This is a genomic window from Rhodococcus sp. MurmanLake-1 (assembly GCF_056945715.1).
In genome coordinates this window covers 1-57,671 of record NZ_JBWZNF010000013.1, presented here as the reverse complement: position 1 = coordinate 57,671, position 57,671 = coordinate 1, and the positions used below count along the sequence as shown (strand labels likewise).

The window sequence follows — 57,671 nt, the reverse complement described above, 5'->3', positions numbered from 1 at the left end:
TTGTGACGAAAACCCGCTTGCGGGAATGCAGTAACTACTGCGCGATACCGACAGTGCGGCGAAAGCTGCACCCCAGAGAGGTCAGTTCAATGGCTAAGAATGCTTTCTTCGAGACGGTGGCAGAAGCACAGCGCCGTGCGAAGAAGAGGTTGCCCAAGTCCGTGTACGCGGCGTTGGTGGCGGGATCCGAGAAAGGGCTGACGGTCGACGACAACGTCGCGGCATTCAGCGAACTGGGTTTCGCTCCTCACGCTGCGGGACTGTCGGACAAGCGCGAGATGTCCACCACCATTATGGGCCAGGACATTTCGTTGCCCGTCATGATTTCACCGACAGGTGTGCAGGCAGTGCACCCCGACGGTGAGGTAGCGGTAGCTCGTGCGGCTGCAGCACGGGGAACAGCCATCGGACTGAGTTCTTTCGCCAGCAAGTCCATCGAAGAAGTTGCCGCGGCCAACCCGCAGGTCTTCTTCCAGATGTATTGGGTCGGCAGCCGCGACGTGCTCCTGCAGCGTATGGAGCGCGCTCGCGCTGCCGGTGCCAAGGGCCTGATCATCACCACCGACTGGTCCTTCTCGTACGGTCGCGACTGGGGCAGCCCGTCCATCCCCGAAAAGATGGACCTCAAGGCGATGTTCCAGTTCGCTCCCGAGGGCATCATGCGCCCGAAGTGGTTGCTGGAGTTCGCCAAGACCGGCAAGATCCCCGACCTGACAACACCCAACCTCGCGGCTCCCGGCCAGCCGGCACCGACGTTCTTCGGCGCGTACGGCGAGTGGATGCAGACCCCGCTTCCGACTTGGGAAGACATCGCCTGGCTTCGTGAGCAGTGGGGTGGACCGTTCATGCTCAAGGGCATCATGCGCATCGACGACGCCAAGCGAGCTGTCGACGCCGGTGTCTCCGCTATCTCGGTCTCCAACCACGGTGGTAACAACCTCGACGGCACCCCGGCGCCGATCCGCGTGCTCCCGGGCATTGCCGAGGCCGTGGGCGATCAGGTGGAAGTTGTTCTCGACGGCGGCATTCGACGCGGCGGCGACGTCGTCAAGGCGCTAGCACTCGGAGCCAAGGCCGTCATGCTCGGGCGCGCCTACCTGTGGGGTCTCTCGGCAAACGGCCAGGCCGGTGTCGAGAACGTGCTCGACCTGATGCGGATGGGCATCGACTCGGGGCTGATGGGCCTTGGCCACTCGTCCGTCACGGAACTGAGCCCGGCAGACCTGGTGATCCCGGAAGGCTTCACACGCTCACTGGGCGCCAGCTGAGATTGCGGTTCCGATAGAGCTGTGAGTTGACACTCGACGAACACACAACCCTGGCCGGACGCTTCGTCCGGTCCAGGGTTGTTTTCGGTCCGCATGAGACCAATCTTGCTGTGGGAAGATCACTTTCCGATCGGCACCGTGCGTACTACCAGCGCCGCGCCGAGGGTGGAGCCGGAATCGTCGTCACCGAAGTGGCCTCGGTATTGGAGAACGACTGGCCGTACGAGCGGGCACCGCTGGCGTCGGAATGCGGCCCGGGGTGGCAATCGATCGCGGCTGCATGTGCTCCGTACGGAACGCTGGTTCTTGCCGGGCTCGGTCATACCGGGATGCAGGGATCGAGCGCATACTCCCAGTCGGTGCTGTGGGGACCGTCAAGAGTGGCCGACCCGGTGACGCGTGAGTTGCCGATGGCAATGGGGCAGCCGGAAATCGACCAGCTGATAGCCGGCTTTCGTGAAGCGTCGGCAATGGCCATCGCTTCGGGAATGGACGGAGTGGAACTCGATGCCGGTCCTCGAAGCATTCTGCGACAATTCCTTTCGGGTCTGACCAACACTCGGCACGACCGATACGGCACTGATCGCGTTGCCCTTGTTCGTGAGATCATCTCGGCAGTGCGCGAGGAAGTCGGATCGGATCACGTTGTCTCCCTGCGGTTGTCCTGCGACGAGGAAGCGCCATGGGCGGGACTGACACCCGATCTCGCCGCCGGTTTCGCATGCGATCTGTCGCCACTACTCGATCTCCTTGTTGTCGTTCGTGGCGGACTCTATTCGTCAGAGGGGTACCGACCCGACTTTCACTGCCCGCCGAACTTCAATCTCGATCTGTGCCGTGAGATCAAGGCCGCGGTCTCGATTCCGGTTGTCGTGCAGGGGAGCGTCGTGGACATCGCCGACGCTCGTGCAGCGCTGGAAGTGGCCGAGTTCGTCGAGATGACCAGGGCCCAGATCGCGGACCCGGACCTGGTCGTGAAAGCCGCGCGCGGTGATCGTCCACGGCCGTGTGTGCTCTGCAATCAGACGTGCCTCGTGCGTGATCCTCGCAACCCGGTCGTGACGTGCGTCGGGAATCCGAGCGCGGGTTTCGAGACGGTGGACCCCGATGAGCGAGAGCAGATTTCGACACCGGGAGCCGTGCTGGTCGTGGGAGGTGGCCCCGCCGGGATGGAGGCCGCGCGGATCTCGGCGGTGGCGGGGCACTCGGTCACCCTCGTCGAGAGTTCATCGAAGTTCGGCGGCATGATCCGAACTTTTGCGCGAGGTGACGGCCGCAGCCGGTTCGCACTCCTCGCGCAGTGGCTCGAGGACGAATGCCGTCGTAGCGGCGTGACGATGCGGACCGGGGCGGCGGTCGACGCGCAGGACCTGAGTGATGCACTTAGTCGGGGCGAGCTGGTTGTGGTTGCCACCGGTAGTGCTGCGCGGCCGCCGACGTATCCGGTCGACGACTCGGTTCGGTGGTTGGATGCGTCGGAAGCCTTCGGGGAGTTGACCACCGTGGGGCCGGGTCCGGTTGCGCTGATCGATCCGCTCGGTGGACCGATCGCGGTGGCGCTCGCAGAAGCACTCGCGGTCCAGGGCGTCTCCGTCTCGATTGTGACCCCGGACAGCATCGTCGGTTCGAGGCTCGGTGCGAGTGGGGATCTGGTCGGCGCCAACACGCGCATCCAGCAGGCCGGGGTCACCAGGGTGCTCGCGTCCCGTGTCATCGAAATCGCCTCAGGGGCCGTCTGCGTCGAGCACGTTCATACCGGCGAGCGGTCACAGCTCGAGTGCGAAGTGGTGATCGACTGCTCGCATCGTCTGCCGAACGAAACGCTGAGGGAAGCGGCCGACATCCAGGTGGGTGACTCGGTTGCCCCGAGAACTGTTCTCGAATCCATCCGCGAAGGGCGCTTTGCAGGGTTTACTACTAGAACGAGTTTCAATTCTGCAGAGAGGGCTATCTCATGACACAGGGTTCAGTTCGTTCGCTCGAAGGTCGCGTTGCTTTCATCACCGGCGCAGCGCGCGGTCAAGGACGTGCGCACGCGGTCAAGATGGCGCGAGAGGGAGCAGCGATCATTGTGGTCGACGTGTGCGCGTCGGTGGCGTCGGACAATTCTTACGACGCAGCAACTTCCGAGGACTTTGCCGAGACGATACGTCTGGTCGAAGCCGAGGGTGGGAAGATCCTCGCCCGCGAGGTCGATGTCCGTGACGGCGCAGCGCTCACCGCGGTGGTCAAGGACGGTGTCGAGCAGTTCGGACGCCTCGACATCGTGGTCGCCAATGCCGGGGTCTGTAACTGGAATCGATTCTGGGAAATGTCGGACGAACAGTGGGAAACCCTGATCGACATCAACCTGACCGGAGTCTGGAAAACCCTCAAGGCATCGGTGCCGGCGATCATCGAAGGTGGGCGCGGTGGATCGATCATCGTGGTCAGTTCGGTGGCCGGACTCAAGGCGCTGCCCGGACAGGCGCACTACGCGAGCGCCAAGTTCGGTCTCGTCGGTCTGACGCAGGCCGCGGCAAAGGAACTGGGGGAGTACAAGATCAGGGTCAACTCGATCCACCCTTACGGAGTAAATACGCCGATGGGGGTTGACCAGGGCGCGCTCGAGGTTTTTGCAAAGTTTCCGCAGTACCTTCCCAACTTCACTCCGATCCTCTCGGACATCGCGTTCGCCGAACCCGACGAGATCGCCGATACCGTTCTGTGGCTCGCGGGTGACGGTTCACGCACCGTCACGGCAAGTCATATCGCTCTCGATCAGGGAAACTCCAAGGTCTGATGACGCCGTACCCGCGCCTCTTCGCGCCACTGCGCCTGGGCAACCTGACACTCCGCAATCGGGTCGTGTTCTCCGCACACCTGACCAATTACGCGGAGAACGGGTTGCCGACGGAGCAGCACGCGAGCTACTACGAGGCGCGGGCACGGGGCGGTGCGGGTCTGATCATCACCGAGGAACACTCGACGCATCCTTCGGATCGACCGTACGAGAAGATGATTGCGGGCTATCGGCCGGAAGCGATCGAGGGATACCGGCGGATCACCGACGCCGTTCATGCGCATGGTTCGTCGATTCTCGCGCAGATCAACCACAATGGGGGTCAGGGCGCTGGAACCTATTCGCGATCGCCGCTGTTGGCGCCGAGCGCCGTTGCGGATCCGTTGTTCCGCGAGGTGCCCAAAGCTGTCGACGACGCGGACATTGCCGAGATTCTCGCAGGGTTCGCCCTTGTTGCGCGCAACTGCGTTGCCGGTGGCTTCGACGGGGTGGAATTGCAGGCGTCGCAGTCGTCCATCGTGCGCGCGTTTCTGGCACCCTCGACCAACCTGCGCACCGATCGCTACGGCGGGGGCGTGGCGAATCGTGCTCGTTTCCTTCTCGAAGTGCTCGGGGTCCTGCGTAAGGCCATTGGCCCGGATCGTGTGCTCGGTGTGCGCCTGAGTGGATACGAAGGAACGCGGGGTGGCATCGAACTGTCCGACACGGTAACCACCGCCCAACTGATCGACGCTGACGGTCACGTCGACTACATCAACACCACCGTCGGAATGGCCACGGAAACACTGCATCTGGTCGAAGCATCGATGGCTGTACCCACGGGCTACGCCAACTTCGTCCCGTCTGCGATCAGGGAGGTCGTCGATCTTCCAGTCGTCGGAGTCGGCCGTTTCAAGACGCCGGAGCAAGCCGAAGCTGCACTCGAGGACGGTGTATGCGATCTGGTGGGCGTAGTTCGCGGGCAGATCGCCGATCCGGATTTTGTGAACAAGGCGCGTGCCGGTCAATCGTCAGAGGTGCGAACCTGCCTGTCCTGCAACCAGGAATGCGTCGGGCGGATGGGTCTGGGGCGTTGGTTGGGGTGCACCGAAAATCCGCGCGCCGGTCGGGAATCGGTCCCACTGCCGATGCCGCGGCGACGGGGCCGCACGGTGGTGGTAGTTGGCGGCGGCCCGGCCGGCCTGCAAGCTGCGGCCACCGCGGCCCAGCGAGGTCATGCGGTGACGCTGTTCGAGCGTGAACGAAGACTTGGCGGACAGATTCTTACCGCCTCGGTGGTATCGGTTCGCCGTGAGCTCGCCGACCTCGTGCGAAATCTCGAATCGGAGTGTCGCCGAAGCGGTGTGACGATCGAGCTGGGTGTTGGAGCTGACCTTGCGATTGTGGAGGAACGGGCGCCCGACGTGGTCGTGATCGCAACCGGCGCGCGGCCCGTGCGCCCAACGTGGGCGGGTGGATCAGAGCGTGTCGTAAGTGTTCGAGACGTTCTCGACGGCAGGGTTCTGCCGAGCGGAACGGTGCTCGTATACGACGAGTTGGGATTCCATCAAGGTACGTCGGTGGCTGAATTCCTGGCTGATCGAGGTTGCGCTGTCACGATCGCGACCAACGGTATGGTGGTTGCCCAAGATCTGAGCATCACCCTGGATTTCGAGGGGTGGAACCGCCGGGCGTTCGAGAAGTCGATCGTGCAACGGACGGATCTGATGGTGACTTCGGTGAGCACTGCAGCCTCGCCGCTGGTGAGCTTGGTTCACCTTCCGACGGGTGTGGTCGAGAAAGTCGCGGTCGACTGGGTGGTCTTCGCGACACAGCAGGAACCTGTCGACGAGTTGTGGAACTCCTTGCGGGGAAGTTCTTTCGAGATATTTCGCATCGGTGACGCCTTGTCTCCGAGACGTTCGCACGCAGCGGTCATCGAGGGGCATCGGGCTGCGTTGGCGATATAAGTCGTCCGTTTTGTCTCTGGTTCTCGAAAGTATGTTCGATTAAACTTTCGGTATGAACAGTCGGAAAGCGTGGCAACTGGATGGCGAGGGCCTCAAGAGTGAGGTTCTGGATCTGGTGCGCGCCCGGCACGAGTTGCAGTCGCGGATGGTGTTGCTGATCGTGGAAATGTTTTCCCGTGAGGTTCTCGGGGGGAAGGGTTTTCGGGCGATCGCGCAGTGGTTGCATGGTTCGACGAATTTGGAGATCGGTGAGTGCAGTCTGCTGGTCGGGTTGGCGCGGTTGTTGATGCTCGAACCTGTTGTGGGCGATGCGTTTCATCGTGGTGACGTTGATGCGTTGAAAGCGCGTCAGGTGGCGTCGTTTTGTCAGCATCCGCCCAAGAACATGACCCCGGCAGATGTGGACAAGGCTCGCGGAATTCTGCTTGGTCTGGCGTCGAAGAACATCGCGGATTGTGATGCGGTGCGGGCAGCGATTCGGCGGATCGAGAAGCAGTACGGCAAGCGTGAGGACGGTGTTCCGGTCGGGGAAGATTCGGAGCGTAACGAGTTCTACGCCTCGAAAGGCTTGTACGGGCGGGTCACTGTGAAGGGTGATCTGGATGCGGTCAACGGGGCGCGGTTGATCACGTTGTTGTCGAGCCTGTCCGCTCCGACACCGGAGAAGGACGGCGTGAAGGACACCCGCACGCCGGCATTACGACGGGCGGACGGGTTTTGCGAGTTGTTGCGCCGGTACGAGCGGGCGGGGTTGGGTCCGATCGAAGGCGGCGTGAAACCGCACATCACGATCACTGCGTCGGCGAAAGACATGACGGATCTGCAGGCCTTGAAGGACTTGCTGCCGTCCACTGAGGAGTTGGGGTTTGCGTGGACGGCTTGGGTGGGTCCGATCAGTATCGACACTGCCCGGATGTTGGCGTGCGACTGCACCGTGACGCGGATTTTGTTGGATGAGAATGGTGTTCCGCTCGAGTGCGGTAAGGAAGCGAGAACGGCGACGGTTCCGCAGCGGCGGGCGTTGGCGGTTCGTGATGGTGGGTGTGCGTTTCCGGGGTGTGGGACTCCGTCGGGGTGGTGCGATGCTCACCATATTGTTCACTGGAATGATGGTGGCCCAACAGATCTCGACAATCTGATCTTGTTGTGCGGTCATCATCATCGGACGCTGCACCACACGGAGTGGCGGGTGGAGATCGGCCCGGATCGGAAGTCGGTGTTCTACCCGCCGATATCGATCGATCCGTATCAGCATCCGATCGGCGGGAACAGTCCACCGACAGCGGCGTGAACCGCGACAACTGAAAACTCATACACCGGGGCACAACCATGCCCCGGTGTATCCGCATGCTGTGTTGCGGTGGGAGGGGCCGGCACCAATACGATCGGGGGATGAGTTCTCCGCGTGACCTTGCTGCCATCCCGAGTCCGGCGCTCGAGGGCACTGCGCTCACCGTCGTGGTCCCGGTCGGTTCTTTCGAACAACACGGACCGCACCTGCCGCTCGATACCGACACTCGGATCGCGAGAGCAGTCGCACAGGCTCTCCCCGACGTTGTCGTGGCCCCGGCCATCGAATACGGGGCGAGCGGCGAACACGAAGGGTTTGCCGGCACGATTTCGATCGGTGCCGAGGCTATGGAGACCCTCGTCGTCGAATACGGAAGGTCGGCGTTCAGGTGGACGAAGCGGGTGCTGTTCGTCAACGGCCACGGCGGAAACGGTCCCGCGCTGGCCAAAGCTGTGGCACTTCTTCGATACGAGGGACGTGACGCCGCTTGGGCGCCGTGCGCTGTTGCGGGTGCCGATGCGCACGCGGGGCACACTGAAACGAGCCTATTGCTGCACCTTTCGCCCGATTTGGTGCACATGAGCCTTGCTGAGACAGGAAATTTGTCTCCTATCGCGGACCTGATGCCAGGAATGCGTTCGGGCGGTATGGTCGCTGTGTCGCAAAACGGCGTTCTCGGCAATCCAGTCGGGGCTACCGCCGAAGACGGCGCATACATCTTCGGTGAGTTGGTAGGACGCGTGACGGATGGACTGGCCCGGTGGGAGCCTGGTCCAGATGGGAGGCTTCGGTGACGACCACGACCGAGTGGGGGCGGACGGTCCACCTGCGACGGCTTTCGAGGCTGCGACGAGTTGCAGCACGACGGGCTACGTCCCTTACGATCATCTGATGCGACCAGCAAGACTCCCCGACGGCTTCGGCATTCGGTTGGACCCCAAGGTGCGCACGTACTCGGGCGGCCGGGTGCTCATCGGCGGCTCTCCGACACGGATGCTCAAGCTGGCTCCGACGGCTGCGGCGATGATCGGTGACGGCTTCCTCGAGGTGGTCGATCAGCAGAGCGCTGCGGTCGCTCGTCACCTTCTCGATTCAGGCGTCGCGAATCCTCGTCCGATGTCGACGCCGTCTGCTGCGGATGTCACCGTCGTGATTCCGGTCAAGGACAACCAGGCCGGCGTCGAACGCCTACTTCCCGTCCTCAAGGATCTGACCGTCATCGTTGTCGACGACGGTTCGGAAGTGCCGGTGGAGCCCCGTCGCGCCTGCCCGGGCACCGGAACCATCACAGTGGTGCGGCACGAGAGCGCCCGCGGACCCTCGGCAGCGAGAAACTCGGGATTGCGTTCGGCCCAAACACGTTTCGTAGCTTTCCTCGACTCCGACGTCATACCGCGTGCCGGTTGGCTCGAGTTGATGTTGGGCCACTTCAGCGATCCAGGGGTTGCCCTTGTTGCGCCCCGCATCGTCGCCCTCGATCCGTACGGGACGGCGCTGGCGCGGTACGAGAACATGCGATCGTCTCTCGACCTCGGACGCAAAGAAGCTGCGGTGAAGTCGGGAAGTCCGGTCGCCTATGTCCCCAGCGCGGCCGTGATCGTCCGGCGCGACGTGGCACTCGAATGCAACGGTTTCGACGAGAGTCTCGAAGTGGCCGAGGACGTCGATTTCTGCTGGCGACTGCAGGCTGCGGGTTGGCGACTGAGGTACGAACCGGTTGCGCATGTCGCCCACGATCATCGAGTTCAGTTCGACAAGTGGTTCGCCAGGAGAGCGTTCTACGGCACGGGCGCGGCGCCGTTGGCTGCAAGACACGAGGGTTCGGTTCCGCCGATGGCGATGTCGTTCTCGACGCTCTTCGCGTGCATCGCCGCCGCAACACTGACCCGTTCCGGTCTTGCGAGTGCGCTGGGCGCTCTGCTCTTCACGGTGTATCGCCTGCGAAAGATGTTCAACGGGCTGAGTCAGCCCACCCGGATCGCAGCGATCCTCACTGCGCAGGGGTTTGTCGGAGGATTCTGGCAACTCGCCTCGGCGATGTGTCGTCACTACTGGCCGGTGACTCTTCTGGCGGTGATCGCTTCCCGTCGAATTCGGCGACTGGCCGTCGCTGCGGCAGTCACCGAAGGTTTGGTGGACTGGTATCGCCACCGTGAGCCAGGCGGGCTGGGTCCGGTTCGGTACGTCTTCTTCAAACGAGCAGATGACATCGCGTATGGAGCCGGACTCTGGCGGGGCGCGTTCGACGCTCGCGACTGGGCGGCGCTGAAACCTCGAATCACCAAGTGACAGAAGCCGACTACGCAGATTTCCTGGTTGTCGGTGGTGGCACGTGTGGCTGCGTCGTCGCAGCCAGGCTCAGTGAAGATCCATCCGCCACGGTGATGCTCCTCGAATCGGGAAGCGGATATCGTTCGGCGCTCGAACTTCCGGACGTCCTGGGTGATCCGTACCGACTGCCGGTCGGACCTGCGAGCGAATACACGTGGACGTATCCGGTCGAACTGACACCGCGTCGGGCGTCCACGATTGCGCGCGGGCGGACACTCGGTGGGTCCGGGGCCGTCAACGGTGCGTACTTCACGCGCGCGACCCGCGCAGATTTCGAGAACTGGCCGAGTGCTTGGCGATACGACGACGTCTTGCCGTACTTCAAGAAGTCTGAGACGGATCGTGATTTCGAGGGCGAGTTCCACGGGACCGCCGGTCCGATCCCGGTCGAGCGTCGAGCGTGGGACCAACTGCATCCACTGAGCGGTGAGTTTCATGCGGCAGCGCTCGGAGCAGGTTTTCCCGACGACGTCGACAAGAATGCGCCGGACTCGTTCGGCGTCGGCCGAGTGCCACTGAACGTGGCGGATCATCGTCGGATCAGTACTGCGATCGGGTATCTGATGCCGGCATTGCACCGCCCGAATTTGCGGGTGGAATCCGGAGTGAACGTCATTCGCATCGTATTCTCGGGAACCCGTGCGGTCGGCGTCGACGTTCTCGACGACGGCAACGTCCGACGCATTCATGCCGACCACGTGATCGTGTGTTCGGGTGCAGTGGCGACGCCGCACATTCTCTTGAATTCCGGTGTTGGTCCGGCGGAACAACTTGCAGAGCAAGGAGTTTCCGTCATTCTCGATCGACCTGGCGTCGGCCAGAACTTCGTCGACCATCCGGAAGTGCTGCTGCCGTACCATTTTTCGACGCCTCGTGCGATTCGCTCGCAGACACCGGTGCTGGAGACTGCACTCAATCTCGCCGAGCTTGAAATCCGCCCGTACACCGCATCTTTCACAGACTTGGTTCCCGGTGTGCCTCGCATGGATCACGGCGTCGGGGTGGTCCTCATGGCGCCGCGCAGTCGTGGGAGCATCGAACTGGCATCGGGGGATCCCGCTGGGGCACCGCGTATTCGATACAACTACGTCGCGTCGACGCACGATCGAGCAGCCATTCGGGAAGGAATGCAGATCGCCGAGAACCTTCTCGAGTCGATCGCCGAGACCGGGTTGATCGATCGCCCCGTCGTGGAGTACACAGACGAGTGGATCGAATCTCGCCTCGGTACGTCCTTGCACATGTCCGGTAGCTGCGTGATGGGTGCCGAATCGGACCTGTTCGCAGTCGTCGATGATCGGTGCCGTGTGATCGGCGCGGCAGGACTCAGTATTGTTGACACGTCAATCCTGCCGACGATCCCGACCCGCGGCCCACACGCGACCGCGGTGATGGTCGCGGAACGAGCAAGCGCCATCCTGCTCGGTGACGAGTGGCCGCGAGGGGCAGCAGGCTAGGTCGACAGTCATACCGAATGGTCGTTCTCGCCTATGGGCTGTGATCGGCGTTACAGTGGTCCACGGAGCGGAGGAACGCAAAATATGGCACGTGAACAGGCTGTGTCCGGCAACCCGTGGGTGGCGGTCAGGCCAGGCGATGACGTCGCGTTACTCGCGCGGCGACTTTCGTCTGCCCATCAGTCGTTCATCGATGCCCGCGGCGTGCCCGGCCAAGGGCTGACCGACGACTCCCATGTCCGTTCGGTCGTGCTCGAGTCCTGGATGCGGAGCCGCAACAAGGGAGTAAATCCTGACGTTGTCGGCAATCCTGAGATGCTCGAGGGGTTGGAACTCGAAAAATATCGGTCCGCGCATCCCATGTCACTGATCCGTCCGGTGATTCGGAAACTCCTGGTGGAAGATGCTGCCGAGACCGGATTGCTGATCGCGATCAGCGACGCACACGGTCGACTGCTCTGGGTGGAGGGTGACAACTCGGCCAAGGACAAAGCGTTGTCCATGAACTTCGTCGAAGGCGCCGACTGGAGCGAAGATCGTGTCGGCACCAATGCGCCGGGAACGGCGCTTGCTCTCGACCACTCCGTACAGATTTTCGGATCCGAGCATTTCAACCGAACCGTGCACGACTGGAGTTGTTCGGCCGCACCCGTCCACGATCCCACCACTGGGCAAATCCTTGGTGCCATCGACATCACCGGTGGTCCCAGGGTCGCGGTTCCCGAAGTGCTGTCGCTGATCCGTGCAACTGTTGCGGCCGCCGAATCGGAATTGCGATTCCACCTCTTGAACTCGCCTATCCCGCTCAGCGCGACGGCTCCGCGCCTCGAAACATTCGGTGCCGGACGGCCGACGCTGGTTCGCGGCGGTGACCGCATCCCGATTTCGCAGCGTCACGCCGAGATTCTCCTTCTGCTCTCCGAACATCCGGAGGGTCTCAGCTCCGACCACCTTGCGGTCCTGCTCGACGAGGGGGAGCTCGACGCAGTGACCATTCGCGCGGAAATGTCGCGGCTTCGTAAGGTTTTCGGCGCCGACCGGCTGGCTTCGCGTCCTTATCGGATCATCACGGAGTTCACGACAGACGTCGGCGACGTGCGGGCAGCGTTGGATCGCGGAGACGCGGCGACGGCGATGAAACTGTATTCGGGCCCGGTACTGGCAGGCTCGGCCTCCCCGGGAATCGAAGAGGTGCGGGAAGAACTACGCACCAGGGTTCAGGCGGCTCTGCTGCGTGGAGGTGACGCCAACCTTCTGGCCCGGTGGACCACGTCCGTACACGGGCGCGAAGACTCCGTCGTGTGGGAGGCCTACCTGTCCACGTTGGATCCTCAATCTCCGCTGTATTCCCAGGTCCAGGCAAGAATTGATCTCCTCGACCGCCAATTGGGCATCTGAGAATCATCTGCGTTTCTCGCACGCAACGTACTTGCAACGTTGCAACTCCTAGTGTTGTGAATCACACCCCACCGGGGGGTGGGATTGCAGTCACCGATTTGGTGGGTGCGCCCAGGAAGATCACGTTTACATAGGAGCTTGCAATGACCGTGTACGCCCGCCCAGGTACCGCCGACGCGATCATGTCCTTCCAGTCTCGATACGACAACTGGATCGGCAACGAATGGGTTGCTCCGGTCAAGGGTCAGTACTTCGAGAACCCGACACCGGTGACCGGACAGAATTTCTGTGATGTGGCTCGTTCCACCGCAGAAGACATCGAGCTCGCTCTCGACGCAGCGCACGCAGCAGCTCCGGCCTGGGGCAAGACCTCGGTCGCCGAGCGCGCGATCATCTTGAACAAGATCGCTGATCGTATGGAGGAGAACCTCGAATCCATCGCACTCGCCGAGTCGTGGGACAACGGCAAGCCGATCCGCGAGACCCTCAACGCCGACATTCCGCTCGCCATCGATCACTTCCGTTACTTCGCGGGAGCTATTCGCGCACAGGAAGGTTCGCTTTCGGAGATCAACTCCGACACCGTGGCGTACCACTTCCACGAGCCGCTCGGCGTAGTCGGCCAGATCATTCCGTGGAACTTCCCGATCCTCATGGCCGTGTGGAAGCTCGCACCCGCCCTCGCTGCCGGCAATGCCATCGTGCTCAAGCCTGCCGAGCAGACACCCGTCTCGATCCTGCACCTCATCGGCATCATCGGTGACCTGCTGCCTGCCGGTGTGCTCAACATCGTCAACGGCTTCGGCGTCGAGGCCGGAAAGCCGCTCGCGTCGAGCCCGCGTATCAAGAAGATCGCGTTCACCGGTGAAACCACCACAGGTCGCCTGATCATGCAGTACGCGTCGCAGAACCTCATCCCCGTGACCCTCGAACTCGGTGGCAAGAGCCCCAACATCTTCTTCTCCGACGTCCTCGCCTCCAACGACGACTACCAGGACAAGGCACTCGAGGGCTTCACGATGTTCGCCCTCAACCAGGGCGAGGTCTGCACCTGCCCGTCACGTTCGCTGATCCAGGAAGACATCTTCGACGAGTTCCTCGCGATGGCCGCCATTCGCACCAAGGCTGTGCGCCAAGGGGATCCGCTCGACACCGACACCATGATCGGTGCCCAGGCCAGCAACGATCAGCTCGAGAAGATCCTCTCGTACATCGAGATCGGCAAGGCCGAAGGCGCCAAGGTCATCACCGGTGGTGAGCGGGCCGAACTCGGCGGAGACCTGTCCGGCGGCTACTACGTCCAGCCGACGGTGTTCACCGGCAACAACAAGATGCGCATCTTCCAGGAAGAGATCTTCGGACCCGTCGTCTCGGTCACCTCGTTCAAGGACTACGACGAGGCCATCGAAATCGCCAACGACACGCTCTACGGTTTGGGCGCCGGTGTCTGGTCCCGCGACGGCGGAGTTGCGTACCGAGCAGGCCGCGACATCCAGGCCGGTCGCGTCTGGACCAACACGTACCACCAGTACCCGGCACACGCCGCTTTCGGTGGATACAAGCAGTCCGGCATCGGCCGCGAGAACCACCTGATGATGCTCTCGCACTACCAGCAGACCAAGAACCTCCTGGTCAGCTACGCCCAGAAGGCTCAGGGCTTCTTCTGATCGACCCACCGGCACCCGTGAGCCCCTCGCTGCGGGTGCCGGTGCGCAAGACTGCAACACGCGAAACCTGCACAAACACACGGAGGTTGGAATGAGCGCCACGGACACACCCGATACCGGCGCCGTTCCACCCCGGTTGGTGACCACCGCTGGGGCGGCTGACCTGCTACGCCGCCTCAGCGGGACTCACGGCGAACTGATGATGCATCAATCCGGCGGATGCTGCGACGGCTCGGCCCCGATGTGTTATCCCTCAGGCGAATTCATCGTCGGGGACCGTGACGTACTACTCGGAATCGTCGATCTCCGACTTGCTGTCGGAGAGATTCCCGAAGACCTTCCCACCGGAACCGACGCTGTACAGGTCTGGATTTCCGGATCACAGTTCGAAGCCTGGAAGCACACCCAGTTGGTGCTGGACGTCGTGCCCGGCCGCGGCAGCGGATTCAGCCTGGAGTCTCCTGAAGGATTCAGATTCCTCAGTCGAGCAAGGGCATTCACACCGGACGAAAACGAAGCACTCGGCGCGTCGAGCATTCTCGTAGGCGCTGATTGGGAAGCGGGCGTGCGTCCATCGCCCCCGACAGTTCCCCAGGTCGTCGCCGAGGCCGTCGATGCCTGCCCGGTGCCAGGCGCGGCCGCCCGATCCTGAGAACGGCCGCCTGAAGAAGATCTGAACAGACTCGGGGCCGCTCACATGACAGCCAGTTAACAGCACGGTCATCTCCATGCGACCTTCTCCGTACATCGCCCACATACCGTTCATTTCACGCGACGCATCCACCGTGCGTCGTCTCATTCTTGACCGATTCAGAGGATGGACATGTCTCTTTCCGACCACGCAACCGGCAAAAACGCCGGTGCCGCGGGTGCACACCACGACGGCGCAGACTTCCATGCGGAAGACAATTCGTATCTGGAGAAACGAACACTCCGAAAGGGAACAGCAGGGTGGGTGCTGCTTGCGGGGTTGGGTGTCAGCTATGTGATTTCCGGTGACTACGCCGGCTGGAACAACGGTCTGGCCGAAGGTGGTTTCGGTGGCCTTCTCATCGCGGCCGTCGTCATCGCGGGGATGTACCTGGCGATGGTGCTCGGTATGGCCGAGATGTCGTCGGCACTTCCTGCCGCTGGTGGTGGATACACGTTTGCCAGACGGGCCATGGGTCCCTGGGGCGGATTTGCCACCGGCACAGCAATTCTCATCGAGTACTCGATAGCACCCGCAGCGATCGCGACCTTCATCGGTGCGTACGTCGAGTCCCTGAACCTGTTCGGGATCACCGACGGGTGGTGGGTGTACCTCGCGGTGTACGCGATCTTCATCGGCATTCACCTCACCGGCGCCGGTGAGGCACTCAAGGCGATGTTCATCATCACCGCCATTGCACTCGTCGGCCTGGTCGTGTTCGCGGTTTCGGCTGTCGGCCTTTTCGATTCGTCCAACCTCACCGATATCGCCGTCGACACCAGCGCAGTCGGATCCTCGTCGTTCCTGCCATTCGGTCTGCTCGGAATCTGGGCCGCCGTGCCCTTCGCGATCTGGTTCTTCCTTGCCGTCGAAGGTGTACCGCTTGCCGCCGAGGAAGCACGTGAGCCGGAGAAGAACGTCCCCCGCGGCATCATCATCAGCATGTTGATCCTGATCGTCACAGGCGCAACGGTTCTCTTCCTCGCCACCGGTGCGCTCGGCGCCGACGCCCTGTCCACCTCCGGAAATCCGCTCGTCGAGGCGCTGGGGGACAGCGGAGCGGCAAAGGCCGTCAACTACATCGGACTTGCCGGTCTGGTCGCGAGCTTCTTCTCGATCATGTACGCCTACTCACGTCAGACGTTTGCTCTCTCCCGCGCCGGCTACCTGCCGAAGAACCTGTCGGTGACCAACAAGCGCAAGGCCCCCACTCTCGCGCTCGTCGTTCCCGGAATCATCGGCTTCGCGCTCTCACTCACCGGTGAAGGTGCCATGTTGCTCAACATGGCGGTGTTCGGCGCGGCAGTCAGCTACGTCCTGATGATGGTGAGTCACATCGTTCTTCGTAAGCGTGAGCCGAACATGCCGCGCCCGTACCGCACGCCCGGCGGTATCGCCACCACCTCGTTTGCGCTCGTGATCGCGGCAGTGTCGGTGGTGGCCACCTTCCTGGTCGATCCCGTTGCGGCATTGCTGACGTTGGTTGCCTTCGGAGTTCTGATGGCGTACTTCGGTCTCTACAGTCGTCACCACCTTGTTGCCAACTCGCCGGACGAGGAGTTTGCTGTACTTGCACAGGCGGAAGAAGAATTGGGATGAGTCGCGGGATGGCCAAGTATCACCAGCAGGTATCCGGAACCAACTACTCGTTCGACGGTCTCGTCGATCTGATGGCAAAAGCGACACCACTGCGGTCGGGTGACGAACTCGCCGGTTGCGCGGCAAGCTCCGACGCCGAACGCGCTGCTGCCCAATGGGTTCTGGCTGATCTTCCGTTGACTGTGTTCCTCGAAGATCTGTTGGTTCCGTACGAGGACGACGAGGTGACCCGGCTCATCATCGACAGCCACGATCGCCTCGCATTTGCGCCAGTGGCCCACCTGACTGTTGGCGGATTACGGGACTGGCTGCTCGAGACTGCGTCGGCGCCGGAAGCTTCAGCACGCTTGTCTGCCGTGAGTCCCGGTCTGACCCCCGAGATGGTTGCCGCGGTCAGCAAGATCATGCGCAATCAGGACCTGATCGCCGTCGCCAAGGCCATCACGGTCACCGCGGGGTTCCGCACCACCATCGGACTGCCTGGACGGCTGAGCACCCGACTCCAGCCAAACCATCCGACGGACGATCCACGCGGCATTGCGGCGGCCACATTGGACGGTCTCCTGATGGGATGTGGCGACGCCGTCATCGGCATCAACCCCGCGACGGATTCACCCCAGGCCACCTCGGATCTGCTCCACCTGCTCGACGACATCCGTCAGCGATTCGAGATCCCGACTCAGTCGTGCGTGCTCTCTCACGTGACCACCACGATCGGACTGATCGAATCGGGGGTGCCGGTCGATCTTGTCTTCCAATCGATTGCCGGTACCGAAGGCGCCAATTCCGGTTTCGGAGTGAACATTCCGCTACTGCGCGAGGGTAACGAGGCCGGACGCTCCTTGAACCGCGGAACGGTCGGGAACAACGTCATGTACCTCGAGACAGGGCAGGGGTCCGCCCTCAGTTCAGGTGCCCACTACGGCACCGGCGGAGCCCCGGTCGATCAGCAGACACTCGAGACCAGGGCATACGCCGTGGCTCGAGATCTCGAGCCGCTGCTGGTCAACACGGTGGTCGGTTTCATCGGTCCCGAGTACCTCTACGACGGCAAGCAGATCACTCGCGCGGGCTTGGAGGATCACTTCTGCGGAAAACTCCTCGGGCTGCCGATGGGAGTGGACGTCTGCTACACCAACCACGCCGAAGCAGATCAAGACGACATGGACAACCTCCTCACCTTGCTGGGCGTCGCCGGCGCGGCGTTCGTGATCGCGGTGCCCGGCGCCGACGACGTGATGCTCGGCTATCAAAGTCTGGCGTTCCACGACGCGTTGTACGTGCGTAAGGTCCTCGGTTTGCAGCCCGCCCCGGAGTTCGAGACCTGGCTCCACAACTTGGGGATGACCGACGCAAACGGTCGGGTTCTTCCGATCGACGCCGAAATGTCGCCGCTGCGGGCTTTGACGGTGAACTCATGACCGAAGATCAGGCGCCGATCCTCGATTTCTGGGGTCCACTGCGCAAGACCACACAATCGCGTATCGGGCTGGGGCGTGCCGGAGATTCGTTGCCCACCAAGCGGGTTCTCGAATTCAAGGCAGCACACGCCGCAGCCCGCGACGCAGTGCACGAGCCACTCGATTCCGAGACTCTCGCCAGTCGGGTCGACGGGGTGGGTATCGGGGCACCGGTGGTGGTCGCGAGCAGTGTCTCCACTCGCAGCGAGTATCTCCGGAGACCCGACCTGGGGCGCCAGCCTGCTGACCTGAGCGCGATCAAGAGCTCCGACAAGGAAATCGGGTTCATCCTCGCCGACGGACTCTCCCCGCGAGCACTGATGGACCACGGCGAGCAACTACTGTCCGCGTTGGTCACGGTGTTGGGGGAGCGGTACTCGATTGCGCCGCCGGTGATCGCCACGAATGCCCGTGTGGCACTGGGTGATCACATCGCCGCCGCGATGGGAGTGCAGACGGCGATCGTCCTGATCGGCGAACGTCCAGGGCTCTCCGTTGCGGACAGCGTCGGGATCTATCTGACTCACCTTCCGCGCGTCGGTCGTACCGACGCGGATCGAAACTGCATTTCCAATGTCCACCCACCCGAGGGCCTCGGATACGAGCAGGCTGCTCGTGTCGTCCTGGGGTTGGTGACGGGAGCGCGCCAATTGGGCCGCTCCGGCGTCGACCTCAAGGACACCTCTCGCGCCGACGCCGTTGCGTCGGGAGAAGTGCTGACGCTCGACTAGTTGACGGAATTGGCAGATTTCTGCGTCAGAGATACAGCACGCGATACTTGAGGCTGCCCTGGAGCTTGCCGACGAGATTGCCGGCGTGAACGAACCACCTTCCACGCGGAATTGGAGAGAACCTGCTCGGAACAAGCGGATTGAAAAGCAGAAGCGCGAGTAAAGTAGTTCCAAGGGTTCTCATTGGGGTACGGCGGTGACCGAATTCTCGAAAATGTGAGTAGAGTTGGGCTGACGCCATCCCGTATGCGCGCGTCTGATTCCACGTTTCGCGATAAGTGCTGCGCAGGCGATACGCGACGACTGCCTCGGGTGCGTGAGCCAACTTCATTCCTGCCAATTGGAGGCGCCAGCTGAGATCGATGTCTTCACCGGAGTTCACGTAGCGAAGATCGAAACCGTCGACCTGGTCGAAGGCAGATCGCCAAATACCGAATGTGCATGTTATTCCGTAGGGAAGAAAATCATCGCTGCCGAACTGTGTGTTCGTAAACGTGCGCCATGAAGCTACCTCGGCGGAGTTGATCGACATTGTTTCTACAACTCCACCAACTGCATGCGCGTTCGCCGCAGCATGTGTAAGGGCTGTGAGCCAAGACGGGTGAACACGATCGTCTGCGTCGCAGAATGCGATGAAGTCGCCACGTGCGGCCGAAACACCTACGTTGCGTGCGTACCCACCGCCTCGGGCGGAGGACGCATCGATTAGTCGTAGAGTCAGTGACTGAGAAAGCACATGGTTTGCGATGTGCGTACCAAGGCCATCACTGGACCCGTTATCGGCAACAAGGACCTCGAATGCGCCTTCATAGTCCTGCTCGGAGAGGGCAGTGAGTTGTTCGTCGATGTGATCCATTGCATTGAACGCGGGGATCACCACCGAGACTAGTCGGGGAATCACCTGGGTAAAGATATCGTAAGAAAGGGAACTTTGCCCTGTTTCCGAATTTTGGTAAACGGCAACGGATCATTCAGCCGCTGGATTGTGATCTTATTCTTTCAGGCCCCTTGTCGGCCTGCGGAAACCCACGGGTGCCCGCTGTGATGCTGGAGCCGCAGAGGCGGCACGTGAGTAGGAGAAATTGATGGCCTTCGCTGGCAATGTGGACGAACTGGCGCTGCTCCAAGCAGTACGTCTCAAGGAGAGGGTCGGAGCGGTTGTACTGGCCGAGCACTTGGGCGTCAGCGCAGCGTCCGGTCAAGCTGCGTACGACGCACTTGTCGCGCAGGGTAAAGCGGCCGAAGCAGAAGGTGCCATCAGCCTGACCGAGAAAGGCCTCGCGGAACTCGAAGATCAGTTGGACGCTGAGCGGGTCTCGATCGACGAGGACTCCATCGGCGAGGTGTACGAGGCTTTCGTTCCGCTGGACGAGGAGTTCGTTGCACTTATCGACGACGCAGACGCGAATTCCCTTGCCGAGCTGGACCGCCGGGCTGCAAACCTGTTCGACGATTTGTCGGCATTCGTTCCGCGGTTGTCCCGCTACCAGGATCTCTTCTCGGATGCTCTCGCTAAAGTTCAAGCGGGGGAGTCCAAGTGGATTTCAGAACCGATCATCGACTCCTATGCCACGGTGTGGGGAGAGATCCGTCAGGAGCTTTTCGGGGCTGCCGGAAAGGCTTGATTCGTAGCGCTGGACCTGACGCAGTTCAGCGTGGGCCGTCCGATTCGTGCGAACGAATCGGACGGCCCACGGCATGTGAAGAGCCGTGAAACTCGTTACCATTGCATACAAGTCGTGACCGAGATCACTCCTACCCCCTTTCGGGGGTAGTGCGGGGGTGAGCCACATCACTACCTTTCCTCCTATCGACGGTGATGCCCACAGGGCGACACCACGGGACCACGGAGGAATCGAGTGACCACAGTCTCTCCCACAGGCGGCAACAGCGCCGCCGGCGCCGGGGGTGCGAGTGCCGCAGGCGCGACACAACCCCCGCAGACCACCAGTGTGCGGCGCGTCGCGATCGCGAGCTGCATCGGCACGACCATCGAGTTCTACGACTTCTTCATCTACGGAACTGCTGCGGCACTTGTCTTTCCGACGGTATTCTTCCCCGCGCTCGGTGCCACCGCGGGAACCGTCGCATCGTTTGCGACCTTCGCAGTCGCATTCATCGCCCGGCCCGTCGGCGCAATGCTGTTCGGGCACTTCGGTGATCGCATCGGTCGCAAGAAGACTCTGATCTCGACGCTCCTGCTCATGGGTATCTCGACGCTCCTGATCGGTTTGCTGCCCGGTGCGGCAACCATCGGTGTTGCGGCTCCGATCATCCTGGTGCTCTTGCGATTCGGCCAAGGCTTCGCGGTCGGTGGTGAATGGGCAGGCGCAACTCTGCTCACCGCGGAATACGCCCCACCGGGCAAACGTGGTCTGTATGCGATGTTCCCGCAGCTCGGCCCCGCAATCGCCTTCGTGCTCTCGAGCAGTACATTCCTCATCACCGGCGCTGTTCTCGGCGATACCAACCAAGCCTTCCTCGACTACGGCTGGCGTATCCCGTTCTTGTTCTCCATCGTGTTGGTCGGCATCGGCCTCTACATGCGACTCGCTATCGAGGAGACCCCGGTCTTCAAGGCGGAGCAGGCAGAGCGCGTCGCAGAGCAGAAGAACGAAGCACCTCGCACCCTTCCGTTCCTGGATGCTTGGCGGTTCCAGACCAAGGAAATCCTGCTCTCGGCCGGCGCCCTCGCTTGCCTGTTCGCGTTCTTCTACATGGGCACGGCGTTCCTCACGAGCTACGGAACCAAGACCCTCGGCTTCTCCCGCCCGTTCGTCCTGTCGGTCGGTATCGCGTCTGCCTTCGTCTTCGGTGCGGCGATCATCGTCTCCGCCCTGTACTCGGACCGCATCGGGCGTCGCAAGGTCATCATGATCTCTTGTGGTCTGGCTGTGGTGTGGGCGCTCATTCTGTTCCCGCTCCTGGACACCGGAACACCGATCGCGTTCATCCTCGGAATGTTCGGCACGCTGATGATCTTCGGAATCGCGTACGGCCCCTGCGGTGCGCTGCTTCCGGAAATGTTCCAGACCCGCTACCGCTACACCGGTGCCGGCCTCGGCTACAACCTCGCCGGAGTGCTCGGCGGCGCGGTGCCGCCGCTGATCGCCGCACCGCTGGCCTCGGCCTACGGGAGTATGGCCATCGGAATCATGTTGGCAATCCTCGGTGTGGTGAGTCTGGTCTGCACCTGGGCGCTCGTCGAGACCAAGGACCACGCCCTCTAAACACTGTGCGCCTTTATTAACCGCCGGCGGTTAATAAAGGCGCACAGCAGGCGGGTGGGGTGTCCGGACTTCGAACAGTTACGGCCACCCCGCACCGGGAAGTATGTCGTGCATCACACCGAATCGAGTAAATTCGTAGATGAGAGGGTCCGCTGCGGCGGCCCCTCTCATAGGTGCCTGAACAGGCAACCGGAGAGGACAGAACACATGAGTACGCCGCTGCCCAGCTATACGTCCGGAGTATGGGACGGTCCGATGCTGGGCGACACCATCGGAGACAACCTCGATCGCACGGTTGCCGCACACGGCGACCGCGATGCGTTGATCGACCACGCCAGCGGTCGACGATGGACGTACCGGGAGTTCGCCGAGCAGGTGAACGGGCTCGCTGCCGGACTACTTTCCCGTGGTGTGGGGAAGGGCGATCGGGTGGGGATCTGGGCTCCCAACTGTCCGGAATGGACGTTCACGCAATACGCGACGGCAAAGATCGGCGCGATCCTGGTCAACATCAATCCGGCGTACCGCTCGCACGAGTTGCAGTACGTGCTCAAGCAGGCCGGAATCTCGACGCTGGTGTCTGCGGCCAGCTTCAAGACCTCGGACTACGCGTCGATGATCGAGACGGTGCGGCCGCAGTGCCCGGATCTGACGTCAGTGCTCCTGCTCGGTTCACCCGAGTGGGACGCGGTGCTTGCCGACGGGTTGGCGGCCCAGGCCAACGATCCGGCTCCGCTCGCAGCTGCCCAAGCCTCGCTGTCGGCCGACGACGCGATCAACATCCAATACACCTCGGGCACTACCGGTTTCCCGAAGGGCGCGACGCTCAGCCACCACAACATCCTCAACAACGGCTACTTCGTCGGCGAGTTGTGCCACTACAGCGAGGTCGATCGGGTGTGCATCCCGGTGCCGTTCTATCACTGCTTCGGCATGGTGATGGGCAACCTTGCGTGCACCAGTCACGGTGCTGCCATGGTCATTCCGGGCCCCGCCTTCGATCCGCGCGCTTCGCTCGAGGCCGTCCAGGCCGAAAAGTGCACGTCCCTCTACGGCGTTCCGACGATGTTCATTGCCGAGTTGGCGCTGCCGGACTTCGACAGCTTCGATCTGTCGTCCCTTCGCACCGGCATCATGGCGGGTTCGCCCTGCCCGGTCGAAGTGATGAAGCAGGTCATCGATCGCATGGGCATGGCAGAGGTGTCCATCTGCTATGGCATGACCGAGACGTCGCCGGTGTCGCTGCAGACCCGCTCGGACGATTCGATCGAGCAGCGCACCGAAACCGTCGGTCGGGTGGGGCCGCACCTCGAGATCAAGATCGTAGATCCGGCAACCGGACTGACGGTGCCGCGCGGCGAGCCGGGCGAACTGTGCACACGTGGTTACTCGGTCATGCTCGGCTACTGGGAGAACCCGGAGAAGACCGCCGAGGCGATCGACGCTGCCCGGTGGATGCACACCGGAGACATCGGCGTCATGGACGAGGCCGGATACGTCGCTATCACCGGACGCATCAAGGACATGGTCATCCGCGGTGGCGAGAACGTCTATCCGCGTGAGATCGAGGAGTTCCTCTACACCCATCCCGACATTCTCGACGCGCAGGTCATCGGTGTGCCGGACGCAAAGTACGGCGAGGAATTGATGGTGTGGGTCCAGATGCGCGAAGGTGCAGACGATCTGGACGCCGATTCGGTCCGTGCCTTCTGCACCGGCAAGCTCGCGCACTACAAGATTCCGCGGTACGTCCATGTCGTGGACGAGTTCCCGATGACAGTCACGGGCAAGGTCCGCAAGATCGCGATGCGAGAACAGGCGATCGAATTGATCGGTCAGGCCTGAGCATATGTCCGCGAACCCAGGGGAGCGTGAGCCGGTACGCCCCGAGATCGCGCTCTCCTGGAAGCGTTCTCGACTGAGTGGCCTCGATCCGTCGTCGGCAATCGCCGTGGACACCGAGGAGCAGGACGGCGAGTCTCGTCTGCTCCGGGCCGCCGCGCCCGTGCTCGACGAGGTGTCGCAACAGATCGCGGGCACCGGTTTCTGTGTGCTGCTTGCTGATCGAGAATGCCGCGTGGTCGCTTCGGTGTACTCCGACAGCCGCGTCGAGCGGACGATCGAGCGGTTGGGCGTCGTCAACGGTTCACGCTTCGGTGAAGAGCACGCCGGTACCAATGCGCTCGGTACGCCGCTCGAGGTAGGTCGAAGTGTGGTGATCCACGGGGACGAGCATTTCCTCGACAGCCTCAAGGGATTGAGCTGCTACGGCCAGCCGATCCTGCATCCTGTCACACGTCGGGTCGAGGGTATTCTCGACATGACCGGCGTCGTCTCGCAGGCCAACCCGCTGTTCGCGCCCTTCCTTGCGCGTGCTGCAGCGGATATCGAGAAACGACTGCTCGAAGGCTCCAAAGCGTCGGAGCAGCGGCTGGTCGACGCATTCCAGCGAGTGTCACATCAGCGCCACATTGCCGTCGCGGCCATCGGCGACGACATCCTGCTGAGCAACCGAACGGCCTTGGATCTGCTCGACACCGCCGACCACGTATCACTCCGGTCCTTGATCGCCGATCTCAATCCTGATCAATCGAGGCTTGTGACAGTCGAATTGGCGTCCGGCGCGCTGGCGCGAGTTCAAGCCGACCGGATTTCCGGGGCCGACGGCGGCGCACTCTTCCTGGTCGAACCACTCCAGCGGGAACGGGCACCCATCCGCAGAACCCACGAGCGGGCACCATCTCCGGGCGAACGACTGCGCCGCGACCTGATGCGGGCGCGGGCGTCGTCGTCCGCAGTTGCCATCTCGGGTGAAGCAGGTTCCGGTCGAACTTCGGCAGCATCGGACGTGGTCGGGAGCGTCGACGCCAGTTGGCACGATGCCACGCGAATCGCGTTCGACGGCCGTGAGCAGTGGATCACCGATCTTGTGCGAGCAGCCCGTAAGCGTTCGGGCGTGGTCGTGATCGAACAGGTGCAGCTCCTTCCCGGTTCGGTGTTGCCGCTGGTCGCAGACCTGATTGACGCCAGCGCCGAGGGGCCGAAGATCGTACTGACCAGCGGGGCGGCAGTTGATCTTCCGCCGACCATCGCGGCGCTGCTTTCACGATGCGCCTCCAGGGTTGTCATCACCCCTCTGCGCGAGCGACAGGCTGAGATCGCCGAGTTGGCTCAGGCGATGTTGGAGGGGATCTCGCCCGAGTTGAGGTTGACTGCCAGCGCTGCCGAAGCGCTCGCTGCGGCCAGTTGGCCGGGCAACCTGGCCGAATTGCGCGTCGTGTTGAATCGGGCCTCAGGTGAACGCTCGAGCAATCGCATCGACGTCGTCGATCTGCCCGAGGACTATCGCACCACGACCAAGGTGTCGCGGTTGGCAGGGCGGGAGAAGGCCGAGCGCCAGGCGATCATCGGAGCGTTGAAAGACTGCGGCGGCAACAAGGTTCACGCGTCGGCGCAACTCGGAATCAGCCGAAGCACTCTCTACACACGGATGCGGGCGCTCGACATCACTGTGTAGTTGACTGTCCGAATTGAGTTGTACAAAGTTCGGACAGTTAGCACTCCCGGAAGCGCGGAAGTATGGCGTGCATCACATTCGCACCTCACTACTTCAGGGGAGTTTCCGATGACGGCAGTAGCCGAACACACCATCAGTTCCGCGGTACAGGGTTTCCTGAACGGACCGAAGAAGCTCTACATCGGCGGCGAATTCGTCGACGCCGCTTCGGGTCAGACCTTCGCGACGTACAACCCGGCTGACGGACAGAAGCTCGCAGACGTGGCACACGGCCAGGCCGAAGACATCGACCGCGCGGTACGCGCCGCCCGAACGGCTTTCGAGGACGGCCCCTGGTCTCGGATGAAGGCAAACGAGCGCGAGCGGATGATCTGGCGCGTCGGCGACATTCTCAGTGCTCGTGCCGAGGAATTCGGTCAGCTCGAAGCTCTCGACAACGGCAAGTCCGTTGCCATCGCCACCGCCGTCGACGTGGCTTGGGCCGCAGACGTTTTCCGCTACTACGCGGGTTGGGCCACCAAGATCGAAGGCAGCACCGTCAACGTGTCGATGCCCTTCTCTCCGGGCGGCGAGTTCCACGCCTACACCCTGCGTGAGGCAATCGGCGTCTGTGGACTGATCGTGCCGTGGAACTTCCCGCTGCTGATGTCGTCGTGGAAGCTCGCCCCCGCGCTCGCCGCCGGCAACACGGTGATCCTCAAGCCCGCTGAGCAGACCCCGCTCACCGCACTGCTTCTCGCGGAGGTCTTCGAAGAAGCAGGCTTCCCGCCCGGCGTCGTCAACATCGTTCCCGGCTTCGGCGATGCAGGTGCTGCACTGTCCGGCCACGACGACGTGGATAAGGTCGCGTTCACCGGTTCCACCGAGGTGGGTAAGAAGATCGTCGACGCCGCCAAAGGCAACCTGAAGAAGGTTACGCTCGAGCTCGGTGGCAAGAGCCCCAACATCGTATTCGCCGACGCGGATTTCGATTCCGCGGTGGAGGGTTCACTCAACGCCTGGCTGTTCAACCACGGTCAGTGCTGCGTTGCGGGTACCCGTCTGTACGTCGAGGACACCATCTTCGAGAAGTTCACCGAGGCCGTCGCGCACGCAGCGAGCCAGGTCAAGATCGGACCCGGCCTCGATCCCACCACCCAGCTCGGACCGCTGGTCTCGCAGGAGCAGTTCGACAAGGTCACCGGTTACCTCCGAGAGGGAATCGCCGACGGCGCACGTGCACTCACCGGCGGTAACCGCTGGGGCGATCAGGGCTACTTCGTCGAGCCGACTGTCTTCGTCGACGTCAAGCCCGAATTCTCCATCGTTCAGGAGGAGATCTTCGGACCCGTCGTGGCAGCGCTGCCGTTCAACGCGGACGACGGACCCATCACTGCCGCAAACGATTCCATCTACGGACTTGCCGCCGGCATCTGGACCCGTGACATTTCCAAGGCCCACCGCACGGCCAAGCGTCTCAAGGCTGGCTCGGTGTGGATCAACCAGTACAACGGCTTCGACACCGCAATGCCTTTCGGCGGATACAAGCAGTCCGGTTGGGGCCGCGAGCTCGGCGCTTCGGCTATCGATCTCTACACCCAGACCAAGGCCGTCAACATTGCCCTCTGACCGACCCCCATCGCTCATTCTCTCATCCGACAATCAAGGAGATCACCAGTGAAGACCAAAGCTGCTGTACTGCTCGACCCCGGAAAGCCTTTCGAGATCATGGAACTCGACCTCGACGGCCCCGGGGTGGGTGAGGTACTGATCAAGTACACCGCTGCCGGACTGTGCCATTCGGATCTGCATCTGACCGACGGTGATCTCCCGCCGCGTTACCCGATTGTCGGCGGACACGAAGGCTCGGGAATCATCGAAGAGGTCGGACCCGGCGTCACGAAGGTCAAGCCGGGCGACCACGTCGTGTGTAGCTTCATCCCCAACTGCGGCACCTGTCGCTACTGCTCGACCGGTCGCCAGAACCTTTGTGACATGGGTGCCACCATCCTCGAAGGTTCGATGACGGACGGTTCCTTCCGTTTCCACGGCAACGGAATGGATTTCGGCGGAATGTGCATGCTCGGAACATTCTCCGAGCGCGCCACCATTTCTCAGCACTCGGTGGTCAAGATCGACGATTGGCTTCCCTTGGAGACAGCGGTGGTCGTCGGCTGCGGCGTACCTTCGGGTTGGGGAACGGCAGTAAATGCCGGTAACCTTCGCGCCGGCGACACCGCGGTGATCTACGGCATCGGTGGCCTCGGCATCAACGCCGTCCAGGGCGCCGTTTCGGCCGGCTGCAAGTATGTCGTGGTGGTCGACCCGGTTGCTCTCAAGCGTGAGACCGCACTGAAGTTCGGTGCAACCCATGCCTTTGCAGACGCCGAGAGCGCTGCTGCCAAGGTCAACGAGCTGACCTGGGGACAGGGCGCCGACGCGGCGCTCATCCTTGTCGGCACCGTCGACGAGGACGTGGTCAGTGCAGCGACAGCAGTGATCGGCAAGGGCGGCACCGTGGTGATCACGGGTCTCGCCGATCCGGCCAAGCTGACCGTGCACGTGTCGGGAACCGACCTGACGCTGAATCAGAAGACGATCAAGGGCACGCTGTTCGGATCCATGAACCCGCAGTACGACATCGTGCGACTGCTTCGTCTCTACGATGCGGGTCAGCTCAAGCTCGACGAACTGATCACCAACACCTACAGCCTCGAAGACGTCAACCAGGGCTACCAGGATCTGCGTGATGGCAAGAACATCCGTGGCGTGATCATTCACGACAAGTAACCCCAAGTGCTGTGCGCCTTTCTTAACCGCCCGCGGTTAATAAAGGCGCACAGCACTATTTCTTGGCTTTCGACAAAATCTGCATCAACTGAAGTAGTGCCGAGAACTTCGCGAATACCGAGCGCGAGACCACCGGACCGAAAGCCGCGGTGTCGGTTGCATCGAACGCGTCGAGCAGATCGCGGAAGCTTTCGACCTGTTTGACCATCGCGTCGAGATCGACGTGAGTGGCGGCGTCGGCATCACGCAGAGCTAGTAGGTACTGCGGCGCCGTCACCAAGGCGACTGCCGGGATCTTCCGCTCGAACAGTGGTTCACCCTCGCCGAAATGAATGACCGGTCCTGGCGCCACGATTCGGCGATCGCCTGCCCCGACGTCGCGCCACAGCGGTGCAACGATGTCGTGTACTTCTCGGCTCGTCGCGTAGAGCAGTTCCGGTTCCGGAGTGGTCACCAACGCATAGCTGCCGGTCGAGGTGTCCTCGGTATCACCCAGCGCGCCGAGGTGTTCGATCGCGATCCCGGCTACTGCGCGCGCCTGACCGGCTTCGCCCTTCCACATCTCGGGGTGCGCTTCGAGCCAGGTGGAGGTTGCCTGTCCGTGCTTGGACACCGCTGGAATGCGAAGGTGGCCGGTCGTCAGCACAAAAACGTACGACCGTCGATGCGGCTGCGCGACGGCGTGCCGCGCCAAGGCCAACATTCCCAGATGCCCGTTCTCCTCGACGCCGTTGGTTCCGTCGCTGTGAGTGATGAGCAGAATCGTCTCTTCCGGTGATGTCCCCGGGGATACCGCCCACACCGTGTCGGTCCGGGTGTCCGGATGCAGAGTTGCATCCAGAACCAGAGTCGCCCGCTGACCGGAACGAGCTGCAGCGACAACCTTCCTGCCCTCGTCGCCGGCCGCCCAGACGGCGGGGATGTCGTGGTACGGCTGCGTGAACGGAAGATATTGTCCCAGCGCGTTGTCCGGAGTGATGTCACGCCACACCGCGATCACGCCGAGCACTCCGGACTTGCGAGCCTTGTCGAGTTTCGGGCCCAGAAGAGTTGCGGAGAGAACCGGATTTCGAAGAGTCTCGTCGGTGGCGATCGGACCCCACTCGCTGACCAGGAGCTTGCGGGGAAGATCGATGTGCGGGACCTCGATCACCGCGATCGCGCCCTTGGCCGCGGACCACTTGGGGCGTCGCGCGCTGACGTAGACCAGGGGAGCGGAGATTCCCTGAGGCCCGGTCAATCCCGAGTAGGGGAATGCGGACGAAACCTTGATCGGTCCCGTCGGCAACTCGATGCGAAGCCCCTCAGATGTGTCCGGTAGATCCCAGCGTTCGAAAGTGTGTGAATCACGCCGGACTTCCAGGCCCAGTTCGGTCAGTTCGTTCGCGACTTCTTCCACCACCGCGTGGTGTGAAGGTGATCCCGTCAATCGTGGCCCCAGCGCGTCGAGTCGCTGTTGGCCGGCAAGGAGGAGATCGCGATCGACGGCCTGGCCGTGATTCATGGGATTGCCTTTCGTACTACGCGACGTCTGCTCTGGTGAGGCGCCTGCCCGTGTCGTGTCCACGGTACCGAGCGGTCTGAAAAGGAGACGGAGAGCGCGCCGGATATGCCGTTTTCGCAGATATACCGGGTGCCAATGGGCCTATCGGTCCGTACCGTATGACCTTGGCACCGAAAGACTCCGTGTTCTTCGGACAGACCAGTCCACGGCGAGAGAGGCCTACGTTGGCTACGTATCTTTACAGGTTGGGGAAGTTCGCTTTCCGCCACAAGTATCTTGTGGTGGCCGCGTGGATTATCGTGATCGCGGTGGTGGGAGGCGCTATCAGCGCCACAAATCCGACGTTCTCCAAAGAATTCAATCTTCCGGGCACCGATTCACAGCGTGCGACCGAGTTGATGAACGAGAACTTTGCAGCGGCAGCGGAGCAGCAAACTCAGGCGTCGACCAGCATTCTCATCGCGGCAGACGACGGGCTTGCCGCGCACAGCGATCAGATCGACCAGTTGATCGCACAGGCGAAGACGTTGCCGGACATCGTCGATCCCGAGAAGATCGTCAATCCGGTCACTCTCGCGGAGGCCAATCCGGCGGTGGCGTCAGCCGTTCTCGGCGACAACGGCAAGGTCGGGCTGATCCAGCTCAATCAGTCGATTCGCATCGAGGATCAGACGCAGGCGAACAAGACGGCGTTGCTCGATTTGATGGCAAAATTCCGCACCGGTGGCCTGCAAGTCGAAGGCACCGGTTCGATGATGCAGGTGCAGGCCGCGGGCGGTCTGTCGGAGATGCTCGGCTTCGCGGTGGCGTTCATCGTGATGATCGTGGCGTTCGGCGCACTTATCGCGGCGTTCATCCCGTTGTTCACTGCAATTCTGGGAATTGCGCTGGCCACTCTGACGGTCACACTCGGCTCGGGCTTCTTCGACATCAACGAAGGTGTCACGGGAATCGTCACGATGATCGGCATCGCAGTCTCGATCGACTATGCGTTGTTCATCGTCTCGCGCTACCGCAGTGAGCTCAATCTGGGCGGAACCAGGGAAGCTGCTGCCGGACGCGCAGTAGGTACAGCAGGTTCGTCGGTCGTATTCGCGGGCCTGACAGTGGTGGTTGCGCTGGCGGCCCTGGCGGTGGTCGGGGTTCCGATGATCACGCAGATGGGAATCTCGGCAGCGGTTGCCGTCATCATCGCTGTGCTCGGCGCAATCACATTGATCCCAGCGGTTCTGGGTATCTTCGGCCGATTCGCGTTCTCGCCTCGTATCCCCGGGCTGCGCCACGGTGACGAGCCCGAGACGATGGAATCCAACGGACATCGCTGGGCCAAGATAGTCACCAAGTACCCGTGGCCGATCGCGGGTGCTGCGCTGGTGCTTCTGGTGATCGCGGCTATTCCGATGACGAAGCTCGAACTCGGACTCTCGTTCACTCAGGACGAAGAGCGGCCGGCACTTGCCCTGCTGCAACGTGGGTTCGGTGAAGGCGTCAATGGCGAATTGTTCGTCGTGCTCGACGCGCCTGACGGCACCGACATCACCGCGATTGCCGAAGGCACTGTCGCGCACATCAAGGGCCTCGACAACGTCGCAACTCCGGATCAGTTGATGTGGGTCGGAAACGGACCCGACGCGGCAAACCCGATGGCGGGCGCCAACTCTGCGCTCATCGCGGTCACCCCGCAGATGTCACCGAGCGGCCCCGAAACCCACGAGCTGATGAATCAGATCCGGGACTACGGATCGACGGTGAAGTCGGAAGGCGCAGAACTCGGTGTAGCGGGTCAAACCGCGATCGTTGCAGACATGTCGTCGAAGCTCAGTTCCGCGCTCATCCCGTATCTCATCGTGGTTGTGGGGCTGGCGTTCATCATCATGATGGTCGTCTTCCGCTCGATCTTGGTGCCGCTGACCGCAACTCTCGGATTCCTCTTTTCCGTCTGTGCGACCTTCGGCGCCACGGTGGCCATTTTCCAGTTGGGCGACTTCGGGCTGATCGAGCACACACAACCCATCATCTCGTTCCTGCCGATCTTCATGATCGGTGTGGTCTTCGGGTTGGCGATGGACTATCAAGTGTTCCTCGTGACGCGAATGCGCGAGGAATACGTGCACGGATTGTCGGCCAAGGACGCCATCATCTCCGGCTACACCCATGGTGCTCGCGTGGTCGCATCGGCGGCCTTCATCATGATCTCCGTGTTCGGCGCATTCATGCTGTCCTCGGAGACGACAAGCAAGATGATGGGCTTCGGTCTCGCGGCGGCAGTCTTCTTCGACGCCTTCATCATCCGCATGATCGTGATCCCTGCGGTCATGTCGATCCTCGGTGATTCGGCGTGGAAGTTGCCCGCGTGGCTCGACAAGATCCTGCCGAACGTCGACATCGAGGGTGAAGCGATTCGGCGGATTCCGATCGAGCAGGATCCGGATTCCGATCCAGACCCGAATCAGGTGCCGGTGAGGGTTTAAGCACTCAGGTCGTCAGGACGGGGTGCCGGTTGCACAGCAACTGGCACCCCGTTCTTCTGTCTTCATGCGGCGCTCGCGCGATAGGAAACCATCCGGTTGGTAACAGAAATCGCTGTGATCGCGACAGGACTTCCAGAGGCGACGCGCATCGGGAGCGAGCCGTGACAGTGACTGCGAGGGTACGTGTCGAAGGAGCAAACCGATTCGAAGCGGGCCGAGAAGTGGACCTTCGCGCTGACGGTCGTCTCCCTGGTCGCCGGTGGGACAGTGGTTGCCGGGCTGGTGGATCGGTGGAGCAGCTCGCCGTCCGATGACATCTCGGTAGCTGCGTCATCTTCGATCACCATGACGTCTACACCGGACGAGATTTCGCCGGAGGACGTGCCTGAATTCTCGTACGTCACGCCGAGCGCGGTGTACCCGACAACGATTCCGGGTTGTGAAAGCGTCGAAGCGCCGGACGATGACCACGGAATCTCGATCTTCACATCGACAGGCGGCGACGACGCGTACGACGACCCACGTTTTCCGTGGTTTTCCGGCGCCAAGGCTGTATCGATGTCGGATGCGGTCGCCGATGCGATTCCGGACGGCGTCGAGATCAAGTTCGCCAGTCCGAGCCGATCACTCCAGTTCGGTCCGATCTCGGCACCGTCGACCTCGGACGAGTTGCCCGAGGGATGGACGATCGAGGATCTGGCGTCCACTGATGCGTCGGCGACAATACTTCGAGGCGAGGCCAGTGGTGGACTGTCGGTCTCGGTCAACAGCAGTAAGGCGCCGGTTCCTCCGTGCGTTGCCGGTTCTCTCGTCGAACGTCGCTCACTCGCGGATGGTTCAGTAGTGGACGTGCAGGACTCGTGGAGTGAAATCAACGGACAACGCACTCTTTCTCGTTCGGCGTTCCTTTACGGTATCGATGGCACACGAGTTCACGCCTATCTCGATGACACTACCGATCGAGTCGGCGCCGAGGTTCAGGCAAGCGGCGCGCTTCCACTGACCATCGACGAACTGGTTTCTCTGGTCAGCCTGCCGCAACTGCGAATCACGACGCCTGCTCCGCCGGGTACGGCACCGCTTTCGCCCGGGTGCCACGGGATCCCCCGAGACTCTGGCGACGTGGCCGAACTCGATCGCGCGACGATCGAACGTCTCAACGCGGTACTCGAAGTCAGATGGCGCGCTGTACCTCCGGGTTTTCCGATTCTTGATACCGGACCGGGCACTCTGACGGTGGCGGAGAATGACAAGTCCACTGCATGTCAGAGACTTCTCACCCGGACGGGAGACAGCGAGTCGACGCTCAACATGACAATTACCGGCGGACAACCACTCCCCGAGGAGCCCAACAAATACGACCCTTCCTACGACGGGCACCCCTTGGAGGTCGTGACGCGACCGGATGGATCCGTGATCGAGCGAGACGAACGGAACTACGCGACCGTGCCCATGACAAATGACGGCTCGAAAGCAGAATCGACGCAGGAAACGAGCAGGTCGGTGGTCGTCACCCGCCCGAATGGGACCCAAGTCTCGGTTTCGTCGTCGGCTGCGATCCCGAACGTGCCGATGACGTTCGAGCAGTTGGAGTTTCTCGCGACGACCGAAGGCTTGGAGATTCGATGACCACCAGATTCTCCCCGAAATCGCGCCTTCGGATCGCGGCCGCCGCAGCCGTAGTCACCGTCACTGCCGCCATCGCCACGGTGGTCACGTCGACGAGTTCCGAACCGACAGCGATCTCGTCGCCGCTATGGAGCGTCGAGGCCTCCGAGATTCTCGGGCGCGAGTTCGCGATATTTCGGAGCCCACTTGTCGGCACCGAATTCAACATGGACATGGGCGGATTCATCGACGCCGGATCACTCGTGGTCACGATGATCGGTATGCCGGATCGTCAGGCGTATTCGTTGGACGACGCAGAATTGGTCGGATTGGACGCCGAAGATGGCACAGTTCGTTGGCGCACGTCGGCGGTCGACATCGGTGGTTGCTCCGAGACTCTGCTCGGCAGTTCGGTGCTGTGTTTCTCCGGGCCGTACGTATCCGGTGGTTCGTACTCACTTTTCGATATCGAGACAGGAGAGCGTCGAGACATCAAGACGCCGTGGGCACCGATCATCGCGGTTGTCTCGGGTGACACGGTCCTCGCGCTCGAGGGTGATATCGAGAGCAACGACGTTCGCGTGCACAGCGGAACCGTCGACGATCCGGAAGCGAACTGGTCCAAAGCGTTCGACGTCGGTGGATCGTGGGAAGCCGGATACGTCGATCCGGTGATGTCGGTGCACGGCGATCTTGGTGTGATCGCTCTCGACGAGTCTCTGGGATTCGATCTGAAGACGGGCGAACAGCGGTGGGTACACGGTTACTCCACCTGTTCGACCGCGCATACATCGTCGGACGGCGTGACATTGGTGTCGGATGGCGGTTGCGAAGGCGATGGCCGTCCGACAAGTGAGTACGCGCTCGATCAGAACGGGCGCGAGTTCGCCAGGACGGACGAACTGCCCTCGGAGTCCTCGTACTACGGCGGGCGATACAGCCGAGATAATCCCGCAGGAGGATCGACTCCGATCATTCTGGGACACAGCGGTTTCGACCGGACTTCCGGCGAGAAATTGTGGTCCAACAGTGAACTCTTCGACACCGCACAGTCGTTGGCGGTGATCGGCAACGTGGTTGCCGTGACCCGTTCCGGTTCCGAGCCCGAGGTCCAGTTCGTGGACCTCTTCACCGGTGAGGTCTTGTGGCGATCAAACGCCGAGCGCGCCGGGGCGGTTGTCTGGCACGGCGATGTCGTTATCGACGAGGGAAACGTCTACGGAACGGATGTCCGTACAGGCCAACGTAGTTGGGAGGTTCGGGTGGATCAGGACGGGGACGACAAGTTCACCCCCTGGGCGATGCCGCGGGAGCTGTGGGTGGGGGACAAGGTGCTGTTGCGTTCCAGTGAAGACCGCATCACGGCGTTGAAACTGTCTTGAGTGCTTCGGCCTCCGGTGCCGGAACAGTTTTCCCGGTGATCGGATCGACTTCCTCGAGCGGTGGAACGTCTTCTCCGTCGAGCACTCGGCGCATGCGCTCCTTGTCGAGCTGCCCCTCCCAATTGGCGACCACGAAGGTTGCGACACAGTTCCCGAGCAGGTTCACCGACACCCGCATCGAATCCATGATTCGATCGGCGCCCAGTAGGAGGGCGACTGCGGCAACCGGAATTGCGCCGTGACCGATTGCGGCCACGGTGGCGGACAGTGCCAGGAATGACGATCCCGGCACGCCGGCCATTCCCTTGGACGTGAGCATCAGTACCAGGACGGCAGTGATCTGTTCACCGAGTGTCAGGTCCACGCCGAGCGCCTGAGCCAGAAACAGCATGCAGATCGACAGGTACAGCGTGGCGCCGTCGAGATTGAACGAGTAGCCGGTAGGCACCACCAATCCTGTTGTAGTGCGCGAGCATCCGGCGTTGGTGAGCTTGACCATGATTCGGGGCAGAACTACTTCGGTCGACGCCGTTCCCAACGCGAGGAAGAGTTCGTCCTTGATGTACTTGACGAACTTCCACAAATTCACGCCCGTGAAGTACCTGACTATCGCCGCCAGGATGAGGATGAACAGGACGGCCGCAAGATAGCATGCGGCGATCAGCTTTCCGTAACTTCCGAGCGAAGCGATCCCGTACTGGCCGACGATGTACGCCATCGCGCCCAAAGCGCCCAACGGCGCCAGTCTCATGATCCAGCCGATGATCGTGAAGAACAGATGGCTCAGACGATCGACGAGTTCGAACACGATTGGTGGTCCACTCTCACCTGCCTTGGCCAAGGCGAGCCCGAACAGTACGGCGAAGAAGAGGACTTGGAGGAGTGCGTTCTCGGCGAAGGCCGAAACTATCGACACCGGAATGATATTGAGCAGGAATTCCACGGTGTGGGGAAGTTCGCCACTTCCGGTCTTGGCGGCCACGGCGTCCGCACCGTTCGCCAGCGTCTCCGGATCGATGTTGAATCCCGCACCCGGCTTCATCAGATTTCCGATGAGCAGCCCGAACAACAGGGCGAAGGTGGTCACGACCTCGAAGTAGATGAGTGCTTTGACGCCGATACGCCCCACGGCCTTCAGGTCCCCGACGTGAGCAATCCCGATCACGACGGTGCAGAAGATGATCGGCGCGATCAGCATTTTGATCAGCTTGATGAAGCCGTCGGCGAGGGGCTTGAGATTCGCGCCGAATTCCGGCCACAACCAGCCGATGAGAACCCCGATGACGATAGCGGCGATCAATTGCACGAACAGTGATCGGTACCAGGGCGGCTTGTTGGCGAGTCGCGCGAGCTCGCTGTTCGGCAGTCTTACGGAAGTTGGCATGGATCAGAACGGTAGGTCTGCTTGATTGCGAAAAAATAACTCGCGAATGTCGTGGATGTAACGCGTCGAGGTTGCATCTCGGACAATAATTCGGTCAACAAGCGACAGTTGTGTGTGACTGTGGTTATTGTTTCCCTGAGCGGTGATCTTCCGTCCGCGTGCATGCACGACGTGTGAGAGGGGCTGTCATGGGGCAAATTATCGGAACCATCATTTTCGGCGCAGTCATCGGAATCCTGGCTCGTCTCGTGCTGCCAGGTAAGCAGCAGTACGGCATGATCGTGACCGTCGTGCTGGGTATCGCCGGAGCGCTTATCGGGTACTGGGTCTGGGGAGCGATCTCGGACAAGGGCGACACCGGTGGAATCGACTGGATCCGCTGGATCATCAGCATCGCCGCGGCGGCCGTGCTCTCGATCGGCTACAGCGCCGTCACTGGCAAGAAATAGCAAGCCAACGCAATTCGCGAAGTGCGCCCTCCCGAAGTTCGGGAGGGCGCACTTTTGGCTTGCCCTAGTTGTCCGACCCCAGTTGTGAGCGAACGGCACTTTCGTCGCCTCAGATGCGCCGAAAGGCGCGTTCGCTCAGGGGAGGGTCGCCGTAAATTCAGAGCGCCCGTCGCTGAAGATGCAGCGCCTCGAGGAACTGCGCCGGCAGATCCTGCTCGAGGATTTCGTCATCGGGATGCGGTAGCGCTTTGATTTTCGCGAACTCGTCGTTGAGGCGTTCCATCTTGACGTCGAGGCGGTGTGCCGCGGCAGCAGCCTCGGTGAGTTCGTCGAGGAGCTCGACAGGAACCTCGCGGTTGTACTTGTAATAGATCTTGTGCTCGAGGCTCGCCCAGAAATCCATCGCGATGGTGCGGATCTGGAGTTCGATCGGTACGTGCCGGACTCGGTCGCTCATGAAAACCGGGACCTCGACGATCAGGTGCAAGCTCTTGTAGCCGTTGGGTTTCGGATCGGCGATGTAGTCCTCTCGCTCGATCACCCGAAGGTCCGTCTGGCTGGTGAGCATCTCGGCGATTCGGTACGTGTCGGAAATGAAGCTGCAGGTGATGCGCACGCCGGCGATGTCGAAGATGTTCTTCGAGATGTCGTCGATCGTGAGCGGGATGTTCAGGCGTTGAGCCTTACGCAGGATGCTGTCCGGCGACTTGACCCGTGACGTCACGTGTTCGATGGGGCTGTACTGATTGATGTGAGTGAACTCGTCCTTGAGAATGTTCACCTTGGTCATCAGTTCGGAGATTCCGAATTGGTACAACATCATGAAGCGGGAGAACTCGGTCCGCAGATCGGCGAAATCGGCTCTGCTGACCCCACTGCTGTCTTCCACGTTCGGCACCCTCATCTGTTAGCTGGTGTAACCAGTCTGCCACCGATTGTGCCGTGTCCGGTTTCAGTGGGTGCGCAGTGCGGCGAGCGTCATATCCCGCAGGACGCGACGTGCGCGTGCCGGCGAAGCTGGGTTGGCGCTGTGAGGGGTCGAGTTGATCAGTCCGAAAGTGGCATGCGCTTTGATGCGGGCATCGGCCTGATCGAGCTGGGGATCGAGTTGCTCGAGGACTCCGACCCACACCTCGACGTACTTGCGCTGCGTTTGGCGCACCTGTCGACGCGCGTCGGCCGGCAGGCTTTCGAGGTCGCGGTCCTGGATGCGGATCAGGTCCGGCTCGCCGAGCGCGAAGTCGAGGTGGAACTCCACCAGTGCGTCGAGAGCGGCGCTCGGTGAGTCCGCTGCCTCCGCTGCCGCAGAACCGCCTTCGTGCAGGCGCGTGCTGATGCCGACGAGAAGTTCCACGAGGACGGCATCCTTGTTGGGGAAATGCCGGTACACGGCCGGGCCGCTGATACCGACGGCCGCGCCGAGGTCTTCGAGTCGCACACTCACGAATCCGCGTTCGGCGATCAACCGTGCGGCGGCATCCAAGAGCTGACGACGACGGTCGGCCTTCATCTGATCGCGTCGCGTCGGAGCTGCTACCTGCTCAGAGGTCATTCTCTCGATCTTTCTTCGCTTGTGTTCTGGACAACTCAGTTAATCATAGTTAATCTAGTTTCAGTTATCGAGCATTAACTCATGGCGAAGGCGGCGGGATGACTCCCAGTGGAATCACGCAAGGATCGGGCTACCGGTCCGATCACACCGTTCTGGTGGACGAACTGAAGAAGAAACTGGCGCAAGCAGCGCTGGGTGGCAACGAGCGCTCTCGCGAGCGCCACGTGAGCAGAGGGAAGCTGCTGCCGCGAGATCGCGTCGACTCGCTACTCGACCAGGGCAGCCCGTTCCTCGAGTTGTCCCCGCTGGCGGCCAACGGCCTGTACGACGACGAGTGCCCGGGCGCCGGCGTCATCACCGGTATCGGCCGTGTGTCGGGCCGCGAGTGCGTCATCGTCGCCAACGACGCGACGGTCAAGGGCGGCACCTACTACCCGATGACGGTGAAGAAGCACCTGCGCGCGCAGGAAGTTGCGTTGCAGAACAACCTTCCCTGCATCTACCTCGTCGACTCCGGCGGCGCTTTCCTGCCGCGCCAGGACGAAGTCTTCCCGGACCGCGAGCACTTCGGCCGGATCTTCTACAACCAGGCGACCATGAGCGCCAAGGGGATTCCCCAGATCGCCGCAGTTCTCGGTTCGTGCACCGCGGGCGGCGCCTACGTGCCCGCGATGAGTGACGAAGCAGTGATCGTCCGCAACCAGGGTACGATCTTCCTCGGTGGTCCGCCGCTGGTGAAGGCGGCCACCGGTGAGATCGTCACCGCCGAAGAACTCGGCGGCGGCGACCTGCACTCCAAGGTTTCCGGCGTCACCGATCACCTGGCCGAGGATGACCGCGACGCACTTCGTATCGTGCGCAACATCATTGCCACGCTCGGCCCCCGCTCCGAGCGCCCGTGGGACGTCATCTCCACGGTTCCGCCTGTCGCAGATCAAAGCGAACTCTACGACGTCGTCCCGACGGATCCTCGGACTCCGTACGACGTGCACGAGGTGATCACCAAGCTTGTCGACGGTGGCGCGTTCCAGGAGTTCAAGGCTGAGTACGGCAAGACGCTCGTCACCGGTTTCGCCCACATCGAGGGCCACCCGGTCGGCATCATCGCCAACAACGGCGTGCTCTTTGGTGAATCCGCCATGAAGGGAGCACATTTCATCGAACTGTGCGACAAGCGCAGTGTGCCGCTGCTGTTCCTGCAGAACATCGCGGGCTTCATGGTGGGACGCGACTACGAGGCCGGCGGCATCGCCAAGCACGGCGCCAAGATGGTCACGGCAGTTGCGTGTGCACGGGTCCCCAAGCTGACAGTTGTCATCGGCGGCTCGTACGGCGCCGGCAACTATTCCATGTGTGGACGCGCGTATTCGCCTCGCTTCCTGTGGATGTGGCCGAACGCGCGCATCTCGGTCATGGGCGGCGAGCAGGCAGCTTCGGTGCTCTCGACGGTTCGTAGCGAGCAGCTCGACAGCGCGGGCAATCCGTGGTCGGCCGAGGACGAAGAGTCGTTCAAGGCGCCGATCCGTGAGCAGTACGAGGCTCAAGGCAATCCGTACTACTCCACTGCGCGGCTGTGGGATGACGGTGTCATCGATCCCGCAGATACCAGAACTGTTCTCGGCCTGGCCCTTTCGGTGTGCGCAAACGCACCGATCGAGCCGGTCTCCTACGGCGTCTTCCGGATGTGAGCGAAATGACTGAGTTGCGCACTATCGATACTGTTCTCGTGGCCAACCGCGGTGAGATCGCGGTTCGCGTGATCCGCACGTTGCGTGAATTGGGAATTCGCAGCGTCGCCGTCTACAGCGACGCCGATGCGAATGCTCGCCACGTCCGCGAGGCCGACACTGCCGTCAACATCGGACCGGCCGCGGCGCGTGAAAGCTACCTCGTCATCGACAAGGTGATCGACGCTGCCAAGTCCACCGGTGCTCAGGGTATTCACCCCGGTTACGGCTTCCTGTCGGAGAACTCGGCGTTCTCGGCTGCCTGCGCGGCCGCCGGAATCGCCTTCCTCGGCCCCTCCGAGCGGGCTATCGAGGTGATGGGCGACAAGATCACCGCGAAGAACGCGGTTGCCGCGTTCGACGTGCCGGTGGTCCCGGGTATCGCTCGCCCGAATCTGACCGACGAAGAACTGATCGCAGCGGCCGAGGACATCGGCTACCCGGTGTTGGTCAAGCCTTCGGCAGGCGGCGGTGGCAAGGGAATGCGTCTGGTCGAGGATCCGGCCAATCTGGCCGAGGCTCTACGCAGTGCCCGCCGTGAGGCCGCGTCGTCGTTCGGCGACGACACCCTGTTCCTCGAGCGATTCGTCCTGCGGCCCCGGCACATCGAGGTCCAGGTTCTCGCCGACCAGCACGGCAACGTCGTTCACCTCGGTGAGCGCGAATGCAGCCTGCAGCGGCGTCACCAGAAGGTCATCGAAGAGGCTCCGTCGCCGCTGCTCGATCAGGTGACCCGTGACCGGATCGGCGCGGCAGCCTGCAACACCGCTCGAAGCGTCGATTACACCGGCGCCGGCACTGTCGAGTTCATCGTCTCCGCCGACAAGCCGGACGAGTTCTTCTTCATGGAGATGAACACCCGCCTGCAGGTCGAGCACCCCGTCACCGAAATGGTGACCGGACTGGATCTGGTCGAATGGCAGGTTCGTGTGGCAGCAGGGGAGAAGTTGGCCTTCTCCCAGAGCGACATCACACTGACCGGGCACGCTATCGAAGCTCGTGTTTACGCGGAGGATCCGGGCCGTGGGTTCCTGCCGACCGGCGGCCGCGTCGTCGATCTGGTCGAGCCGTCAGGTTCCGGCGTGCGCGTCGATTCGGGACTGCTCGCGGGCACCGTCGTCGGCAGTGACTATGACCCGATGCTCAGCAAGGTCATCGCCCACGCCCCCGACCGGGCGGGCGCACTGCGCAAGCTCGATCGCGCACTCGGTGACACCGCAGTGCTCGGAGTCGTGACCAACATCGAGTTCGCACGATTCCTCCTCGCTGATCCGGATGTGATCGCGGGCAACCTCGACACCGGTCTGCTCGATCGTCGCGTCGAAGACTTTGTCGCGGCCGACGCCTCCGACGAGGTTCTCATTGCTGCCGCGGCGTATCGCTGGCTCTCGCGATGGACAACTTCGGAATCCGTTGATCCCTGGGACGTCCCGAGTGGATGGCGCGTCGGAACTCCCGCTCCGACCAGCATCAGGCTCGCCGCCGGCACCCGAACGTCGCACGTTGCGATCGTCGGCGTTCCCGCCGATGCAAAGGTCGAGGTCGAAGGTTCACAGCCGCGCGCATTCAGCGCGACCCTGACGGGATCCGAACTGGCGGTAGTGATCGACGGACGCCGACGCACGTTTGTCGTCGCCGAGACCGATGGTGGTCTGTGGCTGGCAGGCGGCGGAACCTGGCACGTGCGCGAGGTTGCCGAAGTCAGCGTTCGCGGTGAGGACAAGCATGCCGGTGACGCCGAAATCGCCAGCCCCATGCCCGGTGCCGTCATCGCAGTCAACGTCGAGAACGGCGCGGCAGTGAGCGCGGGACAACCACTCGTCGTTGTCGAGGCCATGAAGATGGAGCACTCCTTGACGTCCCCGATCGACGGGATCGTGGAAGTGCTTGTCCGTCAGGGCGATCAGGTGATGGTGGATCAGGTTCTGGCCCGCGTGGTACCTGTCGCGGACGAAGAGACTGCAGAAGAAAAGACCGAGAACACGACGCAGAAGGAAGACGCCTGATGTCCGATTACCTTGCCACCGGAGCGCTTCCGGACGAATACCAGCAGCTCGCCAAGACGGTTGCGGATTTCGCGAAGACCGTCGTGGCACCGGTTGCTGCCGAGCACGACGCCAACCACACCTTCCCGTACGAGGTAGTGGCCGGGATGGCCGACATGGGACTGTTCGGCCTGCCGTTCCCCGAGGAGTACGGCGGAATGGGCGGCGACTACTTCGCACTCTGCCTGGCGCTCGAAGAGCTGGGCAAGGTCGACCAGAGCGTCGCGATCACTCTCGAAGCTGGTGTGTCCCTCGGCGCCATGCCGATCTACCGTTTCGGCAACGAGGCGCAGAAGGAAGAGTGGCTCCCGCAGCTCACCAGCGGAAAGTCGTTGGCTGCTTTCGGCCTGACCGAGCCGGGTGCGGGTAGCGACGCCGGCGGCACCAAGACCACCGCGAAGTTCGACAGCGGTGAGTGGATCATCAACGGCAACAAGCAGTTCATCACCAACTCGGGCACCGACATCACCAAGCTCGTGACGGTCACCGCGGTCACGGGTGTCAAGGACGGTGGCAAGAAGGAGATCTCGACCATCCTGGTACCGACAACGACCCCCGGCTTCACGGCCGAGCCCGCGTACAACAAGGTCGGCTGGAACGCATCCGACACCCATCCCCTCACGTTCGCCGATGTTCGCGTCCCCGAAGAGAATCTGCTCGGTGAGCGTGGCCGCGGCTACGCGAACTTCCTGCGCATCCTCGACGAAGGCCGCATCGCCATTTCCGCGTTGAGCGTCGGTGCCGCCCAGGGCTGCGTCGACGAGTCGATCAAGTACGCGAAGGAACGCGAGGCGTTCGGTCGGCCCATCGGACACAACCAGGCCATCGCGTTCAAGATCGCGCGTATGGAGGCCCGCGCCCACGTCGCACGTACCGCGTACTACGACGCGGCCGCACTCATGTTGTCGGGCAAGCCGTTCAAGAAGCAGGCGTCCATCGCCAAGCTCATCTCCTCCGAAGCTGCCATGGACAACGCCCGCGACGCCACCCAGATCCACGGCGGATACGGCTTCATGAACGAGTACGCCGTCGCGCGCCACTACCGTGACAGCAAGATCCTCGAAATCGGTGAGGGAACCACCGAGGTGCAGTTGATGCTCATCGCCCGTGAGGCAGGGTTGTGACGAACCCCAGGAAGATCACTCAGCGCGGACTCTGGTTCGAGGAGTTCGAGGTCGGCGCGATCTACGAGCATCGCCCAGGCCGAACGGTGACCGAGGCTGACAACGTACTGTTCACGACTCTGACGATGAACACGCAGGCGCTGCATCTTGATGCTGCGTACAGCGAAGGCACTCAATTCGGTGTGCGGCTGGTCAATTCGATGTTCACCCTGTCGACCATCGTCGGCCTCTCGGTCGCGCAGTTGACGCAGGGCACCATCGTCGCGAACCTCGGTTTCTCCGAGATCAGCTTCCCGAAGCCGCTCTTTCACGGGGACACCCTGTACGCCGAGACGCTCATCGCGGACAAGCGTGAGTCGAAGAGCCGTCCGGGCGAAGGCATCGTGACGCTCGTGCACACCGGGCGCAATCAGCACGGCGATGTCGTCGCACTTGCCACGCGCAAGACGTTGGTGCAGCTCCGCCCGGCCGAGGTGTCCTCATGACGTGGACGCCACCGGGGCCGGCCTGGTTGTTCTGCCCGGCGGATCGTCCCGAGCGCTACGCGAAGGCGGCCGCCGTTGCCGACGTCGTGATCCTCGATCTCGAAGACGGGGTGGCTCCGGCCGACAAAGAAGCCGCACGTGCAGCCCTGATCGACACTCCTCTCGATCCGGACCGGACGATTGTGCGTGTCAATCCGGTCGGTACGCCTGATCACGAACTCGATCTGATCGCGCTGGACGGCACACACTATTCGCGTCTCATGCTGTCCAAGTGCGAATCGGCCGAGGACGTCCTCTCGCTCGCACCGGCGGACGTGGTTGCACTCGTCGAGTCCCCGCGAGGAGCCCTCGCCGTGGCCGACATCGCGCTTGCTGCGAACGCCATCGGTGTCATGTGGGGAGCCGAGGATCTTGTGGCCGGTCTCGGCGGTAATTCGAGCAGGCACCCGAACGGTTCGTACCGCGACGTTGCCAAGCACGTCCGATCGACGTCTCTCCTGGCTGCGAAGAGCTACGGCCGGTTGGCTGTCGATTCCGTTTATCTCGACATCAAGGACCTCGTCGGCCTGGGCGTCGAGTCCGCTGATGCTGTCGCAGTCGGCTTCGACGTGAAGGTTGCGATCCACCCGAGTCAGGTCGAGGTCATCCGTGGTGCCTTCGCACCTTCGGAAAAAGAGATCGACTGGGCCACACGAGTGCTTGCCGCGGTGTCTACTGAACGTGGTGTGTTCGCGTTCGAGGGCAAGATGGTCGACGCTCCCGTTCTTCGTCACGCCGAGAAGCTTCTTCACCGAGCCGGAATCTTTCAGCAGAAGGAGAACTAACGGATGAGCAAAGTCGTGAATACGGCAGCTGAGGCAGTTGCCGACATCGCGAGCGGATCCAGGCTCGCAGTGGGCGGCTTCGGGCTGTGCGGTATTCCCGACGCACTGATCGCGGCGATCGCCGACGGCAACGCCACCGATCTCGAGGTGTTCTCCAACAACTGCGGTGTCGACGACTACGGTCTCGGCATTCTGCTCGGCGCGCACCGGATCGCCAGGGTGACGGCGTCGTACGTGGGGGAGAACAAGGAGTTCGCCCGCCAGTATCTCGCCGGTGAGCTCGAAGTGGAGTTGACGCCGCAGGGGACGCTGGCCGAGCGGCTGCGAGCTGGCGGTACCGGCATCCCGGCGTTCTACACTCCGGCCGGCGTCGGCACACCGATCGCCGAGGGCGGCTTGCCGTGGCGATACAACCCGGACGGTTCGATCGCCGTGGCGTCGCCACCGAAGGCGACGGCAGTGTTCGGTGGCCGCACGTATGTATTGGAAGAGGCGATCACCGCTGACTTCGCGCTCGTGCACGCGGACTACGGCGACACCGAAGGAAATCTCGTCTTCAACAAGACGGCGATGAACTTCAACCCGCTTGCTGCCATGGCCGGCCGGATCACCATCGCGCAGGTGGAGAACCTCGTCGAGCCGGGCGACATCGACCCCGCGCACGTGCACCTACCTGGGGTGTTCGTCGCGCGGGTCGTGCACACAGGTCCACAGGAGAAGCGGATCGAGAAGCGGACCGTCTCAGGAGGTACCAAGTGAGTAGCGCAGAGGAAACTCGTATCGGTTGGACCCGCCACGAGATGGCCGCTCGCGCTGCTGCCGAGATGCGGCCGGGTGAGTACGTCAACCTCGGTATCGGCCTGCCGACGCTGATCCCCAGTTACTTGCCCGAGGGTGTCAAGGTGGTCCTGCACAGCGAGAACGGCATCCTCGGTACCGGACCGTATCCGACCGATGATCAGGTCGATGCCGACCTCATCAATGCAGGTAAAGAAACCGTCACTGTCAATCCTGGTGCCGCGTTCTTCGACTCGGCCCTCTCGTTCGGGATGATCCGCGGCGGCCACATCGACACCGCGGTGCTCGGCGGGATGCAGGTGTCGAAGACGGGTGACCTCGCCAACTGGATGGTCCCCGGCAAGATGGTCAAGGGCATGGGCGGGGCGATGGACCTGGTCCACGGTGCCCGCCGCGTCATCGTCGTGATGGAGCACACCGATCGCGACGGAAACCCCAAGATCGTCGAGGCGTGCACCTTGCCGCTTACCGGGCAGGGCGTCGTCCACCGGATCATCACCGACCTGGCAGTGCTGGACGTCACCGCGGACGGGCTGGAGCTTGTGGAGCTGGCTCCAGGTGTCACCAGTGAACACCTGAAGAGTGTGACTGGTGTGGGTTTTTCCTGAAGCTTCGTACCTTCAATCGAAAGAACGCGCCGACCGCTGGTCGGCGCGTTCTTTCGTCGGTCTGTCGGCGTGTACAGATAGTCTCGATCAGCGACTGTCGAATCTGGTTCGAGCTCGGGCACCAAGTAGCTGAGGGGCCTGTAAATTGTCCGAGGTGACTGATGTGGATGGGGGTGCAGATCGTCGGCAGCAAATTGATTGTTCCAGGGGTGGAGATGTCGCGCACAGTGTCTGAACCGTGCGTTTCGGCAATGCGATCGGGGGGTAGATGAGCTGGGCGATTTGTAACGAATTGCAGCAAAACCGTCGATACACCGGGGTATGGATTTCTCTTGTCACCTATGTATCGGAGACAATGGGTGGTTCTGGCTCGTCGAGGTTGGATGAGGTCGGTAGCTGCTGCGAATCGGACGTTCGGCTCGCACGGGTGCGCAATGGTGTGGAAGAGAGGCTGTGGGCGTGAATTCGCTGGGTAACGGAGAACTGGGGAGCGGCAAGCCGGAGGTCGGCAGCTCGCCGGAAGACGTTCAGCGATCAGACGCATTCCCACTTTCGGCGGCCCAGCTCGGTATGTGGTTCGCGCAGCACCTTGATCCCGCAGTACCGGTCAACATCGCCCAGTACGTCGAACTCCGTGGTGCTCTGGAGCTTGACGCCCTTCGCCAGGCCTGTGCAGACGCCGGTCGCGAAATCGGGTCGGCCTTCGTGCGGATCTTCGAGATCGATGCCCAGCCGTACCAGATCATCGACCCCACACTCGATGATTCAGTCGGCTACGTAGACCTTCGTAGTGAAGACGACTCGCACGACGCCGCCATGCGGTGGATGCGAGCAGATCGCAGCCGGCCGATCGACATGCTTACGGACCGACTGATCTCTGCCACGATCCTGCGCCTCGGCGAGAACCGCTACTACTGGTACACGCGGGTCCACCACACAATTCTCGACGGTTTCGGTGCGTCGACGTTCGTCACTCGCGTGGCGGAGCTGTACTCAGCGCGCGTGGAGGGCCGGGATCCGGAGCCGAGTGAGGCCTCCGATCTCCGGAACGTCTACGAGGTAGACAACAAGTACCGCCAGTCGAGTCGTTTCGAAACCGATCGCAAGTACTGGGCAGACAAGATCGAGAATCTCGACGAGATCTCGAGCCTCGCGGGTCGAAGTGCCGCGCCTGCTCCAGTCAGTCGGATCGACAGTGCATCGCTGTCCAACCACGTCGAGGCTCTGCTCGGGCGGTTCCTCGAGCGCGTAGAGAAGACCACTGTTGCCGGCACTGTCGTCGCGGCGTTTGCGGCGTACCTCGCTCAGATGACCGGGCGAGAGGACGTGTCGCTGAGTCTGCCCGTTTCCGGTCGAACGACAGCCGTGCTGCGTCGATCCGGAGGCATGGTCTCCAACGTCGTGCCGCTGCGACTGACCGTCACTGCGGACACCACCGTCCAGGAGCTTCTGGACGACGTCAGGAACGAAATGTCCGGCGCACTGCGCCACCAGCGATACCGACACGAGGACATGGTTCGCGGCGGTGACGGGCCGGGCCGGGGCGGATTCTTCGGCCCGTGGATCAACATCATGATGTTTTCCACCGAGTTGGCGTTCGGGCCCCTTGTCGGCGAGCTTCACATCTTGTCCACGGGTTTGATCGAAGACCTCGGTGTCAACCTGTACCAGAGCGTCGGCGATACCCGCACACACATCGACTTCGAGTCGAATCCCAATCTGTACGCGCCCGCGGACGCCCAGCGAAATCACTCGCGGTTCGTAGAGTTTCTCGAGAAGTTCGTCTCGGCCGAAACGAGCCGCAAGGTCTGGGATCTTCCTGTCGCAACCGACGAGGAGCGAAACAAGGTTGCCTTGTGGAACCGCACCGGCTTCCACGTTGCCTCGCAGACCATCACCGAAGCATTCGAGCGTCAGGTCGAGAGAACTCCCGATGCCACCGCTGTCGTTTTCGAAGGCGCCAGCCTCACATACGCCGAATTCGACTCTCGCGCAAATGGTTTGGCTCGTCAACTCATCGCCATGGGTGTTGGGCCCGAATCGCTTGTAGGACTGTCGATCCGCAGGTCTTTGGACTTGATGGTCGGTCTGTACGCGATTGCCAAGGCTGGCGGAGCCTGGGTGCCGGTGGATCCCGACCACCCAGCGGAACGCACCGCCTACATTCTCGAGTCGGCGCAGCCCACGTGTGTTGTGACCACTGCGCGGGACGACGTGGATCTGCCCTCGGGCACACGGGTCATCGAGATCGACACACTGGACTACGGGCAGCTCGACAGCAGGCCGATCGTCAACGCAGATCGCCTGTCTCCCTTGCATTTCTCGAACACTGCGTACGTGATCTACACCTCGGGTTCGACCGGTCGACCCAAGGGTGTCGCGGTCACTCACGCGGCGATCAACAATCAGCTTCAGTGGATGAACGCCGAGTACGAGCTTTCGGCGTCGGACATCTACCTGCAGAAGACCGCTACGACATTCGACGTGTCGCTGTGGGGATTCTTCATGCCGTTGCAGGTCGGCGCCACGCTCGTCGTCGCGACTCCGGACGGTCATCGAGACCCGATCTACGTGGCGAACAAGATCGCGGAGCTCGGCGTCACGATCACCGACTTCGTGCCATCCATGCTCACGCTGTTCACTGCGAATGCACCTGCCGGATCTTGTGATTCGTTGCGCCACGTGTTCGTCATCGGCGAGGCGCTCCCGCCCGAGACGTCTTCCGCCTTCCGTGAACTCTGTGGAGCCGGACTGCACAACCTGTACGGTCCGACCGAAGCCGCGGTATCGGTCACGTACTACGAGGCCGTGGCCACGGATACTACTTCCGTGCCGATCGGTATGCCGCAGTGGAACACTCAGGCGCACGTACTGGACGGACAACTTCGCCCGACCCCCATCGGGCAGCCGGGTGAGCTCTATCTCGCCGGCGTTCAACTCGCGCGCGGATACGTTGGTCGACCGGACCTGAGCTCGGATCGGTTCGTAGCCAATCCGTACGGCACGGCCGGTGAGCGTATGTACCGGACCGGCGACCTCGTCCGCCGCCGTGAGGACGGAAACCTCGACTACATCGGGCGTACCGACTTCCAGGTGAAGTTCCGTGGGCAGCGCATCGAGCTCGGCGAAATCGAGACCGTCCTTCTGGCACACCCCGACGTTTCCCAGGCTGTTGTCTTGGTGACCGTCACCCCGACCGGTGATCAATTGGTCGGCTACGTAGTGCCGGGCCCGGGCCGAAACATCGATGCTGCGGTGCTCAGTGAGTTCGCCGGTCGAAGCCTCCCTTCGTACATGGTTCCGGCCGCGTTGATGGTGCTCGATGCGTTGCCGCTCAACACGAGTGGCAAATTGGATCGTGCCGGGTTGCCCGAGCCGGTGTTCGCGAGTGCGAAGCAGTACCGCGAGCCCCGCACCGAAATCGAGCGGGTTGTCGCTGACGTCTTTGCCGACGTTCTCGGTGTCGAGCGCGTCGGTATCGACGACGACTTCTTCGAACTCGGTGGAAACTCGCTGGTTGCAACACAGTTGGTGACCCGCGTGGGTTCCGCCTTGGGAGTGCAACTCGGCGTTCGAGAGCTTTTCGAGTCCACCACGGTCGCTACCTTGGCGGCCCGCGCCGAGTCTGTGGCGGGTAACGCGCGGCAGCTCACCCCGCTGATCGCCAAGCCTCGTCCCCAGGTTGTCCCGCTCTCGCTTGCACAGCAGCGCATGTGGTTCATCAACCGTCTCGAGCCGTCGACGCCGGCGTACAACCTTCCGTTCACGGTCCGGCTCACCGGTTCGGTGGACCCGTCTGCCCTGCATGCCGCGGTGATGGATCTTCTCGAGCGACACGAGTCCTTGCGGACGATCTACCCTGATGTCGACGGAACCGCGCAACAGATGGTTCTGCCGGTCGACCGGGCCGCGGTGGAGTTGAATCCGGTCAAGATTCGGAATTCGCATCTCGACGCGGCGCTGTTCGACGTGGCGTCTCGCGGCTTCGACGTGACGCTCGAAATCCCGGTACGGGTTGCCCTCTTCGAGGTGTCTCCGACGGACTACGTCCTGGTGATGGTTCTCCATCACATCGCTGCAGACGGACTGTCGTTCCGTCCGCTCGCACGTGACCTTCTCGTCGCATACTCGGCGCGAAGTGAGAAGTCTGCGCCGGCGTGGACGCCGCTGCCGATTCAGTATGCCGATTACGCCCTGTGGCAGCGCGAAGCACTGGGATCCGACGAAGACCCGCGCTCGGAGTCGTCTCGCCAGATCAACTTCTGGCGCCGGGCACTTGCCGATTTGCCGGATCAGTTGGATCTGCCGACCGACCGACCTCGTCCTGCCATCGCGTCCAATCACGGTGCCAAGCACCATTTTCAGATCAGCGAACGCACGACGCGCAAGTTGAACGAGTTGGCGCGCTCGAGGAGCGTCTCGCTGTTCATGGTGTTGCAGGCGGCATATGCAACGCTGTTGAGCCGGCTCAGTGGTACCTCCGACATCGCGATCGGTGCCCCGATCGGCGGGCGAGGCGATCAAGCGCTCAACGACGTGATCGGCATGTTCGTGAACACCCTGGTGCTTCGCACCGAGGTCGATCCTGATGAGTCATTCGCCAATTTGATTCAGCGAGTTCGTGATTCGGGCTTGTCTGCGTACGCACATGCGGATGTCCCATTCGAGCGCCTGGTAGAGGCTCTCAATCCGCCGCGCTCACGGGCTCGTCACCCTCTGTTCCAGGTTGCGTTGACCGCGGAGATCAGTGGACGGCGCGAGCTCGAGTTCTCTGGAGTGAAGGCCGTGGCGGCGGAACTCGAGGTGCCGATCGCGAAGTTCGACATCGAGCTGATGGTGTCCGAGGGGCAAGAGGGCGCAACGGACTTCGAAGGCCTGGACGCGACGCTTACCTACGCGACCGATCTCTTCGATGCTTCGACAATGGTGAAGTTCGCCGAGCGTTTCATCCGCGTCCTGAATGCCGTCGTCGACGATCAAAATACCAAGGTCGGCGATATCGCCGTGTTCGGGAATGACGAGTCGGCAAGAGTGCTCGACTGGTCGGCGGGAACGCGCAGTAGTGCTCCGGAGTTGTCGATCCTGTCGGCCTTCTACCGGGCTGCAGACGCTCAGCCGAACGCCGTCGCGGTGGCGGACGACGATCGAACACTGACCTACGAGGAATTGGACACACGGTCCAGTCTCCTCGCACTGGAACTGGCCGCGACCGGTGTATGTGCGGGCGACGTTGTGGCGTTGACCGTTCCCAGGTCGTGGCAATGGGTAGTGGCGATGCTGGCTGCATGGAAGGTAGGAGCCGCGTACGCACCCATCGACCCGAGCTTCCCGCAGGAGCGCATCCAGTCGATTCTGGAAGATACCGATGCGGTGTGTGTCGTGACCGTCGACGTCATCGAACTCGACATCCCGGTACTCGTTGTGAAGTCTGATCTTCCACCGGCGCCCGCCGTTCAGCGCCAGGACGACCCCTGGCTTTCTGTCGGTGCGAAAGATCATCTCGGATATGTGATTTCGACGTCCGGCTCGACCGGGCGTCCCAAGCCGACGATGGTACCGATGCGAGGCATCGAGAACACTGTCGCGTGGTACCGCTCGGAACTGCCCGAAGCCGGACCGATCCTCGTTGCGTCCTCACCGAGTTTCGACCTCACGCAGAAGAACATATGGGCAGCGCTCGGTAGTGGCGTGCCGCTTCATTTGAGCGGAGATGGTTTCGATCCGCATGCCATTCTCGGGATCGTCGAATCAGCTGGCATCCGTGTTGCGAACATGTCGCCGAGCGCCTTCGTCGCTCTTTCCGATGCAGATGCGGAGGGAGTGCTCACACAACTGGATGTAGTCTTCCTCGGCGGTGAGCCGATCCAACTCCCCAGGCTCTCGCACCTGATGCGGGCTGGAGTGCGAATCGTCAACAGCTATGGTCCCACTGAGGCTTCGGATGTTGTTTCGGCACTGTCCGCGACATCCGAGCACAGCGCCGGTGTGCCTATCGGTACGTCGATTCCGAACATCGACTTGTTTGTGCTCGATTCTCGTCTGCATCCGGTCCCAGCCGGCCTGATCGGCGAGCTGTACGTTGCTGGCGTTGGTGTCGGGCGAGGTTACGGTGCTCGGTTCGACGTGACGGCTGAACGGTTCGTCGCAAATCCGTTCGGCGACGGTGGTTCCAGGATGTACCGGACAGGCGATCTTGTCCGGTGGAACGATCTGGGACAGTTGGAGTATGTCGGCCGCAGCGACTTCCAGGTGAAACTGCGTGGGCTGCGGATCGAATTGGGCGAGATCGAAGCCGCGCTCGTGTCGCTCGAGTCAGTCGTGCAAGCCGTCGTCTTGATGCACAACGACGAACGGATCGGCGATCAACTTGTCGCGTTCGTCGTCGCGGACGGTGACACGTCCCTCGAAGCTGAGATGCTCACGACTGCCGTCGCGGAGAAGCTTCCCGAGTACATGATTCCTTCCGCGTTCATGATCGTGGAGGAAATCCCCCTGACGTCGAACGGCAAGTTGGATCGTCGCGCATTGCCAGTTCCCACGTTCGAGGTCCGCGAGTTTCGTGCACCCACCACGCCGGTGGAAGAGATTGTCGCGCAGGTGATTGCGGATGTTCTCGGAGTGGAACGAGTCGGCCTCGACGACGACTTCTTTGAACTCGGTGGCAACTCCCTGGTGGCTACTCAGGTCACCTCCCGATTGGGGCGGGCGCTCGACACTACGGTGCCGGTGCGAACGCTATTCGACGTTTCCACCGTCGAGGCGCTCGCCGCACACATCGAGTCGCACGTAGGTAGCGGCGGGCAGAAGGCGCTCGTCGCACAGGTGCGTCCCGCGGAAATTCCGTTGTCGCTGGCGCAGCAGCGCATGTGGTTCCTGAACCGCTTCGACACCGACTCAGCTGCTTACAACATCACTTTTGCTCTGCACCTGACTGGTCATCTCGATACTGCCGCGATGGAAACTGCGCTCGAGGACGTACTGGCCCGGCATGAAGTGCTCCGAACGGTATATCCGGACGGGGCTTCCGGACCGAAGCAGTCGATTCTGTCGCTTTCGGAGGCGTTCGGTGGACTGACCGTGGAGTCGGTTTCGGATCCGGACGAGCTCGAAAGTCGAGTCGCTGCAATCGGATCCTCAGCGATCGACGTCACTGTCGACGTGCCGATCCGTGTCCGCCTGTTGACGGTCAGCGACACCGAGCACACCCTCGCGATCGTGGTTCATCACATCGCCGCTGACGGTTGGTCGATGGCGCCCCTGGCTCGCGATGTCATGATTGCCTACTCGGCACGCAAGGATGGGACCGCGCCGGCGTGGCAGCCGTTGACTGTGCAGTACGCCGACTATTCGTTGTGGCAGCGTGAGGTTCTGGGGTCGGAAGACGACTCGGAATCACTGATCTCGCAGCAGATCTCGTACTGGACCGAGACTCTGGCAGACCTACCGGATGTGATCGAGCTTCCGTCGGACCGGTCTCGGCCTGATGTGGCGTCGATGCGCGGCGAGCGATTCGCGTTCGAGATCTCCGGGGATGTGCACCGCCGATTGGACGCGCTGGCACGGGAGAACAACGCGACGCTCTTCATGGCGTTGCACTCGGCGCTTGCCGTTCTGATGGCCCGACTGAGCGGAACCTCGGACATCGCCGTGGGCACTCCCGTTGCCGGTCGTGGCGACGAGGCGCTCGACGATCTCGTCGGCATGTTCGTCAACACGCTTGTTCTGCGGACCGAGGTCGACCCGGCCCAGGCATTCACGGATCTGCTGGCTGCGGCGAGTGATTCTGCGCTCGGAGCGTTCGCTCACTCGGACGTGCCCTTCGAGCGGTTGGTGGACGTCTTGGCTCCCGCCCGGTCGCAGGCCAGACATCCGCTGTTCCAGGTCGTGCTGTCCTTGCAGAATCTCGCGCAAACGGCATTGGAACTGCCGGGACTGGCGATCAAGGCCGCCGAAATCGACACGACCACTGCCAAGTTCGACCTCGAACTCGCAGTAACCGAGTCGATCGGCGAAGACGGGATCCAGCAAGGGCTCTCGGCCGAATTCACGTTTGCTGCAGATCTGTTCGACGTTTCGACGGTCGAAGGGTTTGCTCGGCGTCTGGTTCGTATCCTCGAGACTGTCGTGTCGGTTCCTTCGATTGTCGTCGGTGACATCGATATTCTCGATGCGGCCGAGCGGGGTGTGCTGGCCGATGTTCATGGAGGTCAGTCGGTCTCGGGAACCCTGGTCGAGATTCTCACAGCGGCGGCCGCTTTGGATCCGTCGGCGGATGCGATTCGCTTCGACGGTCAGTCGATCAGCTACCTCGAACTCGACGAGCGGTCGTCGCAACTCGCTCGTGTTCTGATTGCGAAGGGCGTCGGGCCGGAGGATCGGGTCGCGATCGCGATTCCGCGTTCGGCCGATTCGGTTCTCGCTCTGTGGGCAGTCGCGAAAACGGGTGCTGCGTTCGTACCAGTCGACCCGACGTATCCGGTTGACCGTATCGCCCATATGATCTCCGATTCCGGTGCGGTGCTGGGTCTTGCGCTCAGTGACGTCGAGGCAGGATTGCCGTCGGCGTTGACATGGGTTGTTCTCGACGACGAGAAGACAGTGGCGGCGTGCGCGGCAGAATCCTGCGCGCCGGTGAGTGATTCGGATCGACGTAGTGCGATCGACGAGCGGCAGCCTGCGTACGTCATCTACACGTCCGGCACCACAGGTCTGCCCAAGGGCGTTGTGGTCACCAACGCCGGTGTGGCGAATTTCTGTGCCGAGCAGGTCGAGCGCTATGCGCTGACCGCGGATGCTCGGACGCTGCATTTCGCCTCGCCGAGTTTCGATGCGTCTGTCCTCGAGTTGCTGATGGCATTCGGCTCCGCGTCGACGATGGTGATTGCGCCGACGACGGTGTACGGCGGTGCGGAACTGGCCGAGATCTTGCGTTCGGAGGGCGTGACGCATGCGTTCGTGACGCCCGCTGCGCTGGCATCAGTGGATCCGAGCGGGCTTGACGCGTTGCGGGTGGTTGTCGTCGGTGGCGAAGCCAGTTCGCGGTCTCTCGTTGCCAAGTGGGCGGTGCCGCTTCCGGATGGCGGTGTGCGTGGATTCTTCAATGCGTACGGTCCGACGGAGTCGACGGTCGCCTCGAACATCAGCGATACGCTGACCGCGTTTGATCGCATGAACATCGGCGGCCCGATTCGGGGTATGGCCGCGCGGATCTTGGACGGCCGCTTGCAGCCTGTGCCGGTTGGTGTCGCAGGTGAGTTGTACGTGTCGGGTGTTCAGGTCGCTCGTGGATACCTGGGACAGCCGGCATTGACGGCGGGTCGTTTTGTCGCAGACCCGTTCGGGGCGCCGGGTGAGCGGTTGTACCGCACGGGTGACGTGGTCCGGTGGATCGACGGTGGCGCAGTGGAGTACGTGGGCCGCAGTGACTTCCAGGTCAAGATCCGTGGGTTTCGTATCGAACTCGGCGAGATCGAGGCCGCGCTGACCCGTTGCGCGGGCGTTGCGCAAGCTGTTGCTCTTGTTCGCTCCGACGATCACTTCGGAGATCGTCTCGTTGCATACGTGGTGCCACAGGCCGGCGCCGAGGTGGATCCCGCACAGGTCATCGAGTCGGTGTCGACGTTCCTGACCGGCTACATGGTCCCCGACTCGGTACTGGTACTCGATTCGATTCCGTTGACCACCGCGGGCAAGACGGACATCAAAGCTCTGCCATCGCCCGTGTTCGAGTCGAAGGTGTATCAGGCGCCGATCACGACCGTCGAAGAGACTGTCGCGCAGGTGTTCTCCGAAGTTCTCGGAGTCGCACAGGTTGGCCGCGACGACGACTTCTTCGAGCTCGGAGGCAACTCGCTGATCGCGACCCGTGTCGCCGCACGGCTGGGGGAGGCGCTTGACACAAGCGTTCCGGTTCGTGCGCTCTTCGAAGCGTCGACCGTGCAGTCACTCGCGCTCCGGCTCGAGCTGCACGCCGGTTCGGGTGCCACGGCCCCACTGGTCCCGCAGTCCCGGCCCGCTCGGATCCCACTTTCGTTGGCGCAGCAGCGCATGTGGTTCCTGAACAGGTTCGAACCCGCGTCGGCAGTGAACAACGTTCCGGCGGCGATCAGGATTTCGGGCGCCCTCGACGTGGCAGCTCTCAACGCTGCCGTGCTCGATGTCGTGGGCCGACACGAATCACTGCGGACGCTGTATCCGGACGTCGACGGCGTCGGGTACCAGGAAATCCGTGACGTTCGAGACGTTGTTGTCGATCTCAGCCCCGTGTCGATCACGGAAGATCGCCTGGCTGCAGGCGTCGCAGAGCTGGCGACGGTCGGCTTCGACGTGACGTCTGAAGTCCCGTTGCGCGCCAAGCTCTTCAAAGTCGGCGACAGCGAATGCGTCCTGGTGTTCGTGGTGCATCACATCTCGACCGATGGTTTCTCGATGGGCCCGTTGACCCGCGACGTGATGGTTGCCTACGAAGCACGTACACGAGCGTCCGTGCCGGCTTGGACGCCGTTGCCGGTGCAGTACGCCGATTACTCGTTGTGGCAGCGTGAGGTTCTCGGGTCCGAGGAGGATCCGCAGTCCGTGATCGCGAAGCAGATTGCGTTCTGGTCGGATGCGTTGGCTGAGCTTCCGGAGCAGTTGGATCTGCCTGCCGATCGTCCGCGTCCCGAGGTCGCTTCAGGGCGCGGAGCCGAGGTCGAGTTCGATATCGACGCCACTCTGCACGAAGCTGTCAATTCGATTGCGCACAGCAGTAACTCGACACCGTTCATGGTTGTTCACGCAGCGCTCGCCGTCGTACTTTCTCGTTTGTCCGCAACGACCGACATCGCGATCGGTACACCGATCGCGGGTCGCGGTGAGGCGCAGCTCGACGATCTGATCGGTATGTTCGTCAACACTTTGGTGCTGCGTACCGAGGTTGATCCGTCGATGTCGTTCGCGGATCTGTTGGCTTCGGCGCGTGAAGTGGATCTACAGGCGTTCGCGCATGCGGATGTTCCGTTCGAGCGTGTGGTGGAGGTTCTCGATCCGGTTCGTTCGCAGGCTCGTCATCCGCTGTTTCAGGTGGCGTTGACGTTCCAGAACCACGAACAGGCAACGCTCGAATTGGGCGACCTCGAAGTGTCGATCGAAAGTGCCGATCTTGCGTTGGCGAAATTCGACCTCCAGTTGACCCTGACCGAACGAACCGACGAGGCCGGCGCACCCGCCGGAATGTCCGCCTCGTTGACGTATGCGACGGATCTGTTCGACGAGTCGACCGTTGTGGAATTCGGTGATCGGCTGGTACGGACCTTCCGTGCGGTGACTGCTGATCCCACCGTAGCGGTGGGTGACGTTGACATCTTGGTCGATGGTGAACGAAACCTGCTGTCCCGCTTCAGTGCTGGCAAGATCGATCGTGGTGTGGATTCGACGTTGTCGGCGTGGTTCGATGATGCTGCTGCGCGGTTTGGTGATCGGACCGCGGTGCGGTTCGGTGGCGAGTCGTTGTCTTATGGTGAGTTGTCGGTTCGGTCGAATCGGTTGGCGCGCAGGTTGATTGCTCAGGGTTGTGGTCCGGAGTCGTTGGT

General features: G+C 62.2%; 38 protein-coding genes (1 of these 38 running past the window's edge). 33 read left to right on the top strand and 5 right to left on the bottom strand.

The annotated features are described in order from the left end of the window. The 15 genes from mftC to eutC form a co-directional block, all read left to right on the top strand. Nucleotides 1-34 carry the 3' end of a mycofactocin radical SAM maturase gene (gene mftC / locus AC2ETI_RS26775; protein ID WP_003942089.1) on the top strand. It extends 1,184 nt beyond the left edge of the window, so only the last 34 of its 1,218 coding nucleotides appear in the window; its start codon lies beyond the left edge, outside the window; its stop codon occupies nt 32-34. 55 nt (nt 35-89) lie between these two features. Further along, a complete protein-coding gene (gene mftD / locus AC2ETI_RS26770; protein WP_020969000.1) occupies nt 90-1,268 on the top strand; it encodes a pre-mycofactocin synthase MftD in 1,179 nt (392 codons plus the stop codon). A 26-nt stretch (nt 1,269-1,294) separates the two neighbouring features. Further along, a complete protein-coding gene (locus tag AC2ETI_RS26765; protein WP_483634654.1) occupies nt 1,295-3,226 on the top strand; it encodes a mycofactocin system FadH/OYE family oxidoreductase 1 in 1,932 nt (643 codons plus the stop codon). Beyond that, a complete protein-coding gene (locus tag AC2ETI_RS26760) occupies nt 3,223-4,050 on the top strand; it encodes a mycofactocin-coupled SDR family oxidoreductase (protein WP_483634653.1) in 828 nt (275 codons plus the stop codon). The genes AC2ETI_RS26765 and AC2ETI_RS26760 overlap by 4 nt, the downstream gene beginning before the upstream one ends. Further along, entirely contained in the window at nt 4,050-5,999 is a 1,950-nt protein-coding gene (locus AC2ETI_RS26755) for a mycofactocin system FadH/OYE family oxidoreductase 2 (protein ID WP_483634652.1), read from the top strand. The genes AC2ETI_RS26760 and AC2ETI_RS26755 overlap by 1 nt, the downstream gene beginning before the upstream one ends. A gap of 52 nt (nt 6,000-6,051) precedes the next feature. Next, nucleotides 6,052-7,290 carry an HNH endonuclease signature motif containing protein gene (locus AC2ETI_RS26750; protein WP_483634651.1) on the top strand — a complete coding sequence of 413 codons (1,239 nt, stop codon included), beginning with the start codon at nt 6,052-6,054 and terminating at the stop codon, nt 7,288-7,290. A gap of 101 nt (nt 7,291-7,391) precedes the next feature. Then, the gene (gene mftE / locus AC2ETI_RS26745) at nt 7,392-8,084 is read left to right on the top strand and encodes a mycofactocin biosynthesis peptidyl-dipeptidase MftE (protein ID WP_029254887.1); all 693 of its coding nucleotides are present in this window, start codon (nt 7,392-7,394) and stop codon (nt 8,082-8,084) included. Between the two features lie 97 nt (nt 8,085-8,181). After that, on the top strand, nt 8,182-9,579 hold the full coding sequence (mftF, locus tag AC2ETI_RS26740; RefSeq protein WP_020906864.1) for a mycofactocin biosynthesis glycosyltransferase MftF: 1,398 nt from the start codon (nt 8,182-8,184) through the stop codon (nt 9,577-9,579). Further along, the gene (mftG, locus tag AC2ETI_RS26735) at nt 9,576-11,078 is read left to right on the top strand and encodes a mycofactocin dehydrogenase MftG (RefSeq protein WP_021343524.1); all 1,503 of its coding nucleotides are present in this window, start codon (nt 9,576-9,578) and stop codon (nt 11,076-11,078) included. The genes mftF and mftG overlap by 4 nt, the downstream gene beginning before the upstream one ends. An 84-nt stretch (nt 11,079-11,162) precedes the next feature. Beyond that, nucleotides 11,163-12,476, top strand: coding sequence for a sigma-54-dependent transcriptional regulator family protein (locus tag AC2ETI_RS26730; RefSeq protein ID WP_019744245.1), 1,314 nt, complete (start codon nt 11,163-11,165; stop codon nt 12,474-12,476). A 143-nt stretch (nt 12,477-12,619) separates the two neighbouring features. Beyond that, a complete protein-coding gene (adh, locus tag AC2ETI_RS26725; RefSeq protein ID WP_007730158.1) occupies nt 12,620-14,143 on the top strand; it encodes an aldehyde dehydrogenase in 1,524 nt (507 codons plus the stop codon). A 91-nt stretch (nt 14,144-14,234) separates the two neighbouring features. Further along, entirely contained in the window at nt 14,235-14,795 is a 561-nt protein-coding gene (locus tag AC2ETI_RS26720) for a DUF779 domain-containing protein (protein ID WP_019744244.1), read from the top strand. Nucleotides 14,796-14,960: 165 nt separating this feature from the next. Then, entirely contained in the window at nt 14,961-16,433 is a 1,473-nt protein-coding gene (gene eat / locus AC2ETI_RS26715) for an ethanolamine permease (protein ID WP_003941913.1), read from the top strand. Next, nucleotides 16,430-17,854: an ethanolamine ammonia-lyase subunit EutB gene (locus tag AC2ETI_RS26710; RefSeq protein ID WP_483634650.1), complete on the top strand. Its 1,425-nt coding sequence runs from the start codon at nt 16,430-16,432 to the stop codon at nt 17,852-17,854. The genes eat and AC2ETI_RS26710 overlap by 4 nt, the downstream gene beginning before the upstream one ends. Continuing rightward, entirely contained in the window at nt 17,851-18,624 is a 774-nt protein-coding gene (gene eutC / locus AC2ETI_RS26705) for an ethanolamine ammonia-lyase subunit EutC (protein WP_019744242.1), read from the top strand. Before AC2ETI_RS26710 ends, eutC begins: the two co-directional genes overlap by 4 nt. 25 nt (nt 18,625-18,649) lie before the next feature. On the opposite strand, the gene AC2ETI_RS26700 is transcribed toward eutC, so the two are convergent. Then, nucleotides 18,650-19,525 (bottom strand): glycosyltransferase family 2 protein, encoded by an 876-nt coding sequence (locus tag AC2ETI_RS26700; RefSeq protein WP_029536725.1) that lies wholly within the window; start codon nt 19,523-19,525, stop codon nt 18,650-18,652. A gap of 184 nt (nt 19,526-19,709) precedes the next feature. Here AC2ETI_RS26700 and AC2ETI_RS26695 point away from each other — a divergent pair, with 184 nt between their 5' ends. The 6 genes from AC2ETI_RS26695 (at nt 19,710) to AC2ETI_RS26670 (ending at nt 28,140) form a co-directional block, all read left to right on the top strand. After that, entirely contained in the window at nt 19,710-20,249 is a 540-nt protein-coding gene (locus tag AC2ETI_RS26695) for a hypothetical protein (protein WP_019744240.1), read from the top strand. Nucleotides 20,250-20,483: 234 nt separating this feature from the next. Next, complete coding sequence (locus tag AC2ETI_RS26690) at nt 20,484-21,854, top strand: MFS transporter (protein ID WP_019744239.1); 1,371 nt, start codon at nt 20,484-20,486, stop codon at nt 21,852-21,854. Nucleotides 21,855-22,061: 207 nt separating this feature from the next. Continuing rightward, entirely contained in the window at nt 22,062-23,699 is a 1,638-nt protein-coding gene (locus AC2ETI_RS26685) for an AMP-binding protein (protein WP_483634649.1), read from the top strand. A gap of 4 nt (nt 23,700-23,703) precedes the next feature. Then, nucleotides 23,704-25,371, top strand: coding sequence for a sigma-54-dependent Fis family transcriptional regulator (locus tag AC2ETI_RS26680; RefSeq protein WP_030535447.1), 1,668 nt, complete (start codon nt 23,704-23,706; stop codon nt 25,369-25,371). Between the two features lie 108 nt (nt 25,372-25,479). Continuing rightward, nucleotides 25,480-26,979 carry an aldehyde dehydrogenase family protein gene (locus AC2ETI_RS26675; RefSeq protein WP_019744236.1) on the top strand — a complete coding sequence of 500 codons (1,500 nt, stop codon included), beginning with the start codon at nt 25,480-25,482 and terminating at the stop codon, nt 26,977-26,979. A gap of 48 nt (nt 26,980-27,027) precedes the next feature. Then, nucleotides 27,028-28,140, top strand: a complete 1,113-nt coding sequence (locus AC2ETI_RS26670) for an NDMA-dependent alcohol dehydrogenase (RefSeq protein WP_483634648.1) — start codon at nt 27,028-27,030, stop codon at nt 28,138-28,140. Nucleotides 28,141-28,195: 55 nt separating this feature from the next. On the opposite strand, the gene AC2ETI_RS26665 is transcribed toward AC2ETI_RS26670, so the two are convergent. Beyond that, a complete protein-coding gene (locus AC2ETI_RS26665; RefSeq protein ID WP_483634647.1) occupies nt 28,196-29,644 on the bottom strand; it encodes a hypothetical protein in 1,449 nt (482 codons plus the stop codon). Between the two features lie 224 nt (nt 29,645-29,868). Here AC2ETI_RS26665 and AC2ETI_RS26660 point away from each other — a divergent pair, with 224 nt between their 5' ends. The 3 genes from AC2ETI_RS26660 (at nt 29,869) to AC2ETI_RS26650 (ending at nt 35,105) form a co-directional block, all read left to right on the top strand. Beyond that, complete coding sequence (locus tag AC2ETI_RS26660; RefSeq protein WP_483634671.1) at nt 29,869-32,115, top strand: MMPL family transporter; 2,247 nt, start codon at nt 29,869-29,871, stop codon at nt 32,113-32,115. A 183-nt stretch (nt 32,116-32,298) separates the two neighbouring features. After that, on the top strand, nt 32,299-33,744 hold the full coding sequence (locus AC2ETI_RS26655) for a hypothetical protein (RefSeq protein ID WP_080909948.1): 1,446 nt from the start codon (nt 32,299-32,301) through the stop codon (nt 33,742-33,744). Further along, complete coding sequence (locus AC2ETI_RS26650; RefSeq protein ID WP_080909947.1) at nt 33,741-35,105, top strand: outer membrane protein assembly factor BamB family protein; 1,365 nt, start codon at nt 33,741-33,743, stop codon at nt 35,103-35,105. Before AC2ETI_RS26655 ends, AC2ETI_RS26650 begins: the two co-directional genes overlap by 4 nt. On the opposite strand, the gene dctA is transcribed toward AC2ETI_RS26650, so the two are convergent. After that, nucleotides 35,083-36,489 carry a C4-dicarboxylate transporter DctA gene (dctA, locus tag AC2ETI_RS26645; RefSeq protein ID WP_080909946.1) on the bottom strand — a complete coding sequence of 469 codons (1,407 nt, stop codon included), beginning with the start codon at nt 36,487-36,489 and terminating at the stop codon, nt 35,083-35,085. The two genes, AC2ETI_RS26650 and dctA, sit on opposite strands and share 23 nt — an antisense overlap. A 188-nt stretch (nt 36,490-36,677) precedes the next feature. Between dctA and AC2ETI_RS26640 the strand changes: the two genes are divergently transcribed. Further along, on the top strand, nt 36,678-36,938 hold the full coding sequence (locus AC2ETI_RS26640; RefSeq protein WP_003942027.1) for a GlsB/YeaQ/YmgE family stress response membrane protein: 261 nt from the start codon (nt 36,678-36,680) through the stop codon (nt 36,936-36,938). A gap of 157 nt (nt 36,939-37,095) precedes the next feature. Here AC2ETI_RS26640 and AC2ETI_RS26635 read toward each other — a convergent pair whose 3' ends face one another. Both AC2ETI_RS26635 and AC2ETI_RS26630 read right to left on the bottom strand, forming a co-directional pair. Next, nucleotides 37,096-37,842, bottom strand: a complete 747-nt coding sequence (locus AC2ETI_RS26635) for a GTP pyrophosphokinase (RefSeq protein ID WP_020906876.1) — start codon at nt 37,840-37,842, stop codon at nt 37,096-37,098. Between the two features lie 48 nt (nt 37,843-37,890). Further along, nucleotides 37,891-38,490, bottom strand: coding sequence for an SACE_7040 family transcriptional regulator (locus AC2ETI_RS26630; RefSeq protein WP_003941968.1), 600 nt, complete (start codon nt 38,488-38,490; stop codon nt 37,891-37,893). A 98-nt stretch (nt 38,491-38,588) separates the two neighbouring features. On the opposite strand from AC2ETI_RS26630, the gene AC2ETI_RS26625 reads away from it, so the two are divergent. From AC2ETI_RS26625 to AC2ETI_RS26590, 8 genes are all read left to right on the top strand, one after another. Continuing rightward, complete coding sequence (locus tag AC2ETI_RS26625) at nt 38,589-40,178, top strand: carboxyl transferase domain-containing protein (RefSeq protein ID WP_021334316.1); 1,590 nt, start codon at nt 38,589-38,591, stop codon at nt 40,176-40,178. Between the two features lie 5 nt (nt 40,179-40,183). Next, nucleotides 40,184-42,223 (top strand): acetyl-CoA carboxylase biotin carboxylase subunit, encoded by a 2,040-nt coding sequence (locus AC2ETI_RS26620; RefSeq protein ID WP_029254902.1) that lies wholly within the window; start codon nt 40,184-40,186, stop codon nt 42,221-42,223. Then, nucleotides 42,223-43,386 (top strand): acyl-CoA dehydrogenase family protein, encoded by a 1,164-nt coding sequence (locus tag AC2ETI_RS26615; protein ID WP_020906879.1) that lies wholly within the window; start codon nt 42,223-42,225, stop codon nt 43,384-43,386. Before AC2ETI_RS26620 ends, AC2ETI_RS26615 begins: the two co-directional genes overlap by 1 nt. Beyond that, on the top strand, nt 43,383-43,871 hold the full coding sequence (locus AC2ETI_RS26610; RefSeq protein WP_047889533.1) for a MaoC family dehydratase: 489 nt from the start codon (nt 43,383-43,385) through the stop codon (nt 43,869-43,871). The genes AC2ETI_RS26615 and AC2ETI_RS26610 overlap by 4 nt, the downstream gene beginning before the upstream one ends. Further along, nucleotides 43,868-44,695, top strand: a complete 828-nt coding sequence (locus tag AC2ETI_RS26605) for an HpcH/HpaI aldolase/citrate lyase family protein (protein ID WP_020906880.1) — start codon at nt 43,868-43,870, stop codon at nt 44,693-44,695. Before AC2ETI_RS26610 ends, AC2ETI_RS26605 begins: the two co-directional genes overlap by 4 nt. A 3-nt stretch (nt 44,696-44,698) precedes the next feature. Then, nucleotides 44,699-45,454 carry a CoA transferase subunit A gene (locus AC2ETI_RS26600; RefSeq protein ID WP_446696213.1) on the top strand — a complete coding sequence of 252 codons (756 nt, stop codon included), beginning with the start codon at nt 44,699-44,701 and terminating at the stop codon, nt 45,452-45,454. Between the two features lie 41 nt (nt 45,455-45,495). Continuing rightward, nucleotides 45,496-46,101 carry a 3-oxoacid CoA-transferase subunit B gene (locus AC2ETI_RS26595; protein ID WP_174531772.1) on the top strand — a complete coding sequence of 202 codons (606 nt, stop codon included), beginning with the start codon at nt 45,496-45,498 and terminating at the stop codon, nt 46,099-46,101. Between the two features lie 570 nt (nt 46,102-46,671). After that, nucleotides 46,672-57,671: amino acid adenylation domain-containing protein (locus AC2ETI_RS26590; RefSeq protein ID WP_483634670.1), on the top strand; the 11,000-nt coding region annotated here is incomplete at its 3' end.

Excerpts from the sequence above, each read along its gene's own strand:
- AC2ETI_RS26650 (WP_080909947.1), top strand. The coding sequence starts at position 33,741 with ATGACCACCAGATTCTCCCCGAAATCGCGCCTTCGGATCGCGGCCGCC.
- AC2ETI_RS26625 (WP_021334316.1), top strand. The coding sequence starts at position 38,589 with ATGACTCCCAGTGGAATCACGCAAGGATCGGGCTACCGGTCCGATCAC.
- AC2ETI_RS26685 (WP_483634649.1), top strand. The coding sequence starts at position 22,062 with ATGAGTACGCCGCTGCCCAGCTATACGTCCGGAGTATGGGACGGTCCG.
- AC2ETI_RS26595 (WP_174531772.1), top strand. The coding sequence starts at position 45,496 with ATGGCCGCTCGCGCTGCTGCCGAGATGCGGCCGGGTGAGTACGTCAAC.
- dctA (WP_080909946.1), bottom strand. The coding sequence starts at position 36,489 with ATGCCAACTTCCGTAAGACTGCCGAACAGCGAGCTCGCGCGACTCGCC.
- eat (WP_003941913.1), top strand. The coding sequence starts at position 14,961 with ATGGACATGTCTCTTTCCGACCACGCAACCGGCAAAAACGCCGGTGCC.
- AC2ETI_RS26710 (WP_483634650.1), top strand. The coding sequence starts at position 16,430 with ATGAGTCGCGGGATGGCCAAGTATCACCAGCAGGTATCCGGAACCAAC.
- AC2ETI_RS26635 (WP_020906876.1), bottom strand. The coding sequence starts at position 37,842 with ATGAGGGTGCCGAACGTGGAAGACAGCAGTGGGGTCAGCAGAGCCGAT.
- AC2ETI_RS26760 (WP_483634653.1), top strand. The coding sequence starts at position 3,223 with ATGACACAGGGTTCAGTTCGTTCGCTCGAAGGTCGCGTTGCTTTCATC.
- AC2ETI_RS26665 (WP_483634647.1), bottom strand. The coding sequence starts at position 29,644 with ATGAATCACGGCCAGGCCGTCGATCGCGATCTCCTCCTTGCCGGCCAA.
- AC2ETI_RS26720 (WP_019744244.1), top strand. The coding sequence starts at position 14,235 with ATGAGCGCCACGGACACACCCGATACCGGCGCCGTTCCACCCCGGTTG.
- AC2ETI_RS26640 (WP_003942027.1), top strand. The coding sequence starts at position 36,678 with ATGGGGCAAATTATCGGAACCATCATTTTCGGCGCAGTCATCGGAATC.
- AC2ETI_RS26620 (WP_029254902.1), top strand. The coding sequence starts at position 40,184 with ATGACTGAGTTGCGCACTATCGATACTGTTCTCGTGGCCAACCGCGGT.
- AC2ETI_RS26605 (WP_020906880.1), top strand. The coding sequence starts at position 43,868 with ATGACGTGGACGCCACCGGGGCCGGCCTGGTTGTTCTGCCCGGCGGAT.
- mftD (WP_020969000.1), top strand. The coding sequence starts at position 90 with ATGGCTAAGAATGCTTTCTTCGAGACGGTGGCAGAAGCACAGCGCCGT.
- AC2ETI_RS26750 (WP_483634651.1), top strand. The coding sequence starts at position 6,052 with ATGAACAGTCGGAAAGCGTGGCAACTGGATGGCGAGGGCCTCAAGAGT.
- AC2ETI_RS26695 (WP_019744240.1), top strand. The coding sequence starts at position 19,710 with ATGGCCTTCGCTGGCAATGTGGACGAACTGGCGCTGCTCCAAGCAGTA.
- adh (WP_007730158.1), top strand. The coding sequence starts at position 12,620 with ATGACCGTGTACGCCCGCCCAGGTACCGCCGACGCGATCATGTCCTTC.
- AC2ETI_RS26675 (WP_019744236.1), top strand. The coding sequence starts at position 25,480 with ATGACGGCAGTAGCCGAACACACCATCAGTTCCGCGGTACAGGGTTTC.
- eutC (WP_019744242.1), top strand. The coding sequence starts at position 17,851 with ATGACCGAAGATCAGGCGCCGATCCTCGATTTCTGGGGTCCACTGCGC.
- AC2ETI_RS26680 (WP_030535447.1), top strand. The coding sequence starts at position 23,704 with ATGTCCGCGAACCCAGGGGAGCGTGAGCCGGTACGCCCCGAGATCGCG.
- AC2ETI_RS26730 (WP_019744245.1), top strand. The coding sequence starts at position 11,163 with ATGGCACGTGAACAGGCTGTGTCCGGCAACCCGTGGGTGGCGGTCAGG.
- mftE (WP_029254887.1), top strand. The coding sequence starts at position 7,392 with ATGAGTTCTCCGCGTGACCTTGCTGCCATCCCGAGTCCGGCGCTCGAG.
- AC2ETI_RS26600 (WP_446696213.1), top strand. The coding sequence starts at position 44,699 with ATGAGCAAAGTCGTGAATACGGCAGCTGAGGCAGTTGCCGACATCGCG.
- AC2ETI_RS26615 (WP_020906879.1), top strand. The coding sequence starts at position 42,223 with ATGTCCGATTACCTTGCCACCGGAGCGCTTCCGGACGAATACCAGCAG.
- mftF (WP_020906864.1), top strand. The coding sequence starts at position 8,182 with ATGCGACCAGCAAGACTCCCCGACGGCTTCGGCATTCGGTTGGACCCC.
- AC2ETI_RS26755 (WP_483634652.1), top strand. The coding sequence starts at position 4,050 with ATGACGCCGTACCCGCGCCTCTTCGCGCCACTGCGCCTGGGCAACCTG.
- AC2ETI_RS26630 (WP_003941968.1), bottom strand. The coding sequence starts at position 38,490 with ATGACCTCTGAGCAGGTAGCAGCTCCGACGCGACGCGATCAGATGAAG.